This is a genomic window from Rhodococcoides fascians A44A, assembly GCF_000760735.1.
In the GTDB taxonomy this organism is placed as follows: Bacteria; Actinomycetota; Actinomycetes; order Mycobacteriales; family Mycobacteriaceae; genus Rhodococcoides; species Rhodococcoides fascians_E.
Genome location: NZ_JMEX01000007.1, coordinates 230,687 through 286,841, shown reverse-complemented (window position 1 = coordinate 286,841; position 56,155 = coordinate 230,687). Strand labels below are relative to the sequence as shown.

The following is a 56,155-nucleotide window of genomic DNA, read 5'->3' as shown; positions in this document are numbered from 1 at the left end:
GACCAGAGTTCGCGACGGTAGGCAAGCGTTGCGTCCCAGTCGATGTCCGCGAGTGCGCCGGGCGTGTTGTCTCCGGTCGCACGCGGGACGACGTGCGCGGCGGCGTAGACGATGCGCGAGGTGATCGGGCTCGTCGGCCGTGTCCACTCCCCTGGCTCTCCCAGCGTGCGAATGCCTCTGCCCGGCAATGCTATCGCCACACGCTGATCGACCGCGGTCACAGCGTGATCTCCGGAACGTCGAGTCGGCGGCCTTCTGTGGAGCTGCGGAGACCGAGCTCGGCCAGTTGCACTCCCCGAGCGGCGGAGAGCAATCCGTACCGGTGTGGTCGCTCGGCGATCACGTCACGGAGGAATTCTTCCCACTGCAGCTTGAAGCCGTTGTCGAGCTCCGCGTTCGCGGGTACGTCGAGCCACTGCTCGCGGAACGGTTCCGTCACCGGGAGATCCGGGTTCCACACGGGCTTCGGTGTGTGGGATCGGTGCTGGGCGACGCATGTGCGCAGCCCGGCGACTGCGGATCCGTGCGTGCCGTCGACCTGGAATTCGACGAGTTCGTCGCGGAACACCCGCACCGCCCACGACGAATTGATCTGGGCGACGACGCCGTTCTCGAGCTCGAAGATGCCGTAGGCGGAATCGTCGGCGGTCGCTGTGTATTCGCGCCCCTGCTCGTCCCAGCGTGTCGGGATGTGGGTCGACGCTTTGGCGGTGACGGTCTCGACCTTGCCGAGGATGCCTTCGAGAACGTAGTTCCAGTGGCAGAACATGTCGATGATGATGCCGCCGCCGTCCTCGGAGCGGTAGTTCCAGCTGGGACGCTGCGCCGGCTGACCGTCGCCTTCGAAGACCCAGTAACCGAATTCGCCTCGCAGCGAGAGAATTCGACCGAAGAATCCCTCGTCGACCAGTCTCTTGAGCTTCACCAACCCTGGCAGGTAGAGCTTGTCGTGCACGACTCCTGCGGTGACGGAGGCGTTCTCGGCGATGCGGGCCAGTTCGATCGCTTCGGTGAGGGTCTCTGCGGTCGGCTTCTCGGTGAAGATGTGCTTGCCCGCCTTCATCGCCGACGCCAGTGCTTCGGCCCGTCGCGAGGTCACCTGGGCGTCGAAGTAGATGTCGATGCTCTGATCGTCGATGACGGATGCGGCGTCGGTGCTGTATTCCGTGATGCCGTGCAGTGCGGCGAGTTCCTGCAGCTTGGCTTCGTTGCGACCGACGAGGATCGGCTCGACCTGGACGCGTGAGCCGTCGGCGAGAAGGACGCCGCCTTCCTCGCGAATGGGGAGGATCGAACGCAGGAGGTGCTGACGGTAACCCATGCGGCCGGTGACACCGTTCATGGCGATACGCAGGGTACGAGTGGGGTTGGGCATAGCAGTTGCCTGTTCTTCAGGAGGGACGTCGAGGTGTTCACGGACGTTCAGGGCTGGGGACGGGCTGAGCCGTCGGGAAGGGTTCCAGAAACGGTGTGGCGGAAAGTTCCACACGCGTCGAGCGAACAAGTCAGCTTCGGAATGCGCTTTCCAAGCTATGCTGTCCACGTCGGTTGGTCAAGCGGCAACTCGAGGAGAATCGATCATGGCGGCAGTCAGACTGCAGGACGTGGCCGCGGCGGCCGGGGTTTCCCAGGCCACTGCGTCGAGAGTCCTCAACGGTTCCTCGCGAATCCCGGGAGAAGGCGTCGCAGACCGGGTTCGCGCAGCCGCGGCAGACCTCGGCTATGTGGCGAATGCCCAGGCCCAGGCGCTCGCGCGGTCCTCCACCGGCCTGATCGGGCTGGTGGTCCACGACGTTGCGGATCCGTACTTCTCCTCGATCGTGCGCGGAGTGCAGAACGAGGCGCGCGCAGCCGGCAAGCTGGTCCTCCTGGCCAGCACAGAGCGCGATTTCGACATCGAACGCCAGTCGGTCAGCACCTTCATCTCGCACCGCGCCGACGCCATCATTCTGGCCGGCTCGCGTCAGAGCGGTGACCTGGATCGAGATCTGGAGAAGGAATTCGCTGCGTATCGAAAGAACGACGGAAAAGTGGTGGTCATCGGGCAACCGCTACCGTTCGGCGCGGCCGTCGAACCGGAGAACTTCGTGGCGTCAGCGGCACTCGCCGAGGCATTGATCGGCGAGGGTCACCGACGGTTCGCGATCATCGGCGGGCCCGGCAACATCCGCACGTCGGTGGACCGGCGAAACGGTTTCGTCGACGCCCTGGCCAGGCACGGTTTGGCCCCGGAAATCGAAGTGGCGGGCGACTTCTCACGGGACGGCGGTTTCAGCGCTGCCCGACGCCTCGCCGCGGCGCTGGAATTGCATCCCGGCTCCGAGACCGCGCCGCCCTGCGTCTTCGCCGTCACGGACGTGATGGCGATCGGCGCCATTGCGGCGTGGCGCAGCCAGGGCCTTCGCGTGCCCGACGATATCTGCGTCGCGGGTTTCGACGACATCCCGACGCTGCGGGATCACTTTCCGAGCCTGACGACCGTCGCCCTGTCGCTCGTGGAGATCGGTGAGCGTGCGGTGAAGCTCGCTCTCGACGGGGAGCAAAACACGCACGAGTACGCCCCCGGCACCGTCGTGTTGCGTGCGAGCAGCGCTCTGACCAGGTGAACTTTAAGAACTCTTGACAGTGTGGGCGCGGTCACACTACATTCGCTTCAGCTTCGGAAAGCGCATTCCAGCGGGAGCGTCGTAGCCCGCCCACTACTAGCTCGAGGACTTCTCATGGCGGTAACAACGTCGGTCGAGATCCGTTCCGCTGAGCCGTCGGCAACACACCCTGCGCCGACGGATCATCGACGGAGCTTCAAGAACATTCTGCCCTCCTTCCGAAACACGTGGTCCGGACTGTGGCGCCCGCTCGCGCTCGTGGCCGTACTGGTAGCAGCATGGTGGGCGGTGACCGAGTCGGAACTCGTCGCGCCCTACATCCTCCCGTCGCCCAGCGACACCTGGTCGACAATGGCGGACAACGCCTCGTACCTCGCCGGGCACACCTGGGTCACCACGTACGAGACCATCGCCGGATTCGTGATCGCCGCGCTCGTCGGCGAAGCTGTTGCGGTGCTGATGATCTACTCGTCGAGCATCGAGAAGACGATGTATCCACTCATCCTCTTCGCTCAGGTCATTCCCAAGATCGCCATCGCACCACTGTTCGTCGTGTGGCTCGGATTCGGAGCCAGCCCCAAGATCCTCGTCGCCGTGTTGATGGCGTTCTTCCCCATCGTCATCGCCGGCATGGCCGGGCTGCGTTCGGTGGACCCCGAGATCCTCGAACTCACCTCCACGATGGGCGCCAGCAAATGGAAGACCTTCGCCAAGGTCCGGTTCCCGGCGTCGTTGCCGCAGTTGATGTCCGGACTGAAGATCGCCGCGACACTCGCCGTCACCGGAGCGGTCGTCGGTGAATTCGTCGGGGCCAACGAAGGACTCGGCTACGTCATCCTCCAGGCGAACGGAAACATCGACACCGCAATGTTGTTCGCGGCGCTGATCATCATGTCCGCCCTCGGCATCATCCTCTTCATGATCATCGAGATCGCAGAGAAGTTCCTCATCCCCTGGCACGCGTCGCGTCGATCCACTGCATCCGCGTCCGCCGTCTGACACATCGGAGAAATCGAATGAAACTCGGAAAACTCGTCATCGCGGCGGCCGCCGCATCGTCCCTCGTACTCGCCGGTTGCAGCGGAGGCGGCGCCGAGGAGAAGGCTCCCGGCACCGACGGTGAAACCACGGCGACATCACTGATGCTCAACTGGTACCCCTACGGCGAGCACGCCCCGTTCTACTACGGCGTCCAGGAGGGGATCTTCGCCAAGCACGGCATCGATCTGACCATCACCGCCGGCCAGGGCTCGACCAAGACCGCGCAGGCAGCGGGATCCAACCAGACCGACTTCGGCTGGGCCGACTCCGCGGCCGTCCTGTCCAACATCGACAAGGGTGTACAGATCAAGAGCGTGGGCGTCTTCCTGCAGACCACCCCCTCGGCCGTCCAGGTCTACGCCGACGGCCCCATCCAGACCACGGCCGACCTCGCCGGCAAGACCATCGCAGTCTCCGCGGGCGATGCGCCGACGACCACGTTCCCCATCTATCTCGATGCCGTCGGCGTCGAGGAGAGTTCGGTGTCCCAGCAGAGCCTCGACTCCGCAGGCAAGGTTGCCGCCATGTTGTCCGGCCAGGTGGACGGTTTGATCGGCTTCGCACACGATCAGGGCCCCAACATCGCGAACAAGAGTGGCCGCGAGATGCGGTACCTGAAGTACTCCGACGCGGGCCTGAACTTCTTCAGCAACGGTCTCATCGCCAACGAGTCGACCATCGAACGCTCCCCTGAGTTGGTCCAGGCCATGGTCGACGCCACCACCGAGTCCTTCGAAGCCGCCATCGCCAACCCCGAGGCGGCAGTGGCCTCCATGGTCGGCAAGGACCCGCAGACCCCGCCCGAGTCGGTATTGCTGCAGCAGTGGCAGGAAACCATCCCGCTGCTCACCACCCCCAACACCGAAGGCAACGCGCCGGGCGTCAACTCCGAAGAGGACTGGGTGTCCACGATCACCGTTCTCTCCGACGCCGGCCTCCTCGAGAGCGCCGACGAGCCGTCGAAGTACTGGGATTCCACCTTCACCACGACCACCGAGCAGTGAGGTAAGGACATGACCGCCACCTTCGATCGACCGAAAACCGTCCTGACCGACACCGCAGTGGCCGTCGACGACCTGAGCGTCCGCTTCTCCTCCAAACGAGGTGACGTGACAGCGCTCAGCGATGTCGACCTCACGGTAGGAGAAGGAGAGTTCGTCTCCATCGCCGGACCGTCGGGATGCGGCAAATCGACGCTGCTCAAAGTTGTTGCCGGACTGACCAATGCGAGTTCCGGCAGTGTGAGCCTGCGCGGCAAGCAGGTGAAGGGGCCGCAGCGGGGCATCGGTTACGTGTTCCAGCGCGCCGCACTTCTGGAATGGCGGACCGTCCGCAAGAACATCCTGCTGCAGGGCGAGATGCGTGGCATGAACCGCAAGCAGACAGCCGCGAAAGCCGACCAGCTGATCGAGATGACCGGCCTCAGTGGTTTCGAGAACGCACTCCCCCACGAACTGTCCGGCGGTATGCAGCAACGAGTCTCGCTGTGCCGCGCCCTGCTGCACGAGCCCGAAGTGTTGCTGATGGACGAACCGTTCGGCGCTCTCGACGCTCTCACCCGAGAGAAGATGAACGTCGAGTTGCATCGCATCTGGCGCGAAACCGGAACGACGGTGATGCTGGTGACGCACTCCGTGGCCGAGGCCGTGTACCTGGCCAATCGGGTCGTCGTGATGAGCCCGCGACCCGGCCGGATCGTCGAAATCCTCGACGTCGACCTCCCTGTCGAGCGAGATTACAGCTCCACCATGGAACAGCCGGAGTTCATCACCGTCGCCAATCGGGTTCGCGACCTCCTGGGCGCGACGACGAACGCCGACTGACCCTAGGTGAGTGGAAATGTGTCCTGGAGGACACATTTCCACTCACACAAGGCGCTAGCGGCGAGGATCGACCAAGACCTTCGCGTGGGTGCTCTGTCCCGAATCCAGCTCGACGAACATGTCGGTCAACTCCCCGAGCCCGATCGTGCCGGTGTGCAGAGACGCGACATCGAGTCGCTTCTCGGCGATCGCGGTCATCGACCCGACGAAGTCCTCGTGGGAGTACGCCAGCGATCCGATGACCGTGAGCTCGCGACTCTGCCAGTCGCCGTAGCTCACCTGCGAGTCCGTTCCCGGGTAGCCCAGCAGCGACAGCACTCCACCCCGACGAACCAACTGTGCCGACGGCTGGAGAAGACTTGCCACTCCGGTGCATTCGAAGAGAACGTCGGCACCGAGTCCGTTGGTTGCTCCGCGCAGCACGCGATCGAGGTCGGCCGGTTCCACCACGTCGGTGAACCCGAGCCGCGTCGCCTGCTCGCGGCGATGCGGTGACGGTTCGGAGACGATCACCCGGCCGGCACCGGCGTTGCGGGCGTGCTGCGCCGTGAGCAAGCCGATGGGCCCGGCTCCCTGCACCACCACGGTCGATCCGAGCGTCATGGCGGTCCGCTTCACTGCATGGAAAGTCACGGTCGCCGGTTCCACGAGTGCGGCTTCCTCGTCCGTGAGCGCGTCGGGCACCGCGACCACGCGACGGGCCGAGACGGTCAGCGTGGTGCCGAATCCGCCGTGCACCGGTGCGTCGTCGGTGATTCCGTTGGCCTCGGCGAACGCCAGATCACAGTGCGCTGCGTGTCCTGCCGTGCACTGAGGGCACCGCCCGCATGCTGGGCCCACTCCGCCGACGACCCGCTGCCCGACAGCAACGGTCGTGACGTCCTTGCCGATCGCGGAGACCGTTCCGGTCCACTCGTGGCCGAACACAGCCGGGGGCAGGGCAGCCGACGAGTACCCGTGGGTGTCGGTCGCGCAGATCCCGCAGTACCTGATGTCCACGACCACGCCGTCGTCCGCCGGCTCGGGTGCGCGTGCCTCGTCCACGGTCTCCGCTTGGTGCGGAGCAACGACATGGACGTAACGCTGGGCTTCCAACACGGACATGATGGTTACTTCCTTTGTAGATACTTCATAAAGTATCTACAACCATACGCTCCAGCTCACCCAGGTGAGTGGGTGTGCCAGTCCGTCGCCGCCTGATAGCGCGAACCCATGTCGAACAGCTGCTGTTCGTGGTGGGCGGCGGCGGTGAGCTGCATTCCCACCGGCATACCCGAGCCGGAGTGGAATCCGACGGGAACAGCAAGAGTGGGACCGTCGTGCAGTGACCAGGGGTAACTGAACTGACCCATCCGGCGAGACTGGGCGACGACGTCGTCTCCCCCGTCGATGCGGGGAACGTCCACCGGCATCGTGGGGGTGAGCACCACGTCCACGTCCGTGAACACCTTCTTCAGTCCGGTGCGATACTCCGTTCGACCGCGGACGGCGGCCGCCCGTTGGGCATCGGAGATGCTCAGCCCGAGGGAGATTCTTTCGAGTGTCGCGGGCTGGAACAGTTCCGGTTGTCGGTCCACGCGGGCTCGGTGCCGGTGCGCCAGGTCCGAGTAGACGATGGTGTAGACGATGTCCTGGGCGTCGGCGACGCCCGGGATCTCGATCGGCACGATGTCGTAGCCGAGGGTTCCCAGAACTCGGGTTGCAACGTGGACGGCGTCGGCGACACCGTTGTCGACGTCGTCGGTGAAGAACGTGGTGGGAACACCTATCCGCCGGGTTGTCGGTGCAGCCGATCCCGGGTGGTCGGCGAGGACGGTGAACAGCCGGGCAACACCGTCGACCGTCCGTGCCATCGGCCCGACGGTGTCGAACTCCTCGCTGACCGGGAACACACCGTCGTTGCTGATCGCTCCCCAGGTCGGCCGGAGTCCGACGACACCGCACGCCGACGCCGGCAACCGGACCGAACCTCCGGTGTCGGTTCCCAGCGATGCGTCGACGAGTCCCGCGGATACAGCGGATCCCGATCCCCCGCTGGAGCCACCGGGTACCCGGCTCGTGTCCCACGGATTCCGAGGGACGGCGGCCGCGGTGTTCTGCGAGGTGACGCCGACCGCGAACTCGGCCATGTTCAGCTTCGCAGTGATCCGAGCGCCCGCGGCGAGCAGTCGAGCGACGACCTCCGCGTCGCGATTCGCCACGTGCCCGTCGAAGAATCTCGATGCGCACGTGGTGGCCACACCGTCGACGTCGATGTTGTCCTTGACGCCGATTCTCATCCCGGCCACGGGGCCGGTGCCTGACCCGGCGCGGTCACACCAGGTGATGACCGCGCCGAGATCGGTCAGGCCGCGCTCCCGGCGCGCAGGCCCGCAGTTGCTTCCTCGTCGACGGTCCAGTCCTCGGTGTTCACGACCACACCGTAGTCACGTCGCGCGTCTTCCTCGGTCAGGTACTCGTCCCACACGTCGCTGAGCACTTGGAACGGGTCACGCTCGAAGGGATTTCCGAAACCGCCGCCCGACGGAAGTTTGATCTCCAGGGTGTCGCCGGCCCGGATGGTTTCCTGAGTGACCTTGGAGTACAGCACTTCCTCGCGATCGGTCCCGGCGTTGCGGGTGAAGGATCCGGACACACCGTTGTGCCCGCCCAGCGCGCCGGCCGGGGCGTCGGAGCGATTGTCTGCTTCCGAGCCGAGGAACGTGTCGGTCTCCATGAGCCACTTGCGTACGCTGCCGATGCCGCCGCGCCACTGCCCGGGAGCGGGGGCCTCGTCACGCAGTTCGTATCGCAGAGCCCGCATCGCGTGATTGAGCTCGAGTTCCTCGATCGGATTGTTTCGGGTGTTGGCCATCAACGCGTCGACGGCATCCATCCCGTCCTTGCCGTTCCGGCCGCCGTAGGATCCCTCGTTGATTTCGATGTAGACCCAATAGGATTCGCCGTCCGGCGCGATCCCGGAGTACGCGATCGCGCACAGCGCGGCGGACGAACCGGCGACGGCGTGATCGGGAAGTACTGGTGCAAGCGCCAGGTTGATCGAGTCGAACACTCGATTGACTTGGGAGAAGCGAGCGAAGCACGACGCCGGGAAGTCCGGATTGAAGATGGTTCCCTCGGGTGCGTATGCCTTGACGGGACGGAAGCACCCGTCGTTCTGCGGCACGAATTCCTCGGTGACGTCCTCGTCGAGCAGAATCGTGCGGATGGCCGAGACAGCCACGGGTAGAACGGAACCCTCGAACGGGACGTTGAACGCCGTCGGCACCTGACTGTTGGACCCGGTGAGATCGATGAGGATGTCCTCGCCGTCGACCTGGACTCGCACGGCCACCGCTAGCGGTTCACCGCGGTTCTTGCCGTCGTCGTCGAGGTAGCCGATGGGCGCGGAGTAGCTGCCGTCGGGTATCTCCCGAATCTTGTTGCGCAGCATCTTCTCCGAGTAGTCCATCCACCGCTCACCGGCACTCATGACGGTGTCGAGGCCGTACTTCTCCAGTAGCTCGGTGAATCGATTCTCTCCGATCCGCGAACAGGCGATGAGGGCTTCGAGGTCGCCGCGGTTCTGCTCCGGCGTGCGCACGTTGTCGAGGATGTGCTGGATCAGGTAGTCGTTGCGTACTCCGGCCTCGTAGATCTTCATGGAGTCCATGAGTTTGCCTTCGGCCCAGACGTCGACGACATCCATGCACAGTCCCGGGAAGTTTCCCCCGACATCCGATACGTGACCTGTACAGCCGGCGAAGCCGATGTGTTCGCCCTGCCAGAAGATGGGGATGATCACGCCGTAGTCCGGCGAGTGCGCCGCCCCGTGGTAGGGATGATTGTGCAGGATGACATCGCCCGGCTTGTACGTTCCCGCGAGCCGACGGTTGACTCCGCGGATGTAGGCGGGAATCGAACCGCAGTGCATGGGTGTGGAATCCGATTCGCAGAGCTCTCGTCCGTTGACGTCGAAGATGCCCGCGCCGAGGTCCTCGGACTCGCGGATGAGGCTCGAATAGGCCATTCGGTAGAGGACCTGCGCCATTTCCTTGGCCATGGACTGCAGTGCACCACCGATGACACGCAACGTGATCGGGTCGACCTCGACGTCGTTCCACGTTCGTGTTGCCTCACCGGCGAGTGACACTCCGGTCTTGGGCATCAGCGCCTTGCTCATGCGGATTTCCTCTCGATGATGATGTGGCCGACGGCGTCGACTTCTGCGCGCTGATTCATACCGACGATGGTGGTCGAGTCGAACTGTTCGACGATGGCGGGCCCGTCGAACGTGTTGCCGGCGAGCAGCAGCGATCGCTCGTAGACCGGCGTCTCCACCCACTCGGGTTTGGCTGTCTCGTCGGCCCAGAAGAGAGCCTGCGTCGTGGTCTTGATCGCGGCCGACGCGTCGGCGCCGCCTTTCTCGATGTCGGCGATGCGGACGTGAGGAACCGCGCCGACGCCGGTGACCCTGATGTTGATGAGTTGCACAGGCTTGTCGTCGAAGCGTTGTGAGTAGGTTCGGCCGTGGGCTTCGTGGAACGCCTCGGCGGTGGTCTTGATCCACACGTCGTCGATGGCGCCGTCGGGTGCCTGGACGCGAAGTTCGTAACCCTGGCCGACGTACCGACAGTCGACGCTACGTTCGAGCGAGATGTTCTCGGCGGCAACGCCGTCGGCTTCGAGCTGCGCGATCGCCTGTTGGGACAACCGTTCCATCTGCGACGCGACCAGTTCGATGTCCGGGTCGGCCGACGACGTCCACACCGTCGTGGGCACCTCGTAACGGATGTCGGTGGTCAGGAGCCCGACGGCCGAGGTGATGCCGGGGTGGCCCGGCACGATCACGCGAGGGATACCGAGTTGGTCGGCGATCTGCCATGCGAACAGAGGCCCGGCGCCGCCCTCGGCGATCAGCGAGAAGTCGCGTGGGTCATACCCTTTGCGCACGGAGTGCAGGCTGATGGCCTCGGTCATCGAGTGCGCCAGAATCTTGAAGATGCCCATTGCCGCTTCGTCGAGCGGGGTGCCGAGCTTGTCCGCGATGTGGGACTGAATGGCCTCACGGGCGAGTTCGGGCTTCACTTCCATGGTGCCGGACAGGAAACTGTTCTCGCGCAGCCAGCCCATCGAGACCATGGCGTCGGTCGAGGTTGGTTCGGTGCCGCCGCGGTCGTAACAGGCAGGACCCGGCACTGCTCCCGCACTGCGCGGCCCGACGCGGAACATGCCACCGTCGTCGACGACAGCGATGGATCCACCACCGGCACCGATGGTGTCGACCTCGGCCATCGGCACCATGGCGTGGTAGTCACCGATGCGGGTGTCGAGCAGGTGTTTCATGCGCAGTGCGCCGTCGGGTGCCACGCCGACGTCGGCGGAGGTGCCACCGACGTCGAGGGTGATGACGCTCGGATATCCCGACGCCTTGCCGATTGCGCATCCGCCGAGCAGACCGGCGATGACACCACTTGTCAGCAGCGACACCGGGATCTCGCTTGCGCTGCGCGATGTCACGAGGCCGCCCGCCGAGGTCATCAGGTGAACGTCCTCGCCGACCTGGGCATCCCGCGCCTTGCCTGCCAGGTTCGCGATGTACTTGGAGGTCTTCGGGCCGATGAATGCGTTCAGCGCAGCCGTCGAAAAGCGCTCGTACTCACGGTATTGCGGTGCGACCTCGCTGGAGAGCGAGACGAACACACCGGGGAATTCCTCGGCGATGATCGCCTTGACACGTTGCTCGTGCGTCGGGTTGCGGTAGGAGTGCAGGAACGCGACAGCGATCGCCTGCACTCCGCGCTGCTTCAGCAGGCGCACCTGCTCGCGTACGGCGTCCTCGTCGAGCGGAGTCAGGACGGTGCCCGCGGCATCGATGCGTTCCGGTACGACGCGCCGGTTACGGCGCGGCACCAATTGCCACTTCTGCCACGGAAGGTCCTGGTAGTTCGAGTAATTGAGCGGGCGCTTCTTGCGGGCGATGTGGAGAAGGTCGCGGAAACCCTCGGTGGTGATCATGCCGACGTCGCATCCGTTGTGCTCGAGCACGATGTTCGTCGCCACCGTCGTACCGTGGAAGAACATGTCGATCTCCGACGGATCGATCCCCGCTCGTTCGGCGAGAACGGCGATGCCGTCCATGGTGCCGATGGAGGGATCGTGATTGGTCGACGGCGTCTTGTGCACCACGACGGTGCCGTCGTCGTCCCACAGCACGAGGTCGGTGAACGTTCCTCCGACATCGACTCCAATTCGTTTCATCAAAGCTTCCGTTTCTGCCGGCGCCCACGGTGGAGCGGAGAGGTGCTGAGTAGGCTCTTTCGACCTTGCGAGTGTCGTGGATCACTGATGCAAGGTGACACGAGTCATAGTGCCCGCCGATCCCGGCGAACGCAATACCTCTGATGTTTCCGCTTTACAGAGACCCTGGCGAGCGTCCTCCACTGGTTCGGCTAGGGCATGTCACTGCAAAAGAACCGATGATTCGACCAGCGGTCCGCGTTCCAGAGGTTAGGCTCATCGGCAACCGGACTATGCGACCGAACTATGCGACGAACGGACAGTGAGGACCTCGACGTGACCGATACGGTGCCGAAAAGCGGACCTGCGTATGCAGTCCTCGCCACGCATTTGCGTGAGCGCATCCTGTCGGGAGAACTTCAACCAGGTCAACGGCTGCCCGGGGATGCCGAGCTGACCGCAGAGTTCGGGGTCGGCAGGAGCACCATTCGCGAAGCACTCAGGTCTTTGGCCAGCCAGAATCTCATTCAGACGACGCGCGGAGTCACCGGCGGCAGCTTCGTCTCGGCCCCCACCGTCGGGCACATCAGTGCCCACCTGGAAACGGGCGTCGCCTTGATGGCAGCCGCGGAGACCGTGACCGTGGATCAGCTCATGGAGGTGCGCAACCTTATGGAGGTGCCGGCCGCGGGAATCGCCGCGTTCCGTCGCACCGACGAGCACATCGCGCAGCTACGCCAGACGATCTTCGACCCCACCGACGCCCAGGGTCCGGAAACGTTCACCAAGAATCAGGAGTTCCACCTGGTCCTGCTCCGCGCCGCCCAGAACCCGCTGCTCGAGTTGATCACTGCACCCGTCTTCCGGGTGTTGTCGGGCAGATTCGGCCGCGACCACGCCCCGGACGGCTTCTGGACGTGCGTCGACCACGACCATCGCGCGATTCTCGACGTCGTCGCCGACGGCGATTCCATGGGCGCGATGGACCTGATGCGAAAGCACCTCGACCACCTGGGGGATTCCTACCGCCAGATGGACACTCTGCGGTAATCATCTGCTGATTGCGCGAGTGGGCGTGTGGCGAGCTCGAGCAAAACTCTGATATTTCGTCGCGATACGCGGTGGCTCAGTCGAGTGCGGAACGGTCCGGCTCGCCGCGGAATCGGGAGACCGAGCCGTCGATGCGGAGCTTCTTCCACAGGTACTTGGCCGTGCGGTTGGTCATGCCGATCTCGTCGACCAGCATTCGGACGTCGCCGAAGTAGGACTGCAGTTGGTTGCTGCCCACCGGGCCACCCCAGTACGCCTCTTTGACGACCGAACGTGGAATGTCCAGGTCTGCGGCCAGTCTGCGCGGCGGCGCCATGATCACGCCGGCGAGCCAGCGCATGATGATCGGCGTCGACACCGAGACGAGCCACTTGTTGATTCTGCCGAGATTCGGGTAGTGCTGACGGAGGAAGTGGTGCGCGAACGAGATGTGGCGCGCTTCCTCAGCGATGTGAATCTCCATGGTGCGCAACATCGCCGGGGGAACATCCTTGCCCTGCCGGATGACTTCCTTCTGCCAGTGGTCGATCGGCTCTTCGCCCGCGAGGATTCCGATGAAGAACACGACGGGAAACGCCGCGCCCAACATGCCCATCGTCGGTGAAGCGAGACGGAAGTCGGTGCGCATTCCCGGCACGTCGGCCCCGGATCGGTTGACCAACTCCTGGAACATCTGAATGTGGTTGCACTCCTCGGTGATCTCGTGGAGGCAGTACCGAAACTCGAGCGAGTTGTTCGGCATCTTCATGATGAACTGCATCATTCCGCGGATGAGGATGCTCTCGAACGCGGCGCCGACCTTGACCGAGTTGATCTGGATGTGGTGTCCGACCTCGATCTGCCGTCCGCGCGGCAGTTGCTGATACCACGCAGTCCCGCCGAGCGGATGGTAGTTCGGCAGTATCCACCGCGGATCGTGCGAGAACATCTGGAACTCTTCGCTGTCCCAGTCGATGTCTCGGTAGGGGTCGAAGTTCCGGCACCGAACCTTCGGACAGGACATCGAGCATCTCGCGGTACGTCTCGACCGGAAGCCTGGTAGACCCGCCTGCACGTGACGTGCTCTTGCCGGTAACTGTAACCATGCGATCCTCTTCCCGTCCGTCACCGGCGATACGCCTGGTGGCAGCCCATCCACTCGGAAACAATCATGCTTGCTGGTAACCAAAGTTACACACACTTCGTCCGGATGGGAAGGGTCCTTCGACAACGAACAAGCCCGGTGTCGGTGATTTATCACCGACACCGGGCATGGTTCGTCCGATGTTGCGCCTGCAAGGATCTAGCCGGTCACACCCGTCAGCTCGTTGGGTGTGTGGGCGAGCTCGCCCGTCTGGGTGACCTCACCCGTGGACAGGTCCACGGCGTGGACCGAGTTCTTCGCCGGGTCCGAGACGAAGGCGGTTCCCTCGTGGACGAACAACGCCGGGCGCGGCTCCTGCCACTTGACCGGCTCTTCCCACGCGTCGACGACGGGGATGGTCTGCGTGACGGACTTGCTGTTCACATCGATGACGTGGAGCGCACCGTCGGTGCCGAGTACGATTGCTTCGCCTGCCGGTCCGCGTCCGAGCGAGCGGAAGGTGTAGCTGGTTCCGAGATCGACGAGCGTGAGTTCACCACTCACGGTGTCGGTCAGCGAAACACGAGTCGGACGCTCGAGCTCAGCGTCGGGATCGACCTTGTAGTCGCCGAGCAGAACCGGCGAGTCCTCGTCGCCGGCCTGGTTGCCGATGCGGCCGTATGCATCCGGGCTCTGGACCTTGGTGATCGCACCGTCACGGTAGATGAGCAGCCCGTCCTGGCAGCCGACCACGACGGTCTCGTCGGCTGCAACAGCCTCACCGTGCACACCCGGGCACTCTTCGTTGCGGACGACTTCCTTGCGGTCGGCGTCCAGGACGACGATGCCGGTGCGCTCGTCCTCGTTTCCGAGGGTGGTGAGCAGTGCACCATCCGAGAGTTCCACCGCGACACCGTGATGCGCCTCGGGTGTGGTGTAGGTGTCGGTCTCGGGCTTCTCACCCTCGAGCAGCGCAGCGGATTCGAAGATCTCGACCTTGCCGGTACCGTCGTCGAACAGAACGGTCTTGCCGTCGTGCCGGACGACATGCCCCGGTGTGGTGGCGTCGAACTTGACGTCGGTGAGCGCCGGCGTCGACGTGAAGTGTTCCGAACCCGAGGTCCAGGTACCGGCATCGAGCGCAGTGAAAGCACCTGAGCCACTGACGAAGACGTGACGGCCGTCGCCGGCGGGGTTGAGCCGCGTGAAGCCGTCGATACCGGTGACGTCGTCGACGGTCTCGAGAGTGGCAGCGTCGAGGACCAGGACGCCGCCGTCGTAGCTGACCGTCAAGCGCGGCGTCGCAGCGGAATTGGACACGGGTGCAGCTGCGGCCGAGCTTTCGCTGGTTTCACTGTCGGTCGAATCGGAAGAAGAGGAGCAGGCTGCCAACAAGGCAACCGAGGTGCCCAGCGCAACGACGGCGCCGAGCGATCGAGTGGTGCGGTTGTTCATCATGTTCCAAAGAAATACAGGTACATGCAAATGATTGTCAAAGCCTATAGTGCGCACAAATGCATGTGTGACAAGCACTTTCACCTGCGTGTGCGCACCGTGGCACGCACACGCAGGTGTGGGTCAGCGCAGTCCCGCAGCGATGGCGGTCGAGTTGAAGTCCATCATGTCGAGATACGTCGGTGCATCCGAGTTCTCGTCCCCCAGCGACTCGGTGAACAGCTTCACGACGTCGACGTCGACTCCTGCTTCCGACGCCATGACCTGCGCCAGCCTGTCGGGCTGGGACGAATCGACGAAGATGGTGGGCACGCCCGCGTCGCGCACGGTGCCCGCGAGATCCGACAGGTCGGACGCACTCGGAGATGCGAGCGTCGTGCCACTCGGGATGACTGCACCGATGACCTCGAAGTCGTAACGGTCTGCGAGGTAACCGAACACGTGGTGGTTCGTCACCAACTTGCGATTGACGATCGGCGCGAACCGCTCCTGCATGCGCCCGTCCAACTCGACGAGCTGGGCGTCGTAGTCCTGTGCGGCAGCCTCGACGTCCACACCGTCCAGCGACTCGGTCACCGCATCCTTGATCAGCCCGACAGCCGTGCGCATACGCTCCGGATCCGTCCAGATGTGGGGATCCGCGGCGCCCGACGACTGCCCGGAGACGTAGTCGATGGGGTCGACGCCGGGGCCGACCTCGAGAATGTCGGTGCCGTTCGCCCGTGCTGCGTCGATCGTCTTGGCGACGCCTTCCTCCAGCCCGAGCCCGTTGGCGATCAACAGATCCGCCGATTCCACCCGCGCAGCCTCCGCTGCGGAGATCTCGAACGAATGCGGATCCGAGTTGGGCGGCATGAGCACCAGCACGTCGGCCTGGTCTCCGACGATGCTAGAGGTGATGTCGCCCAGAATGTTGGTGGTCACCACGATCGTCGGTGTGCCCGACGAGTCCGCACCCGAGCAGCCCGCCAGAATCAGCGCGGCCGGGAGGACCGCCAGCAGAAGCTTTTTCATGCGCCTATCACACCGATCGATGCGGGCGCGAAGTCGAAGTCGAAGGTTCGCGCGACGCGACCGCCGTCGCGGTAGTCGATCTCGGTGACTGTCCTGGCCACGGGATCGGACACGTAGGCGCGGGTACCGCCGACCTGAAGTTCGGGCGCGTCGCCGTCGTCGGCCGTCGGTCGAACCACGGGCGTCGACGACGTTTCGGCGCCGGTCACCGCGTCGAACACACGGAACGTACCGTCCGCCTGCACGGAGAACACGGTCTTGCCGTCGCTGGACACTCCCGCCGACAGCGCCTCGTCGGCGGTCCTGGCCTGCACCCACTCCCCCGACCTCGTGTCGAGTACAAGCACCCCGGTCTCCGTCGGTGCGGCAACGAGGGCGCCCCGCGAACCATGAGCGAACGACCATGCCCGAGCGTCGGGCGACGGGTACGGGAACTTCGTCGTCGCGAAGTCCGCCGATGCATCCACCTTCAGCACACCGTCCTCGCAGGCGACGACGAAGTAGTTGGAGAACACCGCTTCCCCGTGCATCTCCGGGCACGCCGCGTCCAGCGGACGAACGACGTCACCCGAGCTGTCACGCAATTCGAGACCCGTCGGCAGGTCCTCCTCCGTCCCACCGGTGGAGACCACGAAGTGATCGGACAGCGGAACCGCGATGCCGTGATGAGCGTTGGACTCGATCGTCGTCGCAACCGTCGACTCGGCCTTGCTCAACGAATCGAAGTCGACGACATCCGCACGCCCGGCGCCGTCGAAGAACACCGACACCTTCCGGTCGCCGGCGATGACATGCGCGGGCTCGGCGCCGTCGAGCGAGCCGATGTCGACGGGATCCTTGACGTACGAATGCGTGTGGTCGCCGTGGTCGATGGTCCACGAGCCGGGATCGAGCAGATGCGCATGCTCGTCATCGGTCGCGACGGCATAGCGACCGTTGATGGTCGTGATGCTCGACGCGTTCCCGACATCGAACGTGTGGACGGACTCCTCGGTGGCGAGATCGACAACCTCGATGCGCCCGGAGTCGGCGTCGGCGACAACGAGCCGAGGCTCCGGACCCTCGACCTCGGTCGACCCAGCCTCCGCAGCCAGGTCACTACCCGCCCGAGCAGTGCCGGTTTCCTCCACAACAGGTGCAGCATCATCGCTGCTACCGCACCCAGCAGCAGTCAGGGCAACAATGCCAATGGTCAGAACGGTTTTACGGGCGAACACAGAACTCCTCGGAGCAGAAATGATAACGATTGTCGTTTATGTTAAACCATTCCCCAAGCCGACCCCATAGCGCCCCGGTTGGCACCCCGGTCCGAGCGAACGTGGCGTTCAGTCACTCTGAGTGACCGAACGGTTCATTCGCTCCGAAATAGTGCACCCTCGTTCGTCCGCACCCACCACCCCGCTCGGAGCGAACGTGGCGTTCAGTCACTCTGAGTGACCGAACGGTTCATTCGGTCCGAGAAAGTGCGCCCGCGGACACGTTCGGGATTTCCGAGGGACGGGTGCGCGAGAGTGCGGATTTGCCCATGGCGACGAGGAAGAATTGGAGTACGGCCAGGCCGGCGATGGTGGCGCCGGCGGCGGTGTTGGCGTGCCAGGAGACGAGGAGTCCGGTGATGGTGGCGGACCAGCCGAGGAGGGTGGCGATGATCATCGACTGCACGATGGATCGCCCGAAGAGGTAGGCCGTGGCGGAGGGTGCGACGAGTAGGCCGAAGACGAGGAGTGTTCCGACGATTCGGAAGGATGCGACGACGGCCAGGACGACCAGGGCCAGGAGTACGACGTGTGCGAGGCGGGGCCGGAATCCGAAGGTGTGGGCTTTGCGTTCGTCGAAGACCATGGCGACGAAGGGGCGGTAGGCGACGACGGAGACGACGAGTGCGACGGCGGCTGCGATGACGAGGAATACCAGGTCCGCGTGGGTGGCGGAGAGGACGTCGCCGAAGAGGAAGGATGTCAGGTCGACGGCGAATGATCTCGCGCGGGAGACGATCACTACGCCGAGTGCGAGCATGCCGACGAAGAGCAGTCCGATTCCGGTGTCCTCGGACAGTCGGGAGTTGCGGGAGACCCAGGCGACGCCGCCGATCATGACGACGGCACTCACTGCCGCTCCGATGAGCAGGTTCGCGCTGAGGAGGTACGCGATCGCGACGCCGGGCAGCATTCCGTGCGACACGGCATCGCTCAGGAATGCCATGCCGCGCAACACGACCCATGTTCCGACGAGCGCGCACAGTATCGATACGAGCATGCCTGCCCAGAGGGCGCGCTGTACGAACGAGACAGCGAAGGGGTCGAGTAGCCAGTCCACGGCCTGGAACCCTATGCGATAATGGTTGTCGTGAGCGAATCCGTGTCTGTTCGATCCCTGACCGTCCGGTACGGCAACACCGTTGCCCTCCACGACGTCAGTGCGTCGTTCGAGCCAGGCACCGTCACCGCTCTCGTCGGTCACAACGGTTCCGGCAAATCGACCGTGTTGCAATCTCTTGCAGGCATCGTCGAGCCCGCGTCGGGCGCTGTCGACATTCGACACAGACGTATCAGTTACGTTCCGCAGCGCAGTGACGTCAACGATCGGATGGCTGTCACCGTCGGCGAGGTCGTTGCGATGGGGACGTGGCCACGTCGCGGAATCCTCGGTCGGGCCAGTGCCGCGGATCGCCGTGCCGTCGACGAGGCCATCGATCGATTGAAACTGACCGATCTGCGGTCGCGACGGTTGGCGGAGTTGTCCGGTGGGCAGCGTCAGCGGGCGCTGCTGGCGCAGGCGCTCGTCGAGCATGGAGATCTGGTTCTTCTGGACGAGCCGACGACGGGTCTCGACGCGGAGGCCCGCGAGATCATCAACAGCGTCGTCGACGACGAGGCGGCCCGCGGCGCCGTGGTGGTCATGGCCACTCACGACGCCGACGATGCGGATCGCGCGGATGTCACCATCACTCTCGGGCGCGGGGAGATTTTGTCGTCAACGCGTCGTGACCGTCAATTCGTCGGTGGCGGGGCTCACGACGGCAGGCTCGCGTCCGGACAGTAGGTCCAGCACGGCTTTGGGCCGTGCGAGCCACTCGCGACCGAAGTTCCGTAGCACCGCGAGTCGGTTGCATTCGCATTCTGCGTCCACCCCGTCGACGTCGATGCCTGCGTCCCGGCACAGCGCGACAGCTCTGGACACGTGCAAGCCTTGACTGACGACGAGTGCCTTCTCGACCCCGAAGGTCGTCGCGGCGCGCCAGCAAGTGTCGTAGGTGTCGAGGCCGTAGTCGTCGCCGACGATCCTGTCGGACGGGATTCCGGCGTCGACGAGATATTCGGTCATGGCAGCGATTTCGTTGCCGGACCGACCGTTCGCATCACCGGAGACCAGAACCGCGCGGGCTCGACCGGACTCGAACAGCGACACAGCAGCGTCGAGCCGACCTTCCAGGTACTTCATCGGCTTGCCGTCGCGCACCTGGGATCCGAGGACGATGACCACCGGCGCGGGGGGTGCGTCGGCGGCGTCGTGCACCCGCCCGAAGGACACGGTCGCCACCCATGCCGCAGACGCGAGGACAACGGCGAGCACGCCGACGACGAGGCCGACCGCCACGCGCCACAACTTCTTTCTCAACGAACTCCCGATCTCCGCCCGACGCTACCGGGCGTCACCGTACCGGCCGAGATTGAGGGATCTCTGAGGCAGTCGCCCGCTGTTCAGAGCAGGGCCAGCGCGGCGTCGATCGGCGCACGGTCGCCTAGAGGCGAGATGGCGCCGACGTAGCCGTCGGGCCGCACGAGAACCACACCGTCGGGTGTCTTGAGCCCGTACCGCTGCGCGATCTTGCGCTCGGGATCGTCGACGACGACGGGAGTCGTGCCGGGCACCGACATCGAGGGGGTGCCGGCGACCAGCAGGTGGTCGTTCGGATGCTCCCGATGTGCCCGAGCGAGGCTGTGCCACAACTCGGTTCCGACGACCGGCGGCGCCGCGTCACCGGGTGCCACATGTCCGTGCACGCCTTGCCGGACGATCGGGCTGCCGTGGTAGGCGACGGTGAATTCCTCCATCTCGTCGGCGATCCGGTGCTGTGCGAACTTGGTTCCCGCCACGATGCGCAGCACCTTGTTGCGCACGGTCCGAACGACTTTGGATTCGACGGTGGCCGCGGTGGTCAAGGTCGTCGTCTCCGCGATGACGTGTGCAGCGACGGGATGCCGCTCGTCGTGGTAGCTGTCGAGAAGCAGTTCCGACGCGTTCCCTCTCGTCGCTGCTGCGAGTTTCCAGCCGAGGTTGAATGCGTCCTGCATCCCGGTGTTCATGCCCTGCCCGCCCGCGGGACTGTGCACGTGGGCGGCGTCGCCGGCGAGGAAGACCCTGCCGGTCCGGTACCTCGGCACCTGCGCGTGATGGATCTCGAACGTCGTCAGCCACCGGGGCGAGCGCAGGTCCACGCCGAGCCCTCGCTGAGTGCACAGGCGCTGCAACCAATCCAACGACGGCGCCCGCCCGGATTCGGATGCGTCGATCGCTGCGATGACGCGGACGCGGTCGCCGACCATCGGAAACAGCATCGCCGGGCCCGACCCGGCGGACGCGAAGATGTGCATCGCGCTCGTGTCGAACGGGTAGGTGGCGTCGACGTCGCCCATCAGGAAGCGCTCGCCCACGAACGAGCCTTGCAGCTTCAGGCCGAGGTGATGACGAACGGTGCTCGACGCCCCGTCACATCCAACGAGGTATCGGCACGTCACGGTGTCGCTTCCGACAGTTGCCCGCACCCCGTCGTCGTCCTGGACGAAGTCGGTCAGCTCTTCCCCGCGCTGGATCTCTACCCCCAGGTCGAGCAGCCGCCTCGTCAGGACGGCTTCGGTTTCCGTCTGTGCCGTGGTCACCGTGAACGGGTAGGCGCTGTCGACGGTGTCCAGCGGAATCTGCGCCAACAACTTTCCGTCGGCGTGGAAATGCACTCCCACTGTCGTGCGTCCCGATGCCACGATGTCGTCGACGACGCCCAGTGCGTCCATCATTTCCAGGCTTCGAGAATGTACGACGACGGCGCGGGATTCATCGGTGGGTTCGGTGCGGCGGTCGATGACGCGCACTCGTGTGCCGCGGCGAGCGAGGTCGACGGCGAGAACCAGCCCGACTGGGCCCGCTCCCACCACCAGGACGTCGGTATCGAAGATCGTCATGCTGGAGATGGTGTCTCGAAACCAGTCCCGTGCGCGACGAGTTCGGTGAGAATTCACCCGCCGTCGATGGCAAGAATCACCCGGGGCTTGCGTCCGCGCGCGACCACCCGCTCGATCAGCATCACGATCCGAAATTCGACGCCGTACTTCTGTCGAATCAACTCGGTTGCACGGCGCGCGGGCTCGTCGGTGACGATGCGCGCGGTACCAGCGTGCGTGACGGCGTCGTCGGGCACCTTTCCTCGCCGGTTGCAGGGGCGGAGTTCGACGCGTCCCGAGTTCCTGATTCGTTTGACCTTGCCGCTGTCGGTCGGGGTGAGCACGATCAGTTCGTCCCCGTCGCGGCCGATCCACACCGGCGTCGAGACCGGCTCGCCGGATCTGCGGAACGTGGTGAGCGAGACGAACGGCTGGTCACCGAGCGCGAGGAACGAAGCGGTCATGGATGCCAACGTACGCGCTGATCGGTTCGTTGCTGCCGGCTCGAGTCCCTGCCGATTCTGCGGGCGCACTCGGCGGTAGTCCGTATTGTGCAAGTGTGACGCGCAGCACACAGCGCACGGAATGATTGGGAGTGGAACGTTCATGAAGAGCACCATGCAGGACACCCCGTTGTCGATCGGCCAGCTCGTTCGGTTCGGGACGTCGATTCACCCGGCAGCGGAGGTCACGACCTGGAGCGAGCACGGTCCGTCGACCGTCACGTTCGAGCATCTGGGCAAGCGGGCGGCGCAGCTCGCTCATGGGCTCCGGTCGATCGGGATCGACGACGACCAGAGGGTCGCCACGTTCATGTGGAACAACGCGCCTCACATGGAGGCGTACATGGCCGTTCCCGCGATGGGCGCGGTGCTGCACACGCTGAACATTCGTCTCTTCCCCGAGCAGCTCACCTACATCGTGAACCACGCCGAGGACCAGGTGATCATCGCCGACGCCAGCCTCCTGCCGCTCCTGACGCCTTTGCTTCCGACGATGCCGACGGTGCGTCACCTCGTCGTCGTCGGCGTCGATCCCGCTGATGTCGACGCGCCCGACGGGATCGAAGTGCTCGCCTACGAGGCCCTCCTCGAAGGCCGCCCGGAGGAGTTCGACTGGCCGGAGCTCGACGAACGATCCGCTGCGGCAATGTGTTACACGTCCGGAACCACCGGTGATCCGAAGGGGGTGGTGTACTCGCACCGTTCCATCTGGCTGCATTCCATGCAGGCGTGCATGTCCGACGCGATGGGCCTCGCGCAGTCCGACAAGGTGCTGGCGATCGTGCCGATGTTCCACGCGATGTCGTGGGGGTTGCCGTACGCCGCGTTGATGGTCGGGGCGTCGTTGATCATGCCGGACAGGTTTCTGCAGCCCGCTCCCCTTGCCGAGATGATGTCGACGTTGCGTCCGACGGCTGCTGCTGCCGTCCCGACGATCTGGCAGGCACTGCTTGTTCATCTCGACGAGCATCCGGCCGACCTATCGAGCCTGCGAGATGTCCTCGTCGGCGGAAGTGCCTGCCCGCCTTCGCTGATGCGCGCCTTCCACGAGAAGTACGGGATACACATCACGCAGGCGTGGGGCATGACGGAGACCTCGCCCGTCGGCACCTCGGGACGACCCGACGTCGGACTGTCGGCGGAGGAAGAATTCGATCTCCGTTGCACGCAGGGGCGTTTCGTCGCTGCGGTTCGCGCTCGCCTCGTCGACGACAGCGGAAAGGAACTGCCCTGGGACGGCAAGCAGGTAGGCGAACTGGAGGTGCGGGGGCCATGGATCACCGGCAGTTACTACCGCAACGACGCGCATGACAAGTTCGACGACGGCTGGCTCCGGACCGGTGATGTCGGCACCATCTCCCCCGGCGGTTACCTGACGCTGACGGACAGATCCAAGGACATCATCAAGTCCGGCGGCGAATGGATCTCGTCGGTGGAACTGGAGAACCACGTGATGGAGCATCCAGCCGTGCGCGAGGCCGCGGTCATCGGAGTTCCCGACCAAAAATGGGACGAGCGTCCTCTGGTCGCCGTCGTGGTGCGCGACGGCGAAAAGGTCGCGGCCGAGGAGTTGCGCGAATTCCTCGACGGTCGAGTTGCTCACTGGCAGTTGCCCGAACGCTGGACCTTCATCGACGAAGTCCCCAAGACCAGCGTCGGCAAGTACGACAAGAAGCGTCTGCGAAGCTCCCACGCCGACGGCGCTTTGAACGTCATCGAACTGGGCTGAACCTTTCCACTGCACTTTTTTCGGAGCGAACGGGCCGTTCGGTCAGTCTGACTGACTGAACGCCACTTTCGCTCGAAGCTGATCGTGGGTGCAGGCGACGAAGGCGCCTCCACCCGGCACTTTCTCCAGAGCGAACGGTCCTTTTGGTCAGCCTGACTGATTGAACGCCACTTTCGCTCGAAGCTGGTCGTGGGCGTAGGCGAACGAAGGCGTCGATTGAGGCACTTTCTCCGGAGCGAACGGCCCGTTCGGTCAGTCTGACTGACTGAACGCCACTTTCGCTCGGAACTGGTGGTGGGCGCGGATGGACAAAGGTGTCGATCGAGTTTCGAGGCTCCGCCGCTACCTGGGCCCCTCGAAACTCGACGCGGTCTCCTCTTCCCGAGCAACCGTGTCGGTGAAGAACTTCTTGAACACCGCCTGCATCTGGCGGACAACCTCGATATGGCCCTCGAGAACATCGACCATGTTGTTCTCCCCTCCAACAGCCTTCTGCGAAAACACCTGCGCGATCTGTTTGCCCATATCGAAATCACCCCAGCCGGTGACATATGAAAGCTCGGTGGCTTTCGATTGGTGCCCCCTGAGTCGGTCGATGTAGGCGTCGCATGACTCGCTGCACGCCCGGGCCGCCTCGGCGTTGAGGTACAGGTCGCCGTTGTCGGCCGCCACGGCCAGCGATTGCCAATACGTGAGGGGTTGACCGTCAACACTCATGTGCTTCTCCTACTTATCCCGCGGCAGTGCCGATTTCAAATCATCGACGTGATCGAGTAATACAGAACAAGGGTCGACGCCTCCGTCTGCCGTAAAGGCGTTGACCGAGAGTACGACCACGCCAGGCGCGGCTTCCACCGCGACGCTGCAGGAGTCCACGGCATTGGATGCCTTTGTTTGGTACTGAAACGCATCGCGTCCATCGAGTTCGAAATCGCGCCCTGCAAAGTTGGACGAATCCTCTCGCGCCTCCCCGACCGTGCGGTTGGACGACGACTTTACTACGAAGTAGTAAGGCACGTTGTGCCCCTTCGGCCTGAACGAGCAGATGTCCCAGTCCGGCACTTCGATCCCTCGGCCCCAGCCGACCTCACGGTAGTCCGGATCCAAGCCGGTTGTCCCGATCTGTTCGGGGGTGATACTGCACGGATCCCATCGGGTCGGCTCGGCCGTCGCCTGCGGCGATACCTCCCTCGCACACCCCCCAAGCAGGGCAGCCGCCGCAATCACGGCCACAATCCATCTGCGCACACGGTCCCCCTCCGTCGAGTACGGCTACCAGATTAGACGCACTGCTTCCTTGATCGGTTCCACTCATCCGACCGCTCCAACTAACCCTGACAGCAAACCAATCAACCGTGTCCCACCCGCCCAGCACAGTGCACCGCACTTGACCCACCCGCCTCTCCCAAAGGGAAACCCATAATTCGATGACAGACTGGGGAAATGAAGGTCGAGACAGTGACGCATGAACCTGCGCGCTACAACTGCCCGTTCTGCCGGTACATCCGAGGCGAGTTCGACGAACTCAATGCGAAAACCGATCTTGTTGTACGAACCGAGTTTGCACTCGCGCGGATCTCGCCAAAGTGGTGGCCGCACAACCCTGGTCATCTTCTTGTCTTACCGGTCGAGCACTTCGAAAACCTCTACACGTTGCCACGGGCGGTGGGGCACGCGCTCTTCGATCTTGTACAGACTGCCGCAATCGTCATGCGTGAAACATACGAATGTGACGGCGTTTCGACAAGACAACACAACGAGCCGGCCGGAAATCAGGACCTGTGGCACCACCACATTCATATTTTCCCGCGCTACACCGACGATCACCTGTACACCCGTCATGACGACGCTGTTCATGTTCCGTCCGAGAGGAGAGCGCCGTATGCAGAGCGCCTACGCGCGAAGTTTTCGTTGTCCTGATCGACGGTGGTCGGGCTCCTGTGGGTCGCGGCAGTACACGTTCCGTCTTCTCGATGGGCGAACTGAATCTTGACCGTTTCCGAGGGTTCGAGTACGACGACTCAACAACGAAGCAGTTATCCACGTCGAGGCCCTTCGGCTTGAACGAGCAGACAACCCAGTCCTACACTTCGATGCCTCGATTCCAGCCGGCGTCGCAGTGGTCGGGTCCCAGGCCTGCGGATCCGGACTACCCGGGGGTGATGCTGCACTGGTTCCACCGTCGACGGCAGTGGCGTTCTCCTCTGGATTCGGTCTCGTGAGTACGAACCGTTCGTACCTGTCTGATTCGAGTGCTCAGACGCGGCGATCCAATTGCTCGACGGCGTCGCGGAGTTGGGCGCCGATGCGGTCGGTGGTCTCGTCGAACATGTCCCGGGCGGCGTTGAGGTGTAGCGAGCCCAGTTCGTCGCCTTCGCGGGTTTCGTATTCGCTGTCGTCGGGGGTGCCGTGGTTCTCGATCCAGCGGACTTTCTGAAGTTCTCGGTCGATTTCGACGAGCCCGTCGAGGTAGGACCGTAACGCCGTGAGTCGGGCGATCAGTGTTCGCTGACGATCCGCCAAAGCGTCGATGCGCTCTTGGTAGATCTTCTGCACTTCGGCGTCGTCGGCAAGGTGGTTCGTCGGTTTGGGGCCGAGCCGCACGAATGCGGCTTCGAGCTTGCCTGCGCTCCAAACGACAGAAGTCACCTCCGAGACCAAGTCGATGCGGACGATGCGGTGGGCGGTGTCCAGCGACGTCCACGCGCTCAACGACGAAATCTCGGCTGCGAGTACGACCACCGCGTGGACTACCTTGCCGCGGGTGGCCGACCGGAGAGCAAGCAACTCGGCGTGCTCGGCCCCGAGGTGATCGACACCGCGACCCCGATCGACGATCTGGCGAACTTTCTCCCGTCGCGGGGAACTTGGATCCGCTACCGCCGATCCACGCCATGCCTTCACTGCCTCGCGCACAAGGTCAGGTTGTTTCGCGGCAGCCGTGGCGTCGAGACCGACCAAGGTGTCGTCGATGGCGCGAATGTCTGCCGACCGTCTATCGAACGGGTTCCACCTCATCGTCGCAAGGTACCTCAGGACTCGGACACTCGTCGCGCTCGTGGCGTGCTCCGCCCACTGTTCACGGCGTTATGGACGCCAGTCGCTGCGCCGCAGCATCGGTCCCTAGCTCGAACCGCATCTTGGGGTTGTGCACATAGAACATTATCCAGGCCTGCAACACCTCTGGATGAACGTCGAATCGACGGGTGTCGAGATCGATCGACAGCTTCGACCTCTTTTCGATACGCCATATCCACGCAGTGATCCGTGAACCGTCGAGGTCGCAGGAACGAAAGTCTCTGCGTCGGTTACGGTCGATCTTGGGCAATATCGACACGACACGGTACACCACGGCGCACCGGGGGAACAGGCGCATGAAGGCGTTGCGGAAGACGCGCACCGGCATCTGCGTAGTCCAGACCGAGTCCCACTTCAGTTCGGACTCGAACGACCACCCCCTGTGACGAATCCCTTTCTCGTCGAGCTCGACCCAACCATTTCGCACCGAGCGGAATGCGACCGAGAAGTAGAACGTCAGTAGTGGAGGGGCGAGAAACCAAATCCAAAAACTCATGGCAATGACCATTGATCCGAAAAGAATGTTCAAGCAGAGCCAACCGCGCAGCTCGTACCGGACAGTGGAGTTCTTGACCCTCGCCAACACTGCGGTACCGGACTTGGTCGACGGCTCGTTGAACCACGGAAAGGTTGTAATCATTACTGCGAAGAACCCGAAGGACAACGCCATGCCGCCCTCACGCAGCCGTCCGTCCGGAATATCCTGGGCAGCCGTGTAGATCATCAAGACTGCGAACACGGCACCGCAAGCGCTTTGCGCGATTAGCCTCGACTTGGGCTTCATCCCCAGAATCGACTCGGTCTGGAAATCAGAAGAAGACATCCCACGCTCCTGTTGCGAGTTCGCCGATGGACGCGCCGGTGTCGTACAGCGCATCCCATCCGTCGACGACGGCGTCGCCTGCGCTACCGAACCCCTCGGCGTACAGGGTATCCACTGCACCGGAGGTGTAGATCCCGGCAACGGCTCCGACAGCTGCACCTGCGAGCGTGCCGATCACCGGCGCTGGAATGAGAGTTCCGATAGCCGCGCCTGCCGCAACCGATGCGCCGAAGCTCGCGCCGGCGGACACGATGGCCTGGTCGGCGGGTTTGCCGTTGTAGATGTCCCACGCAACTCCAGCGACAGCCAGCCCACTTCCCAAACGGGACGATACGCGGCCGGCCTTCGTCCCCAGGTCCTCTGCAGCTTCGGCAGCATCGACCGCTCTGGCTGCAGTAGTGTTCGCATAATCCACGTCCCGATAGATCACCGAAGCCGGCGTACCATCCTGGGCGTTCAAAGCGAGATCGATGTAGCGCCGTGATTCCGCCGTCAGCCAGGCCGACTTACCGTTCAACGCCCACGTCTGGCCCTCGACTACGGCCATTGCGGCCGCGTCGACCACTTCGGTTGCCAGAAAGAACCAATCGACGTAGGGGTTGGTCCAGACTCCAACGAGCGCTTCTGCTGCTTCACGCTCGACCGAGCGAGACTCCTCGGCCGCTCTGGTCGCCTGACCGTACGCAGCAGACAGGTCCCCCGACAGCGGATCGTCGATCGCGTCGCTGCTGATCGTCAGGCCGGCTGCTGCGGCATCACGGCGCGCATCCGCCATCATGGACTGCGCTTTCTGCAAGCCGGCCGCGAAATTGTCGATCTGCCGGGCGTGATCACGAGCCGCCACAGCGATCTTCTCCGCGCCTTCGGCGGCTCGAGTCAGCTTTGGCATCGCCGCGTCGGAGGCAGGGCCGTCCCAGGCGCCGTCGATTCGGTTGCGCGCGGCGAACACCTTGTCTGCCGCATCGTCCAGGACGGGCGCTAGCTGTTCACGCAGCCAGCGAGCAACCTGCCGAACCGATTCCGGGTCACCGTCGATGTGGGTGTCTATGCTCATGTTCTATTCCGCCCATGCCGCGACGTTGATTTCGTCGGCTGCGACGATGTCCTGCTCGGCGTACCTGGTGGCGCACTCGTTCAGAGTCACGTTCAGGCCTGCTAGTCCCGAGACCAGCTCACCGGCGGAGGCAACGAAGTTGCTCAGAATACCGAGTATCGCAGCGGTGCCCACACCGCCGTCGACGGCACCGGGAATCGACGGTGCGACCTCGTCGACTCTCGTCGCAGCGTCCCGCACGTACCCCGCCTGCAGACGAATTTCCTCGTGATCGACGACGATGCTCATGATGCACGCGCCTTATCCGGCACGACGACGTCGAGCAGCACCAGATCGAAGTGGGCGACCTCTTCGATCGCAGGCAGAAAGGTGATCGGAACCACGATCCACGGCTGGTCCCTGCCCATGCACGTGTGCAAACGATCGAGTGCCGAGTAGACCAGAAGCGCAGACCTGCCGTCGCGCGTGTCATTGATCAACACACGTGCATCCGACGGGTCCGAAACTTGTTCTGCGCACGGCACATACAACACCGGTGGATAATCTGACGGAATTTTCACGAAACGTCCTCCCCTGCTCCGGTGTGAAAACCGGTCCTACAGATTCAGACGCAACGAGTTGTGAATCGGTTCCACTGTCCGACGGATACCATCGGTGGGTATGGAACCTCAGAGTTACTCGTCCGGCGAGCGAGTGTTCGGGCCACCCCGCGGGACGTTCGACGCGGACTGGGCCGCCACCGCCCTTCGATCGAACGTGCCGGGTCTGGACTTCGCGACGTCGGTTCGGGTGATGGAGTATGCGTGGGAGCTAGTGCAGTCGCGTGACCTGCGCGGAGCCACGCTCGCCGACGCACTGAGTGACTCGACTGCCGTGAGTGTCGATTCCGACCTCGCTCGCGCAGCCGCGGCGGTGGCAACCGAAATTGCGGAGTTCTACCTCGACAGAGACTGATCGGCCAGGACATACCGCGACGCGACGACGCCGTGACTGAACTCCTCCCGCCCGACGAGCTCGAGTTCGACGCGCTCCGCCAGCCCGGCGAACAGGGTCGGCCCTCGACCGACCACAACAGGGTGAACGACGAACTCGTATTCGTCGATCAGTCCCATGTCGGCGAGTGCGAGTGGCAGTTGCACCCCGCCGGTGAAGATGCCGTTACCCGGCTCGTTCTTGAGTCGCCGGACGGTTTCCTCGATGTCACCGTCGACTATCTCAGCGTTCCAGTCCACCGATGCCAGCGTGCTCGTGACGACGTACTTTCTGCTTTCGCTGATGCTCTGCGCAAACGGCGCTGTCCACTCCGGCATGTCGGGTGAGGGTCGTCTCCACGCCGATTCCATCATTTCGTACGTCGTCCTCCCGAACAGCAATGCATCAGCACGAGCGATGCTCTGCGCCGCGTGCAGGTGCAGATCCTCGGACGGGCGTGCGAAGTTGTGGTCGACGCATCCGTCGAGCGAGACATTGATGGAGTACCGCAGAGGTCGCATTCGGTGAATCTACCGGCTCACATGCCACGCTGCCGCACAATCGCTTTCGCTCGTGACAGGACCGGGCGGTCGTTGTCGATCTGGGGTGAAACCCCGCGACAAGGGCACCGGTGATCGGTCGCGGACGCCATTCAGTGCTGCTGCCAACCCCCGATTGAACAGACGTAGGGCAGACCGTCTCTCGCACACGTTGTAGGTTCTCGCACACGTTGCATCCTGTGCGCGGAGCTGAAAGATGTGCGAGAACTGAGACCAGCAGACGTAGGCACGATCACCGCCGCGTTTCCGTGCCGTCTGCCGCTACCTAGGACCCTCGGCTTGAATGCCGCCGGCGTTTGCCTCGTCCACGTCATTTGTCGAAGTGAAGAACTTGTTGAATACAACCTTCATCTCCTCGACGACGTCGATATGACTCTGCAACACGTCGACCATGTTGTTCTCGCCGCCTACAGCCTTTTTGGCGAAGATGTCCTGCAGTTGAAGGCCCATGTCGAAGTCACCCCAGCCGCTGATACTGACCAAGCTGCGCGCCTGCCGCTGATGCTGCTGAAGCTTGTGAACGTATTCATCACACGCGCGGGAGCACGCTTCAGCAGCTTCGGAATTCAAGTACAGATCGCCCACCTCAGCCGCCACCGCGAGTGCCTGCCAGTAAGTCGCCGGTCCGCTCGGGTCTGCCATACAAGTCTCCTAACGATGTGCGGCGGGAATAGCCGCCTCCAGGTCACGCGCGTGGGTAAGGACGATCTCGCACGCATCGACACCGTCGGCCTTCTCATACAGGGTGGTGAACAACACGACACCCGGCGATGTATCAACGACAATGTTGCAATCCCGAATAGCCGCTCCGAACTCGGTTACATACAGGTACGCGTCACGTCCGGCTAATTCAAGATCCCGACCTTCGCTGTTAGCAGGCTTCGTGCGGGCTTCATCCACCGTGTGGTCAACTGACGACATCACGGTCAACGCGTACGCGGCATCAAGACCACCCCGAGGCATGAACTCGCACCTATCCCAGTCCGGGACTTCGATGCCCTTTGCCCACCCCTCGACGCGATATTCCGGATCCAAGCCCGTTGCGGCGATTGCTTCTGGCGTGATGCTGCACGGATCCCAGCGCTCAGCAGCGACAGGGCTGCCCTCGACACCCTCACCGCATCCGGCAAGCAGACCCAACAAAGCCATCGATGCCGCTATCCGTGTACGCACCCGACCCCCTCGATCACGTCGATCACGTCGATCAACAGATTAGACGCAGCGACCATCGAAATGGTTCCAGTCGGGCTCCACCAACAGGCCAGGTGTCACGCACTCAACGACTAATTCGCCGACGGTGGTTTCACGAGCCGGCTCTGCCCTCGAGCCACCCCCTGTCAATGGAGACGTGGTCGCCAGAGCATCTCTCGCACACGTTGTTGCTTCTCGCACACGTTGCATCCTGTGCGAGGAACTAGAGCCTGTGCGAGAACTCAGATCAGCCGACGCGGAGCCGCGCTTTCGCTGCATGGTCTCAACCGGTCGGCGCATTACCCGGCCAAGTCGCCGAGGCAAGGCTGGCGAGTTCGAAACCTTCATCGCAGAGGAATGCGGTGAGGACCGCTCCGGGGTGTCGCGTTGTCAGCGACGTGCAAACGGTGCTGCACCTCGGTGTAGTTCGGTCACCAGTGCAGCGGGGTCGTCGACATACATGCTGATACGTCTGATGGACGAGGCCTTGCGATGCTTTGGGAGCAAGGCTGGTAACCGAACTGAAATCGATTGGGCAAGCACAATATCGACGTTCGTACCGTCGACGTTGGGAAGATGCAATCGGCTCTCTGTGGCAATGGGGGTGGTTTCGCAGAACCGCCGCGACAGGGCTGCGGACGCGATGGAGCAACGCTCGATCGCGGCGATAGTCGAACCGGATTGCCGCACAACGAAATGAGTGTCGGTCAAATAGTGCGGACGGACTCGGTGGATTGCCAGATAGCCGAACACCGCGAACAAGGACCACACTGACAGCACCGCGAGTGCGATACGCAGCCACATCCATGGAAGAACGACATGAAGCACACAGATCTCTACGACGGTGACCACGCCGAAGGCAGCCGGTAGCGTCATGGTCCCGCGGTTCGACCGGAACACCAGCGCACCCGGCTCGACGTCAGCTACGCGGCCCCTGATCCACAACCACAGAGACGTGTAGGCGCGAACCTCCGCCAGAATCATCGGCCAGAATGACGAGTTCTCGGCCGTAGCGACCACCGCCGCTCTTGCATCCTCCCCGTCGCGACGGCGGGCCCGGTAGGTCGTCATCAGACCGAGCATCACGATAATGGCCAAGGGAAGTTCGACGGTGGCGAACAACAGCACGGCCTGCCCTGGCCCGAGGACTCCGGTCGCCAGGAGGATCGCATCGACAGCCAAGACAGTTGCTGCAAGCGCTTGCATGGATCGGTGGAAACTCTTCGAGGCTAATACCTTCATGAGGCGCCCTTTACAGAGCTTGACTTGCTCACGAGCGCACGTTGGACTCGGGAGACCACCTCGCGTTGAGCCGGGTCGGGGATGATCGCGTCGAGTGGGATCGGCATGCCTGTTTCACCCGACTGTGTGGTGTCGAATTCTCTGCTTGAGAATGGATCTGCCTCCTCGAACCAGGCCATCAACGTACGCGACAAACGTTCGATCATCGGTTCCGCCGAATCCAGTGACTTCCCCTCCAGACTCGACCATTCGGACAGAAGTTCGGCGTACCGGGAACGCTGCTCGTCGTCGGCGATCGACGCCGCGTAGAACGACAGAAATTCCTGCGGTGCCTTACCCGAGATGGCGAGTACCTCAAGCAAGTCACGCTCTCGCTCGAGCGCTGTGCGGACCGCAGGCGTCGGGGCGGATTCGAGAGCGCCGGCCAACAGTCCGGCGACCTTCGGAGGGAGCGCGGAGAGCGGCCGACCGCTCTCGACGTCGTCGACCATCGAGGAAAGCTTGATCAGCCGCTGTGTCAGTTTGGCGCGTTCGGCCTCGAGTGCTGCGACGAGTGCGCGTAGATCAGCGATTGTGTCGTCAGCACCCTCGATGTCAGAGGCGTCGCGCGCGAGAACCGCGGCAACCGATCCGAGCGGGACGCCGTTGGTCGCGAGCCAGCGAATGCGCATGAGCCGAACGACATCGTTCATCGTGTACTCGCGGTAGCCGTTCCCGCGCCGTTGAGGCTCGGCGAGGAGACCGAGGCGGTGGTAGTGACGCACCGTTCTCGGTGTGGTGTCGGCCGCGGTAGCGAGTTGCCCTATCTGCATGCCTTCAGTCTCAACCATGACCTAGCGTCAAGGTCAATGCCTGAATTCTGCCGCCCTACCCTGAGCCCACACACCACAACGCCCACCGGAGCTCACGTAGTTTCAACCGAGCCGACGCGTTGACTGGTTGAGACCAAGCTGCGTTTCCGTGCCGTCTGACGCTACCTAGGCCCCTCGACTTGAATGCCTCCAGCGTTTGCCTCGTCGACGTCATTCGTCGAAGTGAAGAACTTGTTGAAGACAACCTTCATTTCCTGGACGACGTCGATATGACTCTGCAACACGTCGACCATGTTGTTCTCGCCGCCATCGGCTTTGTCTGCGAAAACCTTCTGCAAGTGAAGTCCCATATTGAAGTCACCCCAGCCGGTAACGTTCCGAAGATCCCTAGCAGTTTTCTGATGCACCTTTAACTTTGCGATGTACTTGTCGCACGCTTCGTAGCAGGCGTGGGCAGCTTCCTCGTTCAGATACAACTGATTGTTGTCTGCAGCAACAGCCAGGGCCTTCCAATAGGTGACCGGTTCTCCAGGATTACTCATCGGGCCCCCTACTTCGGTGCGGCCGGAACCGCAGACTCCAGATCGTTGACGTGCCTCTCGACTACTTCGCAGGCATCCACGCCGTCGTCCATCTCATACAGCGCAGTGAACACCACAACGCCTGGCGGGACATCGATAGCGATCTTGCAGTCTCTGAGCGCCTTACCGAACTCCGTAACGTACATGTAGGCATCGCGACCACCGATTGTTAGATCACGGCCGTCACGTTTGGAGGGGTCGGCACGGGCTTCGTCGAGCGTGTGCTCAATCGATGACATCACGCTCAGTCCGTAAGGCGAATTCGCGCCCCCTGGAGCACTGAACACGCACCGCGCCCAGTCCGGAACCTCGATACCGCGACCCCATCCTTCCTGACGGGTGGAGTTGTCCAACCCAGTTGCGTCCACCGCTTCTGGGGTGATGCTGCACGGATCCCAGCGTTCAGCAGCCACGGGACTGCCCTCGACACCCCCACCGCATCCGGCAAGCAGAGCCAACAAAGCCACCAGCGTCGCTATCCGTCTACGCACCCGACCCCCTCGATCACGTCGATCAACAGGTTAGACGCATCGACCATCGAAACGGTTCCACTTGACCGCAGTGCGGTGACCTACAGGTCGGCCGGTCGTGCGAGGGATCTGACTGTCGACTCGGATGCTCGATACCCTGCCTCGTACATCCATGGCCAGTCGGCGAAATCCTCCGGGTCGACGACGAGGGACTCGATCCCGCCGTTGCCGAGCCGTTTCGGCCGATTCGCCGGGTGGGACGGGAAGTCCTCCATTAGATACTCACGCTGAAGACTTTGCCGAAAGATCAGCCACGTCTCGGGAGTGAAGCCAACAGCTTCCGCCCTCTTGGCAAGATCGATCCACGCGACGATGTTGGTGTAGCCGCCGTCGAGGATGTGTTGCCTCGTCGCGATCATCGCGAAGGTCCCGTACCAGATCGGCGGGTAGTCGAGCAGGGTTCGGCACCACCGTCGCCTGCGTTCCGGCGGGATCGGGCTCCACTTCGCTTGTGCCTCAGCAAGTCCGTATGGATCAGACATGATTCACCTCGTCCCGGAGGTTCGGTACCTCCATCGACTTGCTCGCCGACGGTCGTCGGTCGAGCCGGTTCTTCCCCTGGGGCACCCCTGTCGATGGAGACGGGGTTGCCGGACAGTCGGCCAGGTACCGCGTGACTGCCACTCTTGAACCTGCATCCGACGATACTCGCTTTGGTCGTCGACCGACCAGCTCTACCTCGTCGTCCGACGCGTGCGCTGAATGAACGTCTCGAACCGGTCATGTGCGACGTCGACCTACGGCAGGAAGGGAATACCGTTTAGCGACGGTAGTACGAACAGACCTTGGAGCGACGATGCATGATTCGAGCCACGCCCGAACGGTTCCACTGTGCAGTGGGACGCGCAGCGAAGGGCCGCATCCCCGTCGAAGTGAATGAGGATGCGGCCCTTCGTTGGACAGAACTTCAGATCAGCCCAGCAGTTGCTGCATGGTGTCGATTTCTTGCTGCTGCGTGTCGACGATCGTGCGGGCCATCTGCTGCGCGTCCGGGTTGGATCCGTTCGCGATCTCGGCTTGCGCCATGTCGATCGCACCGGTGTGGTGAGCGATCATCATCGTCAACCACTGCCGATCGAACTCCGCACCCGTCAGGCCGGCCAAGGCATCCATGTCCTGTTGGGTCATCATGCCCATGCCCGAGCCGTGATCCATGCCGCCCATGGTGCCCATGTCCCCCGAGGGTGCGGGCTGACCCCACTCGGCCAGCCAGCTCGTCAGCTGGTCCATCTCGGGCTGCTGCGCGGCAGCGATCGCCGACGCCAACGCCTGCACGTCCGGGTTGTCGCTACGGCCTTGCACCATCTCCGCCATCTCGACTGCCTGTGCGTGGTGTGGGTACATCATCCGCGCGAACATCACGTCGGCATCGTTGAACTGAGCCGACGCACTCGTCGGCATCGGCGACATAGGCGCGGACGACATCGACGTCATCGAATGCCCGTCCATCGATGAATCGGGCGAGGTGTCACTACAGCCGCTCAGCAGGAACGCGCCGACGGTGGCAGCGGCGATCGAGGCGGCAATCTTGGTATACATGTGAAACTCCTTGCAAGAGTAAGTAGAACAGGGAATCAGATCCGCCGGTAGACGCTCGTCGACCGGGCTCCCTGTCACACTCGCAAGGTCACCGATTTGTCCAACACCCACAATGTCCATGGAGGAGCTCGCTCCTGAGTCGAGTCGATGCGCATGTGGCGCCACTCCGTCGATATCGGCGACAGGTCGATCTCACCGCTCGTCGCCGGGTCGGTCAGCGCAGACCACGACACCGTGGTGCCCATGCAGGGGTGCATCATCTGATGCGCCGACGGGCAGTCATGCTCGCTGAATGCGACAGGAACCGAGCCGTCGACGGCGTCCGACGCCACCATCGAGCCATGATCGCCGATCATCGATCCAGACGCCGACAGAACCGGCGTCACAGAATGCATCAGCAGCACCCCGAACACCACCAGGGCAATCAGAAGTCCAGTCGAGGCTGCGCCTCGTCCACGGAAGCCGACTGACTGCATGCCATCGACGATAGCAACATATACCCCCAGGGGGTAGCGCCGCTGGTCTCGTGGTGCACCCCACGGATCGGCAGCTGGTTAGTCTCGAACCCATGACACCTGCCGACAACTCCGCGAAGGTTGTCGAAGCGCTGACCGACGACATCGGTGACACCGAGCTCGACGCGCGCCTCGCCGAGCTCGGTGTCGATGCCGCAACACGGGCGTCAGCACTGCTGCGCTCCCGTGCGATGCGAGAGGAGGTAAGTCGGCTCCGCCGGCGAGAGCACGAGCTGGGCACCCTGTTCGCCAGCGCCCGCGACTTGGCAGAAGTGCGCGACATCGACGGACTGCTCGAACGCTTGGTCTCGCGTGCGCACGACATGATGGGGAGCGACGTCACGTACCTGTCCGAGTTCGACTCGGGCACCCGGGACCTCCACGTTCGCAAGACGATCGGATCCGTCACCCCTCAGTTTCGACGCCTTCGAGTGCCGGCAGGCATGGGGCTCGCCAGCCGGATCGCCGATTCGCGCAGCGCGCAATGGGTTCAGCGTTACAGCGAGTACGACGAGGGGACCCACGACACCGACATCGACGACGCCGTTCACGGCGAAGGCATCGTGTCGATCCTCGGCGTGCCGATGCTCTCCGACGGCCGTGTTCTCGGCGTGTTGTTCTCCGCTACACGTCAGGAACATGTCTTCGCGCCGGAGCAGATCGCGATGCTGTCCGCGCTGGCCGACCACGCGTCGATCGTGCTGCAGACCGCGAACACGCTGGCGCAGCTTCGAGCGTCGGAAGAGGAGGCCCGCACTGCACTTCGCACGTTGACCGAGCACGTCGCCGTGCGCGACCGTTCCAACACCGTGCATCAAGAATTGGTGCAGGCTGTGCTCGTCGGCGGCGGATTCAGCCAAGTGGCAACCACATTGGCGCGGGCGCTGGGACGCTACGTCACCATCGTCGATGCCGATCTGCGCATTTTGGCGTCGTCGGAGGAGTCAGCGCACATCTCGGCCATCGTCAGCATGGGAAGCGCCGCCCACCGGGCGGTGGAACAGAGCCGCGCGACCGGTCATTGCTCCTACGTCGACAGTACGTCGTCGGACATCCAGGTCGTCGCTGCGGTCACGGCCGGCGAGTTGTATTTCGGCGCGGTCCTACTCAGCCCGGGCGAGCTGGAACTCGGTCCTGTCGACGACCGCACCATCGAACGCGCCGCCCAGGTGGCGGCTTTGCTCACCCTGCAGCAGAACGCCGTCGCCGACGCCGACCAACGTGTTCGACACGAGATCATCGCCGACGTTCTGGACCCGTCGCCCGAACGTCGCCGCGATCTCGACCGTCGTGCTCGCGCTCATGGCGTCGACTCCTCCACCCTGGACACGGTTCTCGTCATCACCACGTCTCGATCGCGTAGTACCGCAACGTCACTCGTTGCCCAGCACTTTCGGAACGGATTGGTCAGCGAGTACTCGGATGTACTGGTCGCGGTGATCCACAGTTCCGACCGCATCGCCAGCGCGACCGAGGTGCGACGCATCCTCCTCAGCGGCGGTGTGCCGGATGTCCGTGTCATCGTGCCCCCGCCCGCACCGTCGGTCGATGTCCTGTCGGACAGATTCGACGTCGCACACCGAACTGCTCGACTGCTCGACGCACTCGGCATCGACGACGGTGTCGTCACAACCGAGTCGTTCCACCCCTACATGGTGATGTTCGGGTCGGATCCGGAGGCCGTGCACTCGTTCATCGACCACACGATCGGGTCGGTGATCACCTACGACGCCGAACACGGGACGGACCTCGTCGCGACGCTGCGCGCATTCGTGCGCAACGAGTCGAGTCCGACCAAGACCGCTCGTGCGTTGAGCTATCACACGAACACGATCCTGCAGAGACTGGAGCGACTCCGTCTGTTGTTGGGCGACGGCTGGCGGGACGACGAAGCGCTGTTCCGTATTTCCACTGCAGTCCGGCTGGACGCCCTGAGAGCCGCGCGCCTGCGATAGCTGTGTGCTTTCAGCACACCGATAGTCCGGATCGATGGGTCAATGACACATATCGCACGTCACACTATGCCCGTAGCGTTCGAGTTCGATACATCAGAGACGAACGCGTGGAGGATGAAGTGCCCGTCAGCAGCCGAATTCCAGGTTTCAAGGACTTGTCGCCGCTGGAGCGTCGCCGCGTCGTCGCCGAGCGCACCGACCTGCCGGAGACCGCGCTCGAGCCGCTGGATCCTACGGCGGGCCTGTCCGTCGAGCAGGCCGATCACATGGTCGAGAACGTCGTCGGCGTCCTCGGCATCCCCGTCGGCATCGCCACGAACGTCATGGTGAACGACAGTGAATACCTCGTCCCGATGGCCACCGAGGAGCCGTCCGTCGTCGCGGCCGCCAGCAATGCCTCCCGCATGACACGTCCGCACGGTGGATTCTTCGTCTCCCACACCGGGCCGGTCATGCAGGCGCAGATTCAGTTGCTCGACGTGCAGGACCCCGAGGCAGCTCGTCTGCGCATCCTCGAAGCGCGCGAGGAGATCCTCGAACTGTCCAACGCTCAGGATCCGACGCTGGTGAAGTTCGGTGGTGGTGCTCGCGATCTCACCGTCCGTGTCCTGCCCACCCGTACCGGAGTGCACGTCGTCGTGCACATCGTCGTCGACGTTCGAGATGCCATGGGCGCCAACGCCGTCAACACGATGGCCGAGGCAATTGCACCACGCGTGGCCACCATTGCGGGCGGTAGGCCACTGCTGCGCATCCTGACCAACAAGGCCGACCAGCGCATCGTGCGGGCTCGCGCAGTCTTCGACCGCGACCTACTGGGCGGCGAGGAGGTCGTGGACAATATCGTTCATGCGTCGGCCTTCGCCGAGGCGGATCCCTACCGAGCAGCAACACACAACAAAGGCATCATGAACGGCATCAGCGCCGTCGTACTCGCGACGGGCAACGACACCCGCGCCGTCGAGGCGGGCTGCCACTCCCATGCGGTCGGTGCCGACGGTCGCTACACCGCCCTGTCCCACTTCGAGAAGACAGCCGACGGGCACCTGTCCGGAACGCTGGAGGTTCCCATGGCGGTCGGCCTCGTCGGCGGCGCGACGAAAGCGCATCCGGTGGCCAGGACCTCGATCGAGATCCTGGGCGTCACGTCTGCGACCGAGTTGGCCGAAGTCATCGTCGCGGTAGGGCTGGCTCAGAACCTCGGCGCGTGCCGCGCATTGTCGGCTGAGGGAATCCAGCAGGGCCACATGCGGCTTCACGCCCGCACCATTGCCGTCACCGCGGGGGCGACGGCCGCCGAGCTGGACGACGTCGTCCAGCGGCTCATCGGGGACCGCTCGATCCGCGTCGAGCACGCCGAGAAGGTGCTGGGCGAGCTCCGAAACGGCAGCTTGGTATGAGCCTTCCCCGTCCCGACGTGCACCGCGACTCGGCACTGCCGAACTCGGTCCGCGTCTACGAAGTCGGCCCACGTGACGGTCTCCAAGCCGAGACGACGATGGTCCCGACGGCAACGAAGGCCGAATTCTGTCGTCGACTCGTCGCCGCGGGCATCACAAACCTCGAGCTGACGAGCTTCGTCTCCCCGCGCTGGGTGCCGCAACTCGCCGACGCCGAGGAATTGATGGCGAGTCTGGAATTACCGTCGTCGATCCGGCAGCTCGTGCTGGCGCCCAACGCACGCGGCCTCGATCGTGCTCTGTCCGCCGGTGCCACCGAGATCGCCGTCTTCGTCAGTGCCACCGAAACTTTCGCGGCCAAGAACCTCGGAACAACCGTCGCCGACGCCTTGTCGTCGGCCGCCACCGTCGTCGAGGGTGCTACTGCAGGTGGTGCCGCGACGCGCGGTTACATCTCGATGTGTTTCGGTGATCCGTGGGAAGGCGCCGTCGACGTCGAACGCGTCGCCGATATCGCGGAAAGCCTGATTCAGATGGGCGTCGGGACGCTGTCACTCGGTGACACCATCGGTGTCGCGACACCCGGTCACGTCCATGCAATTCTGAATGCTGTTCTTGCACGGGGTATCTCCGTAGACCGAGTGGCGATGCATCTGCACGACACCTACGGTCAAGCCCTCGCCAACGTCTACGCGTCGCTGACGGCCGGTGTCACCGAGTTCGACTCGTCGGCCGGGGGCCTCGGCCGGTGCCCCTACGCCAAGGGCGCTACCGGCAACCTCGCCACCGAGGACCTGCTCTGGATGCTCGACGGCCTCGGCATCGAGACCGGCATCGATCTACATGCACTTGCCGAAGTTTCCGACTGGCTTGCCTCCGCGATGGGGCGGCCCAGTGACTCTTCCGTCGTGCGAGCGTTGTCCGCAGCGCGCGCCGATCACGCACTCTCCCCCACCCGCTGATCTCAGCCCCCGAAGGAAGCAACATGTCCAACACACCGAACCTCCCCGAGGTCGACACCAAGACCAAGAAGGAACGTCGTCACGCCGTCATCGGCAGCTCGGTCGGCACCATCATCGAGTGGTACGACTTCACTCTTTACGGCCTCGCATCGGCTCTGGTGTTCGCACCGCTGTTCTTCCCCGGCGCGGGCAGTTTCGCCGGAATGCTCGGTGCCTTCGCGGCGTTCGCGGTCGGGTTCGGAGCTCGGCCCATCGGAGGTCTGATCTTCGCGCACTACGGCGATCGCGTCGGACGCAAGATGACATTGCTGGTCACACTGATGATGATGGGTATCGCGACGACGTTCATCGGTCTGCTACCCACCGCCGATTCGATCGGCATCTGGGCACCGATCCTGCTGATCGTGCTCCGCATCTTCCAGGGCGCAGGAGCCGGTGCGGAATTCGCCGGTGCCATGACGATGGCCAGCGAATCCTCCGATCCTCAGCGCCGCGCCTACACTGCGGGCTTCCCGGGTGCGTCGGTCTATCTCGGAATGGCTCTGGCTACCACCACGTTCGCACTACTGACGTTGCTGCCGGACGAGCAATTTCTCGCCTGGGGCTGGCGAATCCCGTTCGTCGCGAGCGCAGTGATCGTCGCGTTCGCACTGTACTTCCGGCTGCGGGTCAGCGAGACAGCCGCATTCGAGGAAGCCGCCAAGGACGGCGCAGTGCAGAACTCGCCGCTCTCCGGTGCCGTGAAAAATCACTGGCGCATCCTCATCTGCGGTATGGCGCTGTTCACGTTCACCTTGCCGTGGGTCTACATCGTGCAGACCTTCTCGGTCTCCTACGTCACCGGCACACTGACCGTCGATCCCACAGCGGCTCTGGTCGCGCTGATCATCGCCGAGCTCCTCACCATCCCGACGACCCTGTACTTCGGTAAGCTCGCCGACCGCATCGGCCGCAAGCCAGTGCTTCTCGGTGCGGCAGTGTTCGGCATCGTGCTCGCGTTCCCGCTCTTCTGGCTGTACGGCACCGAGAACATCCTGCTCGTCGGTGTCGGCTTGGTCCTCGGCCTCGCCGTCATTCAGGGCGCCACCATCGGCGTTTCCGCTGCACTGCTCGCCGAGATCTTTCCGACGAACGCCCGGTGGAGTGGCATCGCCATCTCCCGTGAGATCCCCGCGGCTGCAGTCGGCGGCACGGCGCCTCTCGTCGCCACCGCACTCGTCGCTGCGTCGAGCGGAAGCCCCTGGCTCGTGGCCGCCTACCTGATGGGCCTGAGCATCATCGGCCTCGTCGGAATCGCCTTCCTTCCCGAAACTTTGCCGTCGAAGGTGCAGGACGACACACTGGATCCCATCATGGTGGCCGACGTCGAGCCCGTCGCTTGATCTGTAGTACCGATATAGAAAGAGTAGTTCTATGACTTTCCCTCAGGTAGGCAACGCAGGATCACTGTCCGGCGTGGTGGTGCTCGATCTCTCGCACGTTCTCGCCGGTGCCTACGCAGCGCAGATGTTCGCAGACTTCGGTGCGACGGTCGTCAAGATCGAGAATCCGACGGGTCCCGACGTGGCCCGCGGGTTCCCGCCCTACATGAAGACCGAGGACGACGAATTCTCCGCGTACTACGCCCAGTACAACCGCGGCAAGCTGGGCTTGACGCTGAATCTCGGCGCTGACGAGGGCAAGGCGGTTCTGAAGGACCTGGTCGCGAAGGCCGACGTGCTGATCGAGAACTTCCGGCCGGGTACCACCAAGAAGCTGGGCATCGACTACGACACCCTCGCCGAGATCAACCCGCGGCTGGTCTACCTGGCGATCTCCGGTTACGGCCAAACCGGTACGCGCAGTTCCTATCCTGCGTTCGACAACACCGCCCAGGCTGCAGGCGGTATGTGGTCGATGAACGGTCAGCTCGGCGAGGAACCGGTGCGCGTCGGGGTCACGATCGGTGATCTCTCCGCCACCATGTTCGGCGTGATCGGTGCACTCACCGCACTTCGGCACGCCGAGCGCACAGGCCAGGGCCAGCTCGTCGACGTCGCACAGGTGGACAGCATCTTCGCGATGACGGAAACTGCCGTCGTCGATTACACCGTCGACGGCAAGACCGCCGTGCCGTCGGGCAACAAGCACGCCTGGGTGCGACCGTACGAACTGTTCCCCTGCGCCGATGGCCAGGTGTTCTTCGGCGGCTACACCGACCGACTGTGGAACGCGAGTTGCGAGCTGTTCGGCACGCCGGAGGCCGCGACGGATCCCGAGATCGACACCATGCGCAAGCGTTTCGACCCCGAGGTCTACGAGCGTCGCGTCAAGCCGCTGATCATCAGCTGGTTCGACGGGCGCAAGCGCTCCGAACTGGAAGATCTTGCCGGTGCCGTCATTCCGCTGACCGCGATCAAGAACATCGGTGAGGTGGTGGAGGATCCGGGCACCGCCGAGCGGGACATGATCGTCGAGGCGGATTACGGCAAGTTCGGAACGCTGCGCATGTTCGGGCAGCCCATCAAACTCGGCGCGACGCCTGCCGATCCGGCCCGTCGGGCCAATTCGCTCGGTGAGCACACCGATCAGGTCCTCGCGGGTATGGCGGGGTACTCGGACGAGAAGATCTCCGATCTGCGTGCGGGTGGGGTCGTCTGATGGCGGTGGTCCGAACCGAGTCCCTGCGAATCGCGCCCGCGGCCGCCTATCGCGGCACCTTCGCGCCTCTCGCCGCAGAACCGAAGCCGACGGGTGAGCTCCCTCCGGGCTGGGAGGGAATCTACTTTCCGTTCGACTCCGCTCTCGCCGATCTCCGCCCCGATGGCTCCCCCGCCGACGACGGCGTCCTACCTGTCATCGACCTGCCGCGACGGATGTACGCCGGTGAAGACACTGTCTTTCATCGACCCCTGGCGTACGACGACGTCGTCGAGCAGCGAGTTCAGGCCGGCGCAGTCGTCGAGAAGGAGGGGCGAGGCGGGCGGCTGGTGTTCGCCGATGTCGAGAGAAGCTACCTCGTCGCCGGTGAGCTTGCGATCTCGAGCGTCTGGCACGACGTGTTCCTCGAGGCTGCGAAGCCCGGTGCTGTCGCGAAGCCGCCGGCACCAGCACCCGATGCGGAGTGGGCGTGGACGGAGTCCTTGACGCTCGATTCCCGCCAGCTGTTCCGGTTCTCGGCACTGACGTTCAACACACATCTCGTGCACTACGACCGGGATTGGGCTCGCGGCATCGAGGGTCTGCGGGACCTCCTGGTCCACGGACCTTTGGTGCGGATGTTGTTGCTCGACTTCGCTGTCCGATCGCAGCCGGGGATCCAGGTCGAGAGGTTCTCGCTCCAGATGCAGGCACCGGTCTTCGTGGACGCAGAGGTTCGATTGGTCGGGCGTGAAACCGATTCGGGTAGCGAGGTTCTGGTCGTGGACGCCCAGAGCGGTGTCCTGGCCCGGGGATTGGTGACCGCGCGTTAGTGGGCGTCTCCTTGGCCGCGTGGGATTTCAGCGCAGTTCATCACCGCCCCCGACGCGTGCGCTCAGCGAAACGGTCGAGTGCATAGAGGATTTCGTCCGCTTGCCAGACGCGGTTTCGTCGCCCCTTCGAGGTCTGATGGAGAACTTCCGCGCCGACGAGTCGATCGATAGCCCGCTGAGCCGCCATGTCGCTGACACCGAATGTCCTCTGCACGAAGGGGTTGTCGATTACCGGCTGTGCAATGAGAGCGTCGAGGAGGCTCCACACAACCGATTCGCCACGCGCAACGACGTTGACGCCGAACCGGTCTCGCACATCGGCGAGTTCGTCGACCAGCATCCTTCCGTTGGATACAGCGGCGAACGCCGCGGCATTCAACCGGCGAACGATCGGTTCGACATCGCCCTGTCGATATTCGTCGAGACTCGCAAAGTACGACGCAGTGTCGGCCAGCAGACCCGCGGACAGCGGCACTGTGACGCGTTCGACCACGTCTGCCCGACGAAGCATTGTATGTACCAACGACCTGCCGGTGCGGCCGTTGCCATCGGTGAACGGGTGGATGGTCTCGAACTGCGCGTGCGCGACGGCCACCTGAGGAAGAACGGGCAGATTAACTCTCGACGCGAACACGAAGAGGTCGTCCAAACAGGCCTCGAGTCGATCGTGATGCGGCGGAACGAATGCGGCGTGGTGGGGTCCGAAATTCGAACCACCGATCCAGACCTGCTGGGTTCGCCATTGCCCGGCGTCGGGATCGCCCGCCGGCTCCATCAGTGCCCTGTGCATGGCGAGCACGGATTCGGCAGACACCGTCGAACTCGCCGCCAGTGCGGCCTCCATCGCACGCACGTTGCCGCTGACAATCGATGCGTTCCGACTGGAGGGTGAACCCAGCTCGGCCAGCGCAAGGGACCGCGCGCCGACCGTGAGGTTCTCGATCTGCGACGAGGCCGCACTCTCGGATCTGAGCAAGATCGAACTCATCGGCGCCAACTCGGTCGACGAGCCGAGACGCTGCGATGCGTACTCGTCGAATCGGACAATTTCGCGCAGCGCGTCCTCGGATTCGGCCGAGACTTCATCGGTGAGTCGGAGTTCCAGATCGGCAATCCGCGGAGGCACCGCGGCCCGGTAGTCACCTGCATGCAGCTTGCGCTGCGTCCTGGATGCAGCAGCAGACAACAATTGCCATGGCCGATCTTCATAGCTGACAGCGGCCAGGCCCGAATATGCATCGTCGGCCATCGACCCACCATACCAAACTTTATTGGCTTATCGTTTGGTATGGACTCCGAAGTCTTCGCCTACGACAGCACCACCGACACAGAAGGAAGCAGGGTATGGCGGAGACACAGTCACCCGTCACCTATACGGTGTTGGTCATGTCGGGTGGGGGAACATCGGATGGCGCCGCCGTGCGCAGACAACAACCTGCGGAAGGAGTTGCCACCACATGGAAATGGGTGCAGCAGAACACCCTCGACGGGGTGGACGCACTCATCGCGCGGAGGCTCCAGACCGCGAAATTCGTTCAAGTAACCAGGACGCCGCTTGCGCTCCCGACCAGGCCGTTGTTGACGGTGATGGCCTCTGCCCCGCCACCGCAACGAGGGTGGTCCGACCGAACGTTCTACGTCATGGACGCGGACACTGTGCACGCCAGCCAGCCGACTCGACACGAGGTCGAGTTCGCATACAAGCCGCGGGCTCGTCGCCTTGTCTTCACCATCACCGCCGCGGTGCGCCGGTCTCTCGGAACGGCCACCCACGTCCACGTTGCGTATGCGGATGACTTCGACCTGGACCTACTGAGGCAGCTCAAAGCGCGTCTGGCGGAGGCAACGCGAGCGCCGCTGGTCGTCGACTTGTGGTCACCGGGGAACCTCCCCGCATTCAGCGGCAGCTCGGACCTCAATGTCCGGCAACAGCAAGCGTTCACAGCGATGACCTTCGGCGGGCCCTGGCTGATATGGGGCCCACCCGGTACGGGCAAGACAAAGGTCATCGTGGACGCTGTTTCGCACGCCCTGAAACGTGGTCGATCCGTTCTCATCACCTCACATACCAACGTCGCGGTAGACAACGTGGTCGAGTCCGTCGTAGAAACGGTCGATAAGCCTGGCAGCGTGATTCGCGTCGGCGGACGTTCCGGAGGCTTGACCCGCACAGTGAGCGAGCACCCATGGCTCACGGTCGACAAAGCTGCCGCTGCCTTGACGAATCGGGTCGAAAAACTCGAGACCATCGCGGCCGCGCTCAACGAGAACGCCTCACATCCCGATCGCACGCACCTGGAGTTGATCATCGAGAAGCTGGAACAGGGCAGGGGCGCAAGGGTCGAGACTGCACTCCGCGCACGCGAGGCTGCCGACCTTGCGGGCTCGCTGGCGCAGGACATCTCCGTCGCGGAATCCGAACACGCGCGCTTCCAAGCCCACATTGCGGAACTGGATCGGTCCGCCGTTCGCGAAACTGATTACGCGTCCGATCTGGCTGACCTGACTGCCCACTTTCAGCTGGCGTCCAGATCATCGGAGGAATGCTCTCTACAACTCGCTGTCACGGAACAGACACTCGCTTCCTTACACGTCGCGCATTCGAACGCTGTGGTCGAGTGGTCCAACGCAACGTCAGCACGCCAGACCTGGGCTTCGGGCTTGCCCTGGCGCCGCCGTCGAACCGAGGACCGCGTGCGTCGTGCTGCCGAGGTTCGCGATGCGCTAGCCAACGAAATCGCCGCGGCTGGTGCCCGACGCGCGGATGCGCGTGAACTGGTGTCGCGGGTGAGCGCGAACGCGTCCACTCTTTCGGCGCAGATAAAGGTGCGTAAAGAAGCACTCGCACGTGCTCGGGCGTTGAAGGCTCAGAAAGACGAGCTGGTCAAAGCTGACGCTGCACGCGCGCACGCGACCCGTCGACTACGCGACCAGTACGAGACAGTGGCAACTGCCGCGGACGCCGTACCCGATCGCGACAGCACCATCGCAGAGGCTCTGGCCGATGGAACGCTGGATGCCTTGACAGACAGAGAAATCTACAACGAACGGGTTGCCGCTCTCGAAACTGCGGCGCGAGAGCTGGACGGTCGGAAGAAACTTCTCGATGACGAGTACGCGGCAACCAAGAAGTTGCTGCTGGAAGAAGCGCCGATCGTCGCATGCACATTGGCGACGTTGGGTGGCAATTCTCAACTGTCGAACCGCCGGTTCGACACTGTGATCGTCGATGAAGCGGCGTCCGCACAGATCGGTGATCTCGTTTACGCGGGTTCGAAGGCCGATCGGTCGCTCGCGTACGTGGGAGATTTTCTCCAGAATGCTCCGATCACCGACACGGACGATGCCATCACCGAACGAGACCGGCGGATACTGCCCTGGCAGAAAGACGACATTTTTCGACTACTCGGAGTCACAAATCGTGCTTCTGCAGAGACTAACTCACGCTGCGTCGCGCTCAACACACAATTTCGCTACCCACCCATATTGGCCGACTTGGTCAACGAATTCTGCTACGACGGTCTGTTGGAGAGCTCCTGGAGTAATCCCGGAGGTACTGCAGAATCTCCGTATGCAATTTTCGTCGATACCTCCGCTCACCCCGCCCAGGGTTTACGGCGCGACGGCACGTCGTGGGTTCATCCCCTAGGACTTGATCTCATCGAGGCGATATACGCCAGTCATCGCGGAGACAGCCAGGTATCGATGGGAATGGTGAGTCCGTACGCCGCGCATGCATCCAGGGCGGGCTCCCTGGCGCGCCGCAAGAACATAAACATCGAGTGCGGGACGGCTCACAAATTTCAGGGACGCCAATACGGGGTAGTGATTCTTGACCTCATGCAGGGCTCGGAAGGCCTGCGTTGGGCAGCAATGGCTGATCTGTCCGGAAACGAACGGGAAGTATCAGCAGCCAAGTTGTTGAACGTCGGTATAACGCGTGCGCAACAACGGTTGTACATCATCGGCGACTGGAGCGTCGTTCGCCGTACGGAGAGTCCAGGGATGGTCGCGATAGCGAATCTGCTCGGGCGACCGGACTTCGCGCTCGTCACCGCAGCGGAAGTTCTGTCCGGTGACACTGATGACCCCGCGGCGCGCACGGCCCGGACTTCTGCAGAAACACATCGCTTTTGACCGAGGAACAGCAGGCGCTGCGGTGAAGTGTCGCGTAGTAGTCAGGCGACAGGACCTTTACCGCGGACGACGGAAAGCTTGTTCCGCGGAACTCACCAGAGACACGTATCCCTTGAAACGCGGATGGTTTCTACCCGACCCCGCCAGGATGAAGCCATGCAACTAGGACCAGAAGGACAGCGACTTACACGAGTGCTCGTCGATTTCGACATCTGTCTCGAATTCGAACGCGGAGACAGCATCGCACTCGGCGACTTTTCGATCGATGGGCCGAAGACCCCCGCTTCGCCTCCGAATAACGTCGGTTACGCAACCATCGCGCAGGGTCTCTCCCTTGCGCTGCAGATGATAGGCGCCACGTGTGTATCGGCAGAGGTCAACGAGTCCGGCGACCTCTCGGTCGTCTTCGCTGACGGCACGGCGATCTCGTCGCCGCACAGTGATGGTGAGGCATGGGAGTTCAGCGGATCGAACGGCGGGCGAGTGATCTCAGGACCGACAGGGGATTTATCGATATGGACGACGTGATCAGCAAGACTTACGACTCAGCTGGGCCTGCACGTGGTAGCACCGTCATTCGGGAAGCCTTCGATTCCGTTTTCACCCTGCACTTCTCCGACCACAGTTCGATATCCGTCACCAAGTCGTTCGCGCTTCGAGAGGCCGACGGCACGACCTCACTCCTTACTGTGTCTCCGACCTGTCTTGCCCCGCACGCATTGGAGCTCGTAGGGCTCATCGGCATGGAGGTTGCCTCAGTCGATGCGGGTGACAACGCGATCCGGCTCGTTTTCACATCGGGCATCTCCTTAGTGCTTCCTCGATCAGCTACGGATCATGTTGATCGATGATTGCACCGAGCAAGGAGCTGTCCACGCTGAATCAACTGCGGAATGGATGGACCAGTGAAGAACGGGAGATTTGAGGGCTACGAGCTGGCCCGCGTAGTCACAGACAACCTTGCTCATCTGAAGATCGGTCGTGGCGACCTCGTGCAGATCCTCGAAACAGCCGGGGATGGCTACCTGGTTCAGGCCGTCAACATGAACGAAGACCTTGAGATGCCCTGGGGCGGCGCTGCACACGACGACATGGAACCGTCCGACGGAACGGATGAGAACGGCAACTCCCTCATCGGACCCATCCCCGGTCCGCGTAAATGAGAACCACGTGCAGCTCGAATAAATCTGTCGGTGCCTCACGGTATAAAGATGATGTCGGCATTCCTTCTCGAGAAGGCACCTCGCTGATATTCACGTCTACTCGACAGAAATGAGCAGTATGGAACTACCCACCCCTGCCCGCACGCCAACCGACCCACTCGTATTCACCATCGTCGTCGAGGTCGATCTCCGCTTCGAAGACCTGACACCCCACCGCCGTGACGATCTGATCAGCAGCGTCCGCCACGACACCGAGCACATCCGCACAGTGCACCTGGACAAGTCACCGCTAGGAAACGCGCTCGTCTGCCTCGACTCCCCACACACCGACTGGGTGAAGGCAGGACTCCAGGCTTTCCACATTTCCCGGACTCGGCGATCTGCCGGCATGGTCGCACGACGCAGACCCCCGCCGCTGCTCGACAGTGATCGTCGAGGTCGAACCCGAGAACGCCACCACGCGCCACCTCCGCGACGACCGACTGACGAAGGTGCTCGACGATCCTCGCAACGTGCGGCTGAGTCGCTCTGCGGCCGGGCGACCGCAGGTGATCCTCGAACAGCGAGTGCTACCGCTGAGCGCTGCACTCTCGATCGCCAAACCGTCGATCACGCTCGATCAAGACCGCACGATCACCCGAGTCCGGTCCGTGCGTGCCGACATCTACCGGGCCGAGGTCGCTCTCTACGACGACGTCATCGAAATCGATGCAGCTCAGCCGCGGCTGCCCGAGTGGCGCTACGTGACCGACGACGGTGATCGGACCGTCGTCGTCACCGATCTCCGGGTCCGGCTCGAAGGGTGGAGCATCATCCACACGTCCGTCGACGGAATCACAGACACCAGCGACTTCGGCTTCGGGGCCGTCTGGCGCGACGACGACGGAAACTTCAACTCCGTCTGTGACGGCGACATCCTCGATGCCTGGGAAGCGCCCATCCCGCAGGGCTCGAACCTCGACGCATTCGTCGTCCACGGCACTCGGCTCGACGTCGATCCGTGGGACGCGATGACGGAATGGCTGGCCGAGTCCATGTACGACCAGCCCTTGGGCTTCCTGATCGAACTCGGTCCGCAGGACTACGACGAGTCCGCCGACAGCCCCGTCGTCTGCGCCCAGGTCGTCTTCCTCAGCGACGGCGTCCTGATGCTCAGGCTGTCGAAGCAAGTGCTCGAACGACTGTCGTTCGCGGACTACTCGTCCGACGGTCTCACCCTCGATATCTGGCACTACGACGGATACTTCGACGACTGCACCGATGGCTACCTGTTCACCCGCGACATCCGACTGCTCGCCCAGACCTGCACCTCGTGGTTTCGAGACAAGGCAGGTTTCGACACAGCCGATGCGCTCGGATGCTCCTATCGCACCGCCGATGAACTCCCCCGCTCCTCATGATCCCCACTACCGAATCGGAGACCCCGATGACCGACAGCCCCCTCGCCGCCACCTTCAGAGCAACGAAACTCAAGCAGATGGATTCCGCCGCAATCGTTTTCGCGATCGACCACGAAGTCGATCACGATCGGGTCGACCTCGGCACACTCCGCTATGCGATAGAAATTGCCACGGCCGTCCACCTGTCGCAGACCCGCATCGGCCGCGCCACCTACCCGGTGGATCCGTACATCGTCCACCCGCTCAGGAACGTCCTGCGTCTGATCCGGCTCGGCTGCGCCGACACCGACGTACTCGCCGCCACTGCACTACACGACACCGTCGAAGACCAACCCGAGAACATCGTAAAGGTGCTCGGTGCAGCTCAGGACCCGTCAGTCGAGAACGCACTCCTGCTGATCGAAAATCACTTCGGCCCTGAGACCGCGAGAATCGTTGCGGCAGTCACCAACCCACCGATCTCCATCCCTTTGACGAAAGCAGAGAAAAACGCCGCCTATGCCCAGCACGTTGCGGACGTCATCACCGACCCCAATGTCTTCCTCGTCAAATACACCGACTTCATCGACAACGCCGGCAGCGTGCAGTATCTACAGGACGACGCCAAGCGAGCGAAACTGCAGGCCAAGTACGCGCCATTGGTACCGATCTTCGGCTATGCCCTCGACGGACTGACAACGGCACTCGATCTGAACCCAAACGGCCTCACGGTCATCGAAGCGAAGCTGTCGAGACTGGCCGCAAGCCTGGCGGGTTGATCGGAATTCAACCCTGGCGCAGACCAACAGCCGGAGCTTACTGCACCGTCCAGCCCGGAAACCCGCCCAGCTGGCTAGCCTGAATGCACTGCAGGTCAGGAAACGAGAACGCGCAGAATGGACTCGGCAACCAGTACAGGTTTGTCGGACCGGTCGCATTCGACGATGTAGGTGGTGGCTACCTGCACTCCACCGTCGACGTTGGTCACGTCGGTCACTTCAGCACTCAGTCGGATTCGAGATCCGACCGGCGTCGGCGCGGGGAATCGAATCTTGTTGTAGCCATAGTTCAGAACGTGGGGAAAGGCCCCGAAGTCGAACAGGCTCTGCGACAGAGCTTGTCCCCGGGAGAGCGTGTACAGGCCGTGTGCGATTGTCCCACCGAACGGCCCGTCGGCAGCTCGAACGGTGTCGATGTGAATCCACTGGAGGTCACCGGTCAGCTCGGCGAACTCGTCGACCTGCTTCTGGGAGACCTCGTCCCAGTCCGTCGGCCCGAGACGTCGACCGGTCTGCTGGCGTAGGTCATAGATGGACCTCGGCGAAAACAGTGCGGTCATCGGAGTCCCGCTGCCACTGCGTTGTTGAACTCGGAGGACCCGGTCAACCCTTGTCCGCCGTCGACGACGATTCGGGTGCCGGTCATGAACGCTCCGAGTGGTGACACCACCACTGCTGCCATGGCTCCGATCTCCTCGGTGGTTCCGTAACGACCGAGCGGGATCATCCGGGTCCAAGTTTCTCTGCCCGCGACTTGCTCCAGTCGCTTCATGCCCTCGGTGCCCTCGATCGGACCGGGTGCGACGGAGTTGCAGCGAATTCCGTACGGGCCCCACTCAAGGGCGAGGTTGCGTATCAGAGAGTCGATGCCGGCCTTGGCTGCACCGACGTGAGCTTGGTACGCGAACGGCAGGTACGCCTGCGCGGCGGAGATGAACAGCAGATTGCCTCGAGTTTCACGCAGTTGCGCGAACGCAGCGTGCGATGCGTTGAACGTGCCGAGCAGGTCGATGTCGACGACGGTCTTGAACCCGTTGGCGCTGATGTCCTCGGCACGCGCAACGAAGTTGCCTGCCGCGCCGCACACGACGACGTCGGCCGGACCGAGTGCGTCGGCCGATTTCTCCAGTGCGGCCGCGACGGCTGCGTGGTCACGAACGTCGGCCACCGACGTGACGACGCCGTTGCCGAAGGTGCGCAGGTGCTCGGCGGCAGCGTCCAATTTCTCCTGGGTGCGGCCACAGATCGCGACGTCCGCCCCGAGGCCGGCGAACGTACGGGCGATCCCGAGATTGATTCCGCTGCCACCGCCGGTGACGAACGCGGTCTTACCGGCCAACAGCTTGTCGGACAACAGGTCCAGAATCATTCTCGACTCACCTCTTTTCGCACGGACGAACCTCCGGAGGCGTGGACGCCTTCCGGCGACCATCCGACCAACTTTCGCTTCAACAACTTGCCACTCGCGTTCTTCGGAAGTTCGGCCACGAACCAGAATTCGGTGGGCACCTTGTAGCTGGCCAACCGCGACGTGCAGTACTCGGCCAGTTCCGTGGGCGAGGTGTCCGATCCGGAGCGCAGCACGACCCACGCCCGGACCGATTCACCCCACCGTTCGTCCTCGACGCCGACGACCGCGATCTCCGAGATGCTGGGGTGCTCGGCCAGGACGTGTTCGATCTCGAGCGGGTAGATGTTCTCGCCGCCGCGGATGATCATGTCGTTGGCCCGTCCGCTCAGCCACAGGTAGCCGTCCGCATCGAGGTAGCCGAGATCGCCTGCGCGGAACCAGCCGTCACCGGGCAGCGTGCGCGCACTGCGGTCGGGCATGTCCAGGTAGCCGGACATCGTCGAGTTGTTCCGCGTGACGATCTCCCCGATCTCACCGACGGGCAGGTCGTTGAGGTCGTCGTCGCAGATGCGTAGTTCGACGCCCACTCCCGGCCGGCCTACCGAGCCCAGCAGCCGATCCTCGCCTGCTGCTGCTCGACGATGGTCGGCGGGCGTGAGCCAGGTGACCGCGCCGTTCTCGGTGCCGGCCCCGAAACAGTTTGCGAAATCGCAGCCAAACAACGCCATGGCACTGCGCAACAACGCCGGTGGCATCGGTGCGCCACCGTAGCAGATGAGCCGTAGCCGCGGGTAGGCCGCCTCGCGTGCGCCGGGCGTCTCCATCACCGTGTGCAGCATCGTGGGCACCAGGAACACCGCGGTCGGGCCGTCGTCGCGGGCGAGCCACCGTTGCACCTCGACCGGATCGAACTGCGGCAGAACCAGGACCGGTGTGGCCAGGTACAGGCACATCAAGACCTGGAAATACCCGGCGGAGTGGAACAGTGGCGACGACGTCAGGAAGAAGTCGTCCCGGCTCAGATTCATTTCGAGTATCTGCACCATGCAGCACGCGTGGGCCATCCGATACGAGGTCTGCACGCCTTTCGGCATGCCCGTCGTACCGCTGGTGTACGCGAGGATGGCGATGTCCTCGGCGCCGGCTCGGCGGGCCGGCGGCTCGGTGGTGGGCCGCTCACGCACGGCATCGTCGTAGAACTCTGCGGTCTCACCCGAATGATCGAGGCAGACGACCTTCTGGATCGACGTGTGCTTGTCCTGGATGCCGGCCAGCAGCGACTCGTAGCGACCGGAGTGGAACAGCAGACGCGGCTTCCCACTGTCGAGTAGCACGTCGACTTCGTCGCGACTGAGTCGGAAGTTCAGCGGCATGAACGTCGCGCCGATCTTCAGCGTCGCGAGCATCACTTCGATGTGTCGCATGCTCTCGGTCGCCATCGTCGCGACGCGGTCGCCCGTGCCGACGCCGTTCTCCACCAACAGATCCGCCAGCTGGTTGACTCGCTCGCTGACCTGGCGGAACGTCAGGGTCTCGCCGTTGGCGAGGACGAATGCGACGTTGTCCGGTGCGCGCCGGGTGGCCAGGCGCAGCCAGTCTCCCGGCAGGACGTTGAACGTCGTGTAGCTGCCGTCACCCGCGTAGGTGGTATCCGAGCCGGACGCTGCGTTCATTGCTCCACCATCTCGTGTTCGACTGCCGCGAACTCGTCCGCGCCGAAGTACGCTGCTTCGAGTTGCGAGCGGTCTGCCAACAAGTCCCGCGCGCTGCCTTCGAGTACCACCCGACCGTGATTGAGGACGACCGCTCGATCGGACACGGCCAGGGCCAGTTCCACGTGCTGTTCGACGAGTACCACGGCAATTCCTTCCGCCTGCGCGAGGTCTCGGATCGCGGGCAGCATTTCCTTGACGATCATCGGCGCCAGGCCGAGGCTCATCTCGTCGACCATCAGGATCTTCGGTTCGGACAGCAGGGCGCCGGCGATCGCGAGCATCTGCTGCTCACCGCCTGACAGCAGTCCCACCTTGCGAGACTCGATCTTCGCGAGCGCGGGAAAGCGTTCGAACACCAACTTTTCGCGGTGCTTGTCCGGCTTCTTGCGCGCAAGTCTGAGGTGGTCGCGCACGGTCATCGCGAAGAAGATTCCGCGATCGTCCGGGACGAGTCGCATACCTCGGCGGGCCATCATGTACGGACGCTTGTAGTCCACCGGAGCGCCGAGCACCGTGACCGTCCCGGACAGGGCGGGCAACATCCCGACGAGGGAGAGCAGCGTGGTCGTCTTGCCGGCGCCGTTGGGGCCGAGGATCGACACCACTTCCCCGGCACCGACGGTCAGGTTGAAATCGTTGATGGCCGGAACGCCGTTGTAGCCGGCGGTGAGATTCTCGGCGAGCAGCACTGTGTCAGACATTGGTCGTCTCCATGGGTACTCCGAGATACGCGGCCACGACGGCAGGATCGACTCGCGCCTGAGCCGGGGTGCCGGAAAAGATGATCTTGCCGAACTCCATGACGTAGATCCGGTCGCAGACACCGAGGACCAGCGACATGTCGTGGTCGATGAGCAGCACGCCCGGACCGTCCTGTGCCACTTCGCGGATCCGTTTCGCGAATTCCAGGCTCTCCTGCGAGTCCAGACCGGCGGCCGGTTCGTCGAGCAGGAGCAGTCGACAGTTGCCGACCAGAGCGCGGGCGACACCAACCAACTTCTGTTGTCCCAGAGTCAGATCGCGAGCCAGGGTCTCCTCGACGCCAACGAGTCCGACGGTGGCCAGTGCGTCCCCCACCTCCGGATCGACCACTTTGCGACGACGTCCGAACAGGTCACGCCACACCGCGGCGACACCACCCGGCCGCAGCGCCGCCACCACGTTCTGCGCCACACTGAGATTGGCGAAGAGCTCGCCCGACTGCCACGTTCGGGAGACGCCGGCGCGTCGCCGCTTGTGCGGAGGCAACGCGCTGATGTTCGAACCGTCGAGGGACACGTCACCTTCGGCCTGGGTGAAGCCG

Annotated in this window: 58 protein-coding genes, 1 pseudogene and 1 riboswitch (2 of these 60 cut by a window edge); of the genes and pseudogenes, 21 read left to right on the top strand and 38 right to left on the bottom strand. The window is 63.4% G+C overall.

Annotated features, from left to right (window positions below):
- On the bottom strand, positions 1-221 hold the 5' end (the start) of the coding sequence (locus BH95_RS11720; protein WP_037182294.1) for a dihydrodipicolinate synthase family protein. 961 nt of this gene lie to the left of the window's left edge; 221 of the gene's 1,182 nt are visible here — the first part of the coding sequence; it begins with the start codon at positions 219-221; the stop codon falls past the left edge of the window.
- Entirely contained in the window at positions 218-1,375 is a 1,158-nt protein-coding gene (locus BH95_RS11715) for a Gfo/Idh/MocA family protein (protein ID WP_037182293.1), read from the bottom strand. Before BH95_RS11715 ends, BH95_RS11720 begins: the two co-directional genes overlap by 4 nt.
- Positions 1,376-1,580: 205 nt before the next feature.
- Here BH95_RS11715 and BH95_RS11710 point away from each other — a divergent pair, with 205 nt between their 5' ends.
- The 4 genes from BH95_RS11710 (at position 1,581) to BH95_RS11695 (ending at position 5,470) form a co-directional block, all read left to right on the top strand.
- Positions 1,581-2,606, top strand: a complete 1,026-nt coding sequence (locus BH95_RS11710) for a LacI family DNA-binding transcriptional regulator (protein WP_037182292.1) — start codon at positions 1,581-1,583, stop codon at positions 2,604-2,606.
- Between the two features lie 114 nt (positions 2,607-2,720).
- Positions 2,721-3,605, top strand: a complete 885-nt coding sequence (locus BH95_RS11705) for an ABC transporter permease (RefSeq protein WP_019666718.1) — start codon at positions 2,721-2,723, stop codon at positions 3,603-3,605.
- Positions 3,606-3,622: 17 nt separating this feature from the next.
- Complete coding sequence (locus BH95_RS11700; RefSeq protein WP_019666719.1) at positions 3,623-4,651, top strand: ABC transporter substrate-binding protein; 1,029 nt, start codon at positions 3,623-3,625, stop codon at positions 4,649-4,651.
- Positions 4,652-4,660: 9 nt separating this feature from the next.
- On the top strand, positions 4,661-5,470 hold the full coding sequence (locus BH95_RS11695) for an ABC transporter ATP-binding protein (protein WP_033187835.1): 810 nt from the start codon (positions 4,661-4,663) through the stop codon (positions 5,468-5,470).
- A gap of 54 nt (positions 5,471-5,524) precedes the next feature.
- Here the strand turns inward: BH95_RS11695 and BH95_RS11690 are convergent, their stop codons facing one another.
- The 4 genes from BH95_RS11690 to BH95_RS11675 are packed head-to-tail and all read right to left on the bottom strand — an operon-like array spanning position 5,525 to position 11,710.
- A complete protein-coding gene (locus tag BH95_RS11690) occupies positions 5,525-6,574 on the bottom strand; it encodes a zinc-dependent alcohol dehydrogenase (RefSeq protein WP_020112988.1) in 1,050 nt (349 codons plus the stop codon).
- A gap of 56 nt (positions 6,575-6,630) precedes the next feature.
- Complete coding sequence (locus tag BH95_RS11685) at positions 6,631-7,797, bottom strand: amidase (RefSeq protein WP_255182985.1); 1,167 nt, start codon at positions 7,795-7,797, stop codon at positions 6,631-6,633.
- 17 nt (positions 7,798-7,814) lie between these two features.
- Complete coding sequence (locus BH95_RS11680) at positions 7,815-9,632, bottom strand: hydantoinase B/oxoprolinase family protein (RefSeq protein WP_037182291.1); 1,818 nt, start codon at positions 9,630-9,632, stop codon at positions 7,815-7,817.
- Positions 9,629-11,710 carry a hydantoinase/oxoprolinase family protein gene (locus tag BH95_RS11675; protein ID WP_037182290.1) on the bottom strand — a complete coding sequence of 694 codons (2,082 nt, stop codon included), beginning with the start codon at positions 11,708-11,710 and terminating at the stop codon, positions 9,629-9,631. Before BH95_RS11675 ends, BH95_RS11680 begins: the two co-directional genes overlap by 4 nt.
- A gap of 285 nt (positions 11,711-11,995) precedes the next feature.
- Here BH95_RS11675 and BH95_RS11670 point away from each other — a divergent pair, with 285 nt between their 5' ends.
- Positions 11,996-12,739 carry a FadR/GntR family transcriptional regulator gene (locus BH95_RS11670; RefSeq protein WP_020112984.1) on the top strand — a complete coding sequence of 248 codons (744 nt, stop codon included), beginning with the start codon at positions 11,996-11,998 and terminating at the stop codon, positions 12,737-12,739.
- A 76-nt stretch (positions 12,740-12,815) separates the two neighbouring features.
- Here the strand turns inward: BH95_RS11670 and BH95_RS11665 are convergent.
- The 5 genes and pseudogenes from BH95_RS11665 to aztB all read right to left on the bottom strand — a co-directional run bounded on the left by BH95_RS11665 (position 12,816) and on the right by aztB (position 18,587).
- A pseudogene (locus BH95_RS11665) lies at positions 12,816-13,749 on the bottom strand (AurF N-oxygenase family protein).
- 272 nt (positions 13,750-14,021) lie between these two features.
- The gene (gene aztD / locus BH95_RS11660) at positions 14,022-15,260 is read right to left on the bottom strand and encodes a zinc metallochaperone AztD (RefSeq protein ID WP_037182289.1); all 1,239 of its coding nucleotides are present in this window, start codon (positions 15,258-15,260) and stop codon (positions 14,022-14,024) included.
- A 120-nt stretch (positions 15,261-15,380) separates the two neighbouring features.
- Complete coding sequence (gene aztC, locus BH95_RS11655) at positions 15,381-16,271, bottom strand: zinc ABC transporter substrate-binding protein AztC (protein WP_020112981.1); 891 nt, start codon at positions 16,269-16,271, stop codon at positions 15,381-15,383.
- Positions 16,268-17,488, bottom strand: a complete 1,221-nt coding sequence (locus BH95_RS11650; RefSeq protein WP_231383912.1) for a hypothetical protein — start codon at positions 17,486-17,488, stop codon at positions 16,268-16,270. Before BH95_RS11650 ends, aztC begins: the two co-directional genes overlap by 4 nt.
- Before the next feature lie 229 nt (positions 17,489-17,717).
- A complete protein-coding gene (aztB, locus tag BH95_RS11645) occupies positions 17,718-18,587 on the bottom strand; it encodes a zinc ABC transporter permease AztB (protein ID WP_037182288.1) in 870 nt (289 codons plus the stop codon).
- Positions 18,588-18,608: 21 nt separating this feature from the next.
- Here aztB and aztA point away from each other — a divergent pair, with 21 nt between their 5' ends.
- Positions 18,609-19,313 carry a zinc ABC transporter ATP-binding protein AztA gene (gene aztA, locus BH95_RS11640; protein WP_020112978.1) on the top strand — a complete coding sequence of 235 codons (705 nt, stop codon included), beginning with the start codon at positions 18,609-18,611 and terminating at the stop codon, positions 19,311-19,313.
- Here aztA and BH95_RS11635 read toward each other — a convergent pair.
- The 3 genes from BH95_RS11635 to BH95_RS11625 all read right to left on the bottom strand — a co-directional run bounded on the left by BH95_RS11635 (position 19,245) and on the right by BH95_RS11625 (position 21,894).
- Complete coding sequence (locus tag BH95_RS11635; RefSeq protein WP_037182287.1) at positions 19,245-19,868, bottom strand: SanA/YdcF family protein; 624 nt, start codon at positions 19,866-19,868, stop codon at positions 19,245-19,247. The genes aztA and BH95_RS11635 overlap by 69 nt on opposite strands.
- A 104-nt stretch (positions 19,869-19,972) precedes the next feature.
- Positions 19,973-21,451, bottom strand: a complete 1,479-nt coding sequence (locus BH95_RS11630; protein ID WP_244164938.1) for an FAD-dependent oxidoreductase — start codon at positions 21,449-21,451, stop codon at positions 19,973-19,975.
- A 53-nt stretch (positions 21,452-21,504) separates the two neighbouring features.
- Complete coding sequence (locus tag BH95_RS11625; protein ID WP_033187997.1) at positions 21,505-21,894, bottom strand: PPOX class F420-dependent oxidoreductase; 390 nt, start codon at positions 21,892-21,894, stop codon at positions 21,505-21,507.
- Between the two features lie 142 nt (positions 21,895-22,036).
- Here BH95_RS11625 and BH95_RS11620 point away from each other — a divergent pair, with 142 nt between their 5' ends.
- Positions 22,037-23,662: a long-chain fatty acid--CoA ligase gene (locus BH95_RS11620; protein WP_037182281.1), complete on the top strand. Its 1,626-nt coding sequence runs from the start codon at positions 22,037-22,039 to the stop codon at positions 23,660-23,662.
- Between the two features lie 342 nt (positions 23,663-24,004).
- Here the strand turns inward: BH95_RS11620 and BH95_RS11615 are convergent, their stop codons facing one another.
- The gene (locus BH95_RS11615) at positions 24,005-24,379 is read right to left on the bottom strand and encodes a hypothetical protein (RefSeq protein WP_037182280.1); all 375 of its coding nucleotides are present in this window, start codon (positions 24,377-24,379) and stop codon (positions 24,005-24,007) included.
- A 9-nt stretch (positions 24,380-24,388) separates the two neighbouring features.
- Complete coding sequence (locus BH95_RS27800) at positions 24,389-24,889, bottom strand: DUF3558 family protein (RefSeq protein WP_157773075.1); 501 nt, start codon at positions 24,887-24,889, stop codon at positions 24,389-24,391.
- A 216-nt stretch (positions 24,890-25,105) separates the two neighbouring features.
- On the opposite strand from BH95_RS27800, the gene BH95_RS11605 reads away from it, so the two are divergent.
- Complete coding sequence (locus BH95_RS11605) at positions 25,106-25,582, top strand: HIT family protein (protein ID WP_037182279.1); 477 nt, start codon at positions 25,106-25,108, stop codon at positions 25,580-25,582.
- 336 nt (positions 25,583-25,918) lie between these two features.
- On the opposite strand, the gene BH95_RS11595 is transcribed toward BH95_RS11605, so the two are convergent.
- The 5 genes from BH95_RS11595 to BH95_RS11575 all read right to left on the bottom strand — a co-directional run bounded on the left by BH95_RS11595 (position 25,919) and on the right by BH95_RS11575 (position 29,177).
- Positions 25,919-26,680: a hypothetical protein gene (locus BH95_RS11595; RefSeq protein WP_037182275.1), complete on the bottom strand. Its 762-nt coding sequence runs from the start codon at positions 26,678-26,680 to the stop codon at positions 25,919-25,921.
- Between the two features lie 61 nt (positions 26,681-26,741).
- On the bottom strand, positions 26,742-27,617 hold the full coding sequence (locus BH95_RS11590) for a hypothetical protein (protein WP_157773073.1): 876 nt from the start codon (positions 27,615-27,617) through the stop codon (positions 26,742-26,744).
- On the bottom strand, positions 27,550-28,617 hold the full coding sequence (locus BH95_RS11585; protein WP_037182269.1) for a hypothetical protein: 1,068 nt from the start codon (positions 28,615-28,617) through the stop codon (positions 27,550-27,552). Before BH95_RS11585 ends, BH95_RS11590 begins: the two co-directional genes overlap by 68 nt.
- Before the next feature lie 3 nt (positions 28,618-28,620).
- A complete protein-coding gene (locus tag BH95_RS11580; RefSeq protein WP_020112966.1) occupies positions 28,621-28,905 on the bottom strand; it encodes a hypothetical protein in 285 nt (94 codons plus the stop codon).
- Complete coding sequence (locus BH95_RS11575; protein ID WP_230620828.1) at positions 28,902-29,177, bottom strand: SAV_915 family protein; 276 nt, start codon at positions 29,175-29,177, stop codon at positions 28,902-28,904. Before BH95_RS11575 ends, BH95_RS11580 begins: the two co-directional genes overlap by 4 nt.
- Before the next feature lie 100 nt (positions 29,178-29,277).
- On the opposite strand from BH95_RS11575, the gene BH95_RS11570 reads away from it, so the two are divergent.
- Entirely contained in the window at positions 29,278-29,571 is a 294-nt protein-coding gene (locus BH95_RS11570; protein WP_019666748.1) for a hypothetical protein, read from the top strand.
- Here the strand turns inward: BH95_RS11570 and BH95_RS11565 are convergent.
- From BH95_RS11565 to BH95_RS11520, 10 genes are all read right to left on the bottom strand, one after another.
- Positions 29,553-30,110, bottom strand: a complete 558-nt coding sequence (locus BH95_RS11565) for a dihydrofolate reductase family protein (protein ID WP_037182266.1) — start codon at positions 30,108-30,110, stop codon at positions 29,553-29,555. The two genes, BH95_RS11570 and BH95_RS11565, sit on opposite strands and share 19 nt — an antisense overlap.
- A gap of 300 nt (positions 30,111-30,410) precedes the next feature.
- A complete protein-coding gene (locus BH95_RS11560; RefSeq protein ID WP_037182263.1) occupies positions 30,411-30,791 on the bottom strand; it encodes a hypothetical protein in 381 nt (126 codons plus the stop codon).
- Between the two features lie 9 nt (positions 30,792-30,800).
- A complete protein-coding gene (locus BH95_RS28280) occupies positions 30,801-31,298 on the bottom strand; it encodes a DUF3558 family protein (protein ID WP_080738007.1) in 498 nt (165 codons plus the stop codon).
- 432 nt (positions 31,299-31,730) lie between these two features.
- Entirely contained in the window at positions 31,731-32,582 is an 852-nt protein-coding gene (locus BH95_RS27795; RefSeq protein WP_231383908.1) for a hypothetical protein, read from the bottom strand.
- Positions 32,579-33,412: a MerR family transcriptional regulator gene (locus tag BH95_RS11545; RefSeq protein WP_037182261.1), complete on the bottom strand. Its 834-nt coding sequence runs from the start codon at positions 33,410-33,412 to the stop codon at positions 32,579-32,581. The genes BH95_RS27795 and BH95_RS11545 overlap by 4 nt, the downstream gene beginning before the upstream one ends.
- Positions 33,413-33,555: 143 nt before the next feature.
- Positions 33,556-33,936, bottom strand: coding sequence for a hypothetical protein (locus tag BH95_RS11540; protein WP_037182260.1), 381 nt, complete (start codon positions 33,934-33,936; stop codon positions 33,556-33,558).
- An 8-nt stretch (positions 33,937-33,944) separates the two neighbouring features.
- Positions 33,945-34,388, bottom strand: coding sequence for a DUF3558 family protein (locus BH95_RS28275; RefSeq protein ID WP_244164936.1), 444 nt, complete (start codon positions 34,386-34,388; stop codon positions 33,945-33,947).
- Between the two features lie 158 nt (positions 34,389-34,546).
- On the bottom strand, positions 34,547-34,987 hold the full coding sequence (locus tag BH95_RS11530) for a hypothetical protein (RefSeq protein WP_037182259.1): 441 nt from the start codon (positions 34,985-34,987) through the stop codon (positions 34,547-34,549).
- 29 nt (positions 34,988-35,016) lie between these two features.
- Positions 35,017-35,137, bottom strand: a riboswitch (SAM riboswitch).
- A gap of 280 nt (positions 35,138-35,417) precedes the next feature.
- A complete protein-coding gene (locus BH95_RS11525; RefSeq protein ID WP_037182256.1) occupies positions 35,418-36,044 on the bottom strand; it encodes a DUF305 domain-containing protein in 627 nt (208 codons plus the stop codon).
- A 74-nt stretch (positions 36,045-36,118) separates the two neighbouring features.
- Positions 36,119-36,520, bottom strand: coding sequence for a DUF6153 family protein (locus tag BH95_RS11520; RefSeq protein WP_037182254.1), 402 nt, complete (start codon positions 36,518-36,520; stop codon positions 36,119-36,121).
- Between the two features lie 92 nt (positions 36,521-36,612).
- On the opposite strand from BH95_RS11520, the gene BH95_RS11515 reads away from it, so the two are divergent.
- The 6 genes from BH95_RS11515 to BH95_RS11490 all read left to right on the top strand — a co-directional run bounded on the left by BH95_RS11515 (position 36,613) and on the right by BH95_RS11490 (position 44,328).
- The gene (locus tag BH95_RS11515; protein ID WP_020112951.1) at positions 36,613-38,514 is read left to right on the top strand and encodes a helix-turn-helix domain-containing protein; all 1,902 of its coding nucleotides are present in this window, start codon (positions 36,613-36,615) and stop codon (positions 38,512-38,514) included.
- A gap of 119 nt (positions 38,515-38,633) precedes the next feature.
- Entirely contained in the window at positions 38,634-39,914 is a 1,281-nt protein-coding gene (locus BH95_RS11510; protein WP_037182425.1) for a hydroxymethylglutaryl-CoA reductase, degradative, read from the top strand.
- Positions 39,911-40,876, top strand: a complete 966-nt coding sequence (locus BH95_RS11505) for a hydroxymethylglutaryl-CoA lyase (RefSeq protein WP_037182250.1) — start codon at positions 39,911-39,913, stop codon at positions 40,874-40,876. Before BH95_RS11510 ends, BH95_RS11505 begins: the two co-directional genes overlap by 4 nt.
- Before the next feature lie 23 nt (positions 40,877-40,899).
- Positions 40,900-42,258: an MFS transporter gene (locus tag BH95_RS11500; RefSeq protein WP_033187865.1), complete on the top strand. Its 1,359-nt coding sequence runs from the start codon at positions 40,900-40,902 to the stop codon at positions 42,256-42,258.
- 31 nt (positions 42,259-42,289) lie between these two features.
- Entirely contained in the window at positions 42,290-43,516 is a 1,227-nt protein-coding gene (locus BH95_RS11495) for a CaiB/BaiF CoA transferase family protein (RefSeq protein WP_037182247.1), read from the top strand.
- Positions 43,516-44,328, top strand: a complete 813-nt coding sequence (locus tag BH95_RS11490; RefSeq protein ID WP_037182244.1) for a hypothetical protein — start codon at positions 43,516-43,518, stop codon at positions 44,326-44,328. The genes BH95_RS11495 and BH95_RS11490 overlap by 1 nt, the downstream gene beginning before the upstream one ends.
- A gap of 40 nt (positions 44,329-44,368) precedes the next feature.
- Here the strand turns inward: BH95_RS11490 and BH95_RS11485 are convergent, their stop codons facing one another.
- On the bottom strand, positions 44,369-45,577 hold the full coding sequence (locus tag BH95_RS11485; protein ID WP_037182241.1) for a Fic family protein: 1,209 nt from the start codon (positions 45,575-45,577) through the stop codon (positions 44,369-44,371).
- A gap of 95 nt (positions 45,578-45,672) precedes the next feature.
- Here BH95_RS11485 and BH95_RS11480 point away from each other — a divergent pair, with 95 nt between their 5' ends.
- The 4 genes from BH95_RS11480 to BH95_RS11465 all read left to right on the top strand — a co-directional run bounded on the left by BH95_RS11480 (position 45,673) and on the right by BH95_RS11465 (position 49,628).
- Complete coding sequence (locus BH95_RS11480) at positions 45,673-48,465, top strand: DEAD/DEAH box helicase (RefSeq protein WP_037182234.1); 2,793 nt, start codon at positions 45,673-45,675, stop codon at positions 48,463-48,465.
- Positions 48,466-48,588: 123 nt separating this feature from the next.
- On the top strand, positions 48,589-48,993 hold the full coding sequence (locus BH95_RS30000) for a DUF6188 family protein (protein WP_371828321.1): 405 nt from the start codon (positions 48,589-48,591) through the stop codon (positions 48,991-48,993).
- Positions 48,918-49,316: a DUF6188 family protein gene (locus tag BH95_RS29995; protein WP_371828317.1), complete on the top strand. Its 399-nt coding sequence runs from the start codon at positions 48,918-48,920 to the stop codon at positions 49,314-49,316. The genes BH95_RS30000 and BH95_RS29995 overlap by 76 nt, the downstream gene beginning before the upstream one ends.
- Before the next feature lie 54 nt (positions 49,317-49,370).
- Positions 49,371-49,628: a hypothetical protein gene (locus tag BH95_RS11465; protein WP_157773071.1), complete on the top strand. Its 258-nt coding sequence runs from the start codon at positions 49,371-49,373 to the stop codon at positions 49,626-49,628.
- Positions 49,629-49,752: 124 nt separating this feature from the next.
- Here BH95_RS11465 and BH95_RS29790 read toward each other — a convergent pair whose 3' ends face one another.
- Positions 49,753-49,875, bottom strand: coding sequence for a hypothetical protein (locus BH95_RS29790; protein WP_279615043.1), 123 nt, complete (start codon positions 49,873-49,875; stop codon positions 49,753-49,755).
- 178 nt (positions 49,876-50,053) lie between these two features.
- Between BH95_RS29790 and BH95_RS29530 the strand changes: the two genes are divergently transcribed.
- Both BH95_RS29530 and BH95_RS11455 read left to right on the top strand, forming a co-directional pair.
- Positions 50,054-51,028: a hypothetical protein gene (locus tag BH95_RS29530; RefSeq protein ID WP_244164934.1), complete on the top strand. Its 975-nt coding sequence runs from the start codon at positions 50,054-50,056 to the stop codon at positions 51,026-51,028.
- Between the two features lie 26 nt (positions 51,029-51,054).
- Positions 51,055-51,786: an HD domain-containing protein gene (locus tag BH95_RS11455; RefSeq protein WP_037182423.1), complete on the top strand. Its 732-nt coding sequence runs from the start codon at positions 51,055-51,057 to the stop codon at positions 51,784-51,786.
- Between the two features lie 95 nt (positions 51,787-51,881).
- Here BH95_RS11455 and BH95_RS11450 read toward each other — a convergent pair whose 3' ends face one another.
- The 5 genes in view from BH95_RS11450 to BH95_RS11430 are tightly spaced (each overlapping or abutting the next) and all read right to left on the bottom strand, a layout consistent with a single transcriptional unit that may run on beyond the window.
- Positions 51,882-52,346 carry a MaoC family dehydratase gene (locus BH95_RS11450; protein WP_037182230.1) on the bottom strand — a complete coding sequence of 155 codons (465 nt, stop codon included), beginning with the start codon at positions 52,344-52,346 and terminating at the stop codon, positions 51,882-51,884.
- Positions 52,343-53,155 (bottom strand): SDR family oxidoreductase, encoded by an 813-nt coding sequence (locus BH95_RS11445; RefSeq protein WP_037182229.1) that lies wholly within the window; start codon positions 53,153-53,155, stop codon positions 52,343-52,345. Before BH95_RS11445 ends, BH95_RS11450 begins: the two co-directional genes overlap by 4 nt.
- A complete protein-coding gene (locus BH95_RS11440) occupies positions 53,152-54,810 on the bottom strand; it encodes a class I adenylate-forming enzyme family protein (RefSeq protein WP_052060035.1) in 1,659 nt (552 codons plus the stop codon). Before BH95_RS11440 ends, BH95_RS11445 begins: the two co-directional genes overlap by 4 nt.
- Positions 54,807-55,553: an ABC transporter ATP-binding protein gene (locus BH95_RS11435; protein WP_037182228.1), complete on the bottom strand. Its 747-nt coding sequence runs from the start codon at positions 55,551-55,553 to the stop codon at positions 54,807-54,809. Before BH95_RS11435 ends, BH95_RS11440 begins: the two co-directional genes overlap by 4 nt.
- Positions 55,546-56,155, bottom strand: partial view of an ABC transporter ATP-binding protein gene (locus BH95_RS11430; RefSeq protein WP_037182227.1) — the 3' portion only. Its footprint extends 164 nt past the window's final position; only the last 610 of its 774 coding nucleotides appear in the window; its start codon lies beyond the right edge, outside the window; its stop codon occupies positions 55,546-55,548. The genes BH95_RS11435 and BH95_RS11430 overlap by 8 nt, the downstream gene beginning before the upstream one ends.

What these genes read in the sequence shown, in the direction of transcription:
- BH95_RS11605 (WP_037182279.1), top strand. Translation starts at nt 25,106, where the DNA reads ATGAAGGTCGAGACAGTGACGCATGAACCTGCGCGCTACAACTGCCCG.
- BH95_RS11450 (WP_037182230.1), bottom strand. Translation starts at nt 52,346, where the DNA reads ATGACCGCACTGTTTTCGCCGAGGTCCATCTATGACCTACGCCAGCAG.
- BH95_RS11560 (WP_037182263.1), bottom strand. Translation starts at nt 30,791, where the DNA reads ATGGCAGACCCGAGCGGACCGGCGACTTACTGGCAGGCACTCGCGGTG.
- BH95_RS11670 (WP_020112984.1), top strand. Translation starts at nt 11,996, where the DNA reads ATGCGACGAACGGACAGTGAGGACCTCGACGTGACCGATACGGTGCCG.
- BH95_RS11515 (WP_020112951.1), top strand. Translation starts at nt 36,613, where the DNA reads ATGACACCTGCCGACAACTCCGCGAAGGTTGTCGAAGCGCTGACCGAC.
- BH95_RS11595 (WP_037182275.1), bottom strand. Translation starts at nt 26,680, where the DNA reads ATGAGGTGGAACCCGTTCGATAGACGGTCGGCAGACATTCGCGCCATC.
- BH95_RS11565 (WP_037182266.1), bottom strand. Translation starts at nt 30,110, where the DNA reads ATGCGACCTCTGCGGTACTCCATCAATGTCTCGCTCGACGGATGCGTC.
- BH95_RS11545 (WP_037182261.1), bottom strand. Translation starts at nt 33,412, where the DNA reads ATGGTTGAGACTGAAGGCATGCAGATAGGGCAACTCGCTACCGCGGCC.
- BH95_RS11680 (WP_037182291.1), bottom strand. Translation starts at nt 9,632, where the DNA reads ATGAGCAAGGCGCTGATGCCCAAGACCGGAGTGTCACTCGCCGGTGAG.
- BH95_RS11590 (WP_157773073.1), bottom strand. Translation starts at nt 27,617, where the DNA reads ATGCGCTGTACGACACCGGCGCGTCCATCGGCGAACTCGCAACAGGAG.
- BH95_RS29995 (WP_371828317.1), top strand. Translation starts at nt 48,918, where the DNA reads ATGGGAGTTCAGCGGATCGAACGGCGGGCGAGTGATCTCAGGACCGAC.
- BH95_RS11580 (WP_020112966.1), bottom strand. Translation starts at nt 28,905, where the DNA reads ATGAGCATCGTCGTCGATCACGAGGAAATTCGTCTGCAGGCGGGGTAC.
- BH95_RS11530 (WP_037182259.1), bottom strand. Translation starts at nt 34,987, where the DNA reads ATGTCTGATCCATACGGACTTGCTGAGGCACAAGCGAAGTGGAGCCCG.
- BH95_RS11485 (WP_037182241.1), bottom strand. Translation starts at nt 45,577, where the DNA reads ATGGCCGACGATGCATATTCGGGCCTGGCCGCTGTCAGCTATGAAGAT.
- BH95_RS11440 (WP_052060035.1), bottom strand. Translation starts at nt 54,810, where the DNA reads ATGAACGCAGCGTCCGGCTCGGATACCACCTACGCGGGTGACGGCAGC.
- BH95_RS11705 (WP_019666718.1), top strand. Translation starts at nt 2,721, where the DNA reads ATGGCGGTAACAACGTCGGTCGAGATCCGTTCCGCTGAGCCGTCGGCA.
- BH95_RS11700 (WP_019666719.1), top strand. Translation starts at nt 3,623, where the DNA reads ATGAAACTCGGAAAACTCGTCATCGCGGCGGCCGCCGCATCGTCCCTC.
- BH95_RS11525 (WP_037182256.1), bottom strand. Translation starts at nt 36,044, where the DNA reads ATGTATACCAAGATTGCCGCCTCGATCGCCGCTGCCACCGTCGGCGCG.
- BH95_RS11505 (WP_037182250.1), top strand. Translation starts at nt 39,911, where the DNA reads ATGAGCCTTCCCCGTCCCGACGTGCACCGCGACTCGGCACTGCCGAAC.
- BH95_RS27795 (WP_231383908.1), bottom strand. Translation starts at nt 32,582, where the DNA reads ATGAAGGTATTAGCCTCGAAGAGTTTCCACCGATCCATGCAAGCGCTT.
- aztC (WP_020112981.1), bottom strand. Translation starts at nt 16,271, where the DNA reads ATGAAAAAGCTTCTGCTGGCGGTCCTCCCGGCCGCGCTGATTCTGGCG.
- BH95_RS11540 (WP_037182260.1), bottom strand. Translation starts at nt 33,936, where the DNA reads ATGAGTAATCCTGGAGAACCGGTCACCTATTGGAAGGCCCTGGCTGTT.
- BH95_RS11435 (WP_037182228.1), bottom strand. Translation starts at nt 55,553, where the DNA reads ATGTCTGACACAGTGCTGCTCGCCGAGAATCTCACCGCCGGCTACAAC.
- BH95_RS11710 (WP_037182292.1), top strand. Translation starts at nt 1,581, where the DNA reads ATGGCGGCAGTCAGACTGCAGGACGTGGCCGCGGCGGCCGGGGTTTCC.
- BH95_RS11500 (WP_033187865.1), top strand. Translation starts at nt 40,900, where the DNA reads ATGTCCAACACACCGAACCTCCCCGAGGTCGACACCAAGACCAAGAAG.
- BH95_RS11615 (WP_037182280.1), bottom strand. Translation starts at nt 24,379, where the DNA reads ATGAGTGTTGACGGTCAACCCCTCACGTATTGGCAATCGCTGGCCGTG.
- BH95_RS11675 (WP_037182290.1), bottom strand. Translation starts at nt 11,710, where the DNA reads ATGAAACGAATTGGAGTCGATGTCGGAGGAACGTTCACCGACCTCGTG.
- BH95_RS11625 (WP_033187997.1), bottom strand. Translation starts at nt 21,894, where the DNA reads ATGACCGCTTCGTTCCTCGCGCTCGGTGACCAGCCGTTCGTCTCGCTC.
- BH95_RS11455 (WP_037182423.1), top strand. Translation starts at nt 51,055, where the DNA reads ATGACCGACAGCCCCCTCGCCGCCACCTTCAGAGCAACGAAACTCAAG.
- BH95_RS11630 (WP_244164938.1), bottom strand. Translation starts at nt 21,451, where the DNA reads ATGACGATCTTCGATACCGACGTCCTGGTGGTGGGAGCGGGCCCAGTC.
- BH95_RS11570 (WP_019666748.1), top strand. Translation starts at nt 29,278, where the DNA reads ATGGAACCTCAGAGTTACTCGTCCGGCGAGCGAGTGTTCGGGCCACCC.
- BH95_RS28280 (WP_080738007.1), bottom strand. Translation starts at nt 31,298, where the DNA reads ATGGCTTTGTTGGGTCTGCTTGCCGGATGCGGTGAGGGTGTCGAGGGC.
- BH95_RS11690 (WP_020112988.1), bottom strand. Translation starts at nt 6,574, where the DNA reads ATGTCCGTGTTGGAAGCCCAGCGTTACGTCCATGTCGTTGCTCCGCAC.
- BH95_RS11495 (WP_037182247.1), top strand. Translation starts at nt 42,290, where the DNA reads ATGACTTTCCCTCAGGTAGGCAACGCAGGATCACTGTCCGGCGTGGTG.
- BH95_RS11585 (WP_037182269.1), bottom strand. Translation starts at nt 28,617, where the DNA reads ATGAGCATAGACACCCACATCGACGGTGACCCGGAATCGGTTCGGCAG.
- aztD (WP_037182289.1), bottom strand. Translation starts at nt 15,260, where the DNA reads ATGATGAACAACCGCACCACTCGATCGCTCGGCGCCGTCGTTGCGCTG.
- BH95_RS30000 (WP_371828321.1), top strand. Translation starts at nt 48,589, where the DNA reads ATGGTTTCTACCCGACCCCGCCAGGATGAAGCCATGCAACTAGGACCA.
- BH95_RS11620 (WP_037182281.1), top strand. Translation starts at nt 22,037, where the DNA reads ATGAAGAGCACCATGCAGGACACCCCGTTGTCGATCGGCCAGCTCGTT.
- BH95_RS11695 (WP_033187835.1), top strand. Translation starts at nt 4,661, where the DNA reads ATGACCGCCACCTTCGATCGACCGAAAACCGTCCTGACCGACACCGCA.
- BH95_RS11715 (WP_037182293.1), bottom strand. Translation starts at nt 1,375, where the DNA reads ATGCCCAACCCCACTCGTACCCTGCGTATCGCCATGAACGGTGTCACC.
- aztA (WP_020112978.1), top strand. Translation starts at nt 18,609, where the DNA reads ATGGTTGTCGTGAGCGAATCCGTGTCTGTTCGATCCCTGACCGTCCGG.
- BH95_RS11490 (WP_037182244.1), top strand. Translation starts at nt 43,516, where the DNA reads ATGGCGGTGGTCCGAACCGAGTCCCTGCGAATCGCGCCCGCGGCCGCC.
- BH95_RS11520 (WP_037182254.1), bottom strand. Translation starts at nt 36,520, where the DNA reads ATGCAGTCAGTCGGCTTCCGTGGACGAGGCGCAGCCTCGACTGGACTT.
- BH95_RS11480 (WP_037182234.1), top strand. Translation starts at nt 45,673, where the DNA reads ATGGCGGAGACACAGTCACCCGTCACCTATACGGTGTTGGTCATGTCG.
- BH95_RS11445 (WP_037182229.1), bottom strand. Translation starts at nt 53,155, where the DNA reads ATGATTCTGGACCTGTTGTCCGACAAGCTGTTGGCCGGTAAGACCGCG.